The organism is uncultured Nostoc sp., assembly GCF_964247315.1.
Taxonomy (GTDB): Bacteria; Cyanobacteriota; Cyanobacteriia; order Cyanobacteriales; family Nostocaceae; genus Nostoc.
The window spans coordinates 1-47,039 of the sequence record NZ_CAXTTT010000004.1; the positions used below are offsets into that span (position 1 = coordinate 1).

The 47,039-nt window shown below is 42.9% G+C and carries 34 protein-coding genes, 1 tRNA gene and 3 pseudogenes; 14 read left to right on the forward strand and 24 right to left on the reverse strand.

What is annotated here, in order from left to right; genetic code table 11:
* Nucleotides 1-65: 65 nt before the first annotated feature.
* The 4 genes from ACFE93_RS02165 to ACFE93_RS02180 all read right to left on the reverse strand — a co-directional run bounded on the left by ACFE93_RS02165 (nucleotide 66) and on the right by ACFE93_RS02180 (nucleotide 3,706).
* Nucleotides 66-1,505 carry a DNA cytosine methyltransferase gene (locus tag ACFE93_RS02165; protein ID WP_375471811.1) on the reverse strand — a complete coding sequence of 480 codons (1,440 nt, stop codon included), beginning with the start codon at nucleotides 1,503-1,505 and terminating at the stop codon, nucleotides 66-68.
* Nucleotides 1,506-1,658: 153 nt separating this feature from the next.
* Nucleotides 1,659-2,438, reverse strand: coding sequence for a uroporphyrinogen-III C-methyltransferase (gene cobA, locus ACFE93_RS02170; RefSeq protein ID WP_375471812.1), 780 nt, complete (start codon nucleotides 2,436-2,438; stop codon nucleotides 1,659-1,661).
* Nucleotides 2,435-3,181, reverse strand: a complete 747-nt coding sequence (locus ACFE93_RS02175) for a sirohydrochlorin chelatase (RefSeq protein ID WP_375471813.1) — start codon at nucleotides 3,179-3,181, stop codon at nucleotides 2,435-2,437. Before ACFE93_RS02175 ends, cobA begins: the two co-directional genes overlap by 4 nt.
* A 132-nt stretch (nucleotides 3,182-3,313) precedes the next feature.
* Nucleotides 3,314-3,706, reverse strand: coding sequence for a DUF4359 domain-containing protein (locus tag ACFE93_RS02180; protein ID WP_375471814.1), 393 nt, complete (start codon nucleotides 3,704-3,706; stop codon nucleotides 3,314-3,316).
* A 124-nt stretch (nucleotides 3,707-3,830) separates the two neighbouring features.
* Here ACFE93_RS02180 and ACFE93_RS02185 point away from each other — a divergent pair.
* The 3 genes from ACFE93_RS02185 (at nucleotide 3,831) to ACFE93_RS02195 (ending at nucleotide 11,560) form a co-directional block, all read left to right on the forward strand.
* Nucleotides 3,831-3,903, forward strand: a tRNA-His gene (locus ACFE93_RS02185).
* Nucleotides 3,904-4,358: 455 nt separating this feature from the next.
* Nucleotides 4,359-8,441 (forward strand): response regulator, encoded by a 4,083-nt coding sequence (locus tag ACFE93_RS02190; RefSeq protein ID WP_375471815.1) that lies wholly within the window; start codon nucleotides 4,359-4,361, stop codon nucleotides 8,439-8,441.
* Nucleotides 8,442-9,139: 698 nt separating this feature from the next.
* Nucleotides 9,140-11,560 (forward strand): sucrose synthase, encoded by a 2,421-nt coding sequence (locus tag ACFE93_RS02195; protein ID WP_375471816.1) that lies wholly within the window; start codon nucleotides 9,140-9,142, stop codon nucleotides 11,558-11,560.
* 60 nt (nucleotides 11,561-11,620) lie between these two features.
* Here ACFE93_RS02195 and ACFE93_RS02200 read toward each other — a convergent pair whose 3' ends face one another.
* Both ACFE93_RS02200 and ACFE93_RS02205 read right to left on the reverse strand, forming a co-directional pair.
* The gene (locus ACFE93_RS02200; RefSeq protein ID WP_375471817.1) at nucleotides 11,621-12,175 is read right to left on the reverse strand and encodes a peptidoglycan-binding protein; all 555 of its coding nucleotides are present in this window, start codon (nucleotides 12,173-12,175) and stop codon (nucleotides 11,621-11,623) included.
* A gap of 879 nt (nucleotides 12,176-13,054) precedes the next feature.
* Nucleotides 13,055-13,771, reverse strand: a complete 717-nt coding sequence (locus ACFE93_RS02205; RefSeq protein ID WP_375471818.1) for an ROK family protein — start codon at nucleotides 13,769-13,771, stop codon at nucleotides 13,055-13,057.
* Nucleotides 13,772-14,153: 382 nt separating this feature from the next.
* On the opposite strand from ACFE93_RS02205, the gene ACFE93_RS02210 reads away from it, so the two are divergent.
* Nucleotides 14,154-14,657 carry a 2TM domain-containing protein gene (locus tag ACFE93_RS02210; RefSeq protein ID WP_375471819.1) on the forward strand — a complete coding sequence of 168 codons (504 nt, stop codon included), beginning with the start codon at nucleotides 14,154-14,156 and terminating at the stop codon, nucleotides 14,655-14,657.
* Between the two features lie 68 nt (nucleotides 14,658-14,725).
* Here the strand turns inward: ACFE93_RS02210 and ACFE93_RS02215 are convergent, their stop codons facing one another.
* Together ACFE93_RS02215 and ACFE93_RS02220 are read right to left on the reverse strand one after the other, a co-directional pair.
* On the reverse strand, nucleotides 14,726-15,292 hold the full coding sequence (locus tag ACFE93_RS02215) for a phycobiliprotein lyase (RefSeq protein ID WP_375471820.1): 567 nt from the start codon (nucleotides 15,290-15,292) through the stop codon (nucleotides 14,726-14,728).
* A 75-nt stretch (nucleotides 15,293-15,367) separates the two neighbouring features.
* Nucleotides 15,368-16,048: a HEAT repeat domain-containing protein gene (locus tag ACFE93_RS02220; RefSeq protein WP_375471821.1), complete on the reverse strand. Its 681-nt coding sequence runs from the start codon at nucleotides 16,046-16,048 to the stop codon at nucleotides 15,368-15,370.
* Between the two features lie 78 nt (nucleotides 16,049-16,126).
* Here ACFE93_RS02220 and ACFE93_RS02225 point away from each other — a divergent pair, with 78 nt between their 5' ends.
* From ACFE93_RS02225 to aroH, 5 genes and pseudogenes are all read left to right on the forward strand, one after another.
* The gene (locus ACFE93_RS02225) at nucleotides 16,127-16,249 is read left to right on the forward strand and encodes a hypothetical protein (protein WP_375471822.1); all 123 of its coding nucleotides are present in this window, start codon (nucleotides 16,127-16,129) and stop codon (nucleotides 16,247-16,249) included.
* Between the two features lie 194 nt (nucleotides 16,250-16,443).
* Nucleotides 16,444-16,551: pseudogene (locus ACFE93_RS02230) on the forward strand (3-deoxy-7-phosphoheptulonate synthase); the annotation flags it as partial.
* Between the two features lie 61 nt (nucleotides 16,552-16,612).
* Nucleotides 16,613-17,677, forward strand: a pseudogene (locus ACFE93_RS02235) (IS630 family transposase).
* A gap of 42 nt (nucleotides 17,678-17,719) precedes the next feature.
* A pseudogene (locus ACFE93_RS02240) lies at nucleotides 17,720-18,053 on the forward strand (transposase); the annotation flags it as partial.
* 556 nt (nucleotides 18,054-18,609) lie between these two features.
* On the forward strand, nucleotides 18,610-19,047 hold the full coding sequence (gene aroH, locus ACFE93_RS02245) for a chorismate mutase (protein ID WP_375471823.1): 438 nt from the start codon (nucleotides 18,610-18,612) through the stop codon (nucleotides 19,045-19,047).
* Between the two features lie 506 nt (nucleotides 19,048-19,553).
* Here aroH and ACFE93_RS02250 read toward each other — a convergent pair.
* The 14 genes from ACFE93_RS02250 to gvpN form a co-directional block, all read right to left on the reverse strand.
* Complete coding sequence (locus ACFE93_RS02250; RefSeq protein ID WP_375471824.1) at nucleotides 19,554-21,809, reverse strand: hypothetical protein; 2,256 nt, start codon at nucleotides 21,807-21,809, stop codon at nucleotides 19,554-19,556.
* A gap of 24 nt (nucleotides 21,810-21,833) precedes the next feature.
* Nucleotides 21,834-23,102, reverse strand: a complete 1,269-nt coding sequence (locus ACFE93_RS02255; protein ID WP_375471825.1) for a GAF domain-containing protein — start codon at nucleotides 23,100-23,102, stop codon at nucleotides 21,834-21,836.
* A gap of 29 nt (nucleotides 23,103-23,131) precedes the next feature.
* A complete protein-coding gene (locus ACFE93_RS02260) occupies nucleotides 23,132-24,157 on the reverse strand; it encodes a chemotaxis protein CheW (protein ID WP_375471826.1) in 1,026 nt (341 codons plus the stop codon).
* A 77-nt stretch (nucleotides 24,158-24,234) separates the two neighbouring features.
* Nucleotides 24,235-27,399, reverse strand: coding sequence for a response regulator (locus tag ACFE93_RS02265; RefSeq protein ID WP_375471827.1), 3,165 nt, complete (start codon nucleotides 27,397-27,399; stop codon nucleotides 24,235-24,237).
* Nucleotides 27,400-27,414: 15 nt separating this feature from the next.
* A complete protein-coding gene (locus ACFE93_RS02270; protein WP_375471828.1) occupies nucleotides 27,415-32,661 on the reverse strand; it encodes a GAF domain-containing protein in 5,247 nt (1,748 codons plus the stop codon).
* 135 nt (nucleotides 32,662-32,796) lie between these two features.
* Nucleotides 32,797-33,330 (reverse strand): chemotaxis protein CheW, encoded by a 534-nt coding sequence (locus ACFE93_RS02275; protein WP_375471829.1) that lies wholly within the window; start codon nucleotides 33,328-33,330, stop codon nucleotides 32,797-32,799.
* Between the two features lie 142 nt (nucleotides 33,331-33,472).
* Complete coding sequence (locus ACFE93_RS02280; protein WP_375471830.1) at nucleotides 33,473-33,898, reverse strand: hypothetical protein; 426 nt, start codon at nucleotides 33,896-33,898, stop codon at nucleotides 33,473-33,475.
* Between the two features lie 75 nt (nucleotides 33,899-33,973).
* Entirely contained in the window at nucleotides 33,974-34,195 is a 222-nt protein-coding gene (gvpA, locus tag ACFE93_RS02285) for a gas vesicle structural protein GvpA (protein WP_163931998.1), read from the reverse strand.
* A gap of 486 nt (nucleotides 34,196-34,681) precedes the next feature.
* Nucleotides 34,682-35,371, reverse strand: a complete 690-nt coding sequence (locus ACFE93_RS02290) for a GvpL/GvpF family gas vesicle protein (protein ID WP_375471831.1) — start codon at nucleotides 35,369-35,371, stop codon at nucleotides 34,682-34,684.
* Between the two features lie 50 nt (nucleotides 35,372-35,421).
* On the reverse strand, nucleotides 35,422-37,257 hold the full coding sequence (locus ACFE93_RS02295) for an AAA family ATPase (protein WP_375471832.1): 1,836 nt from the start codon (nucleotides 37,255-37,257) through the stop codon (nucleotides 35,422-35,424).
* 209 nt (nucleotides 37,258-37,466) lie between these two features.
* Nucleotides 37,467-38,216, reverse strand: coding sequence for a GvpL/GvpF family gas vesicle protein (locus ACFE93_RS02300; protein ID WP_375471833.1), 750 nt, complete (start codon nucleotides 38,214-38,216; stop codon nucleotides 37,467-37,469).
* A 36-nt stretch (nucleotides 38,217-38,252) separates the two neighbouring features.
* Complete coding sequence (locus tag ACFE93_RS02305; RefSeq protein WP_375471834.1) at nucleotides 38,253-38,687, reverse strand: gas vesicle protein K; 435 nt, start codon at nucleotides 38,685-38,687, stop codon at nucleotides 38,253-38,255.
* A gap of 11 nt (nucleotides 38,688-38,698) precedes the next feature.
* Entirely contained in the window at nucleotides 38,699-39,028 is a 330-nt protein-coding gene (locus ACFE93_RS02310) for a gas vesicle protein (RefSeq protein ID WP_375471835.1), read from the reverse strand.
* Nucleotides 39,025-40,197 carry a gas vesicle protein GvpN gene (gvpN, locus tag ACFE93_RS02315; RefSeq protein ID WP_375471836.1) on the reverse strand — a complete coding sequence of 391 codons (1,173 nt, stop codon included), beginning with the start codon at nucleotides 40,195-40,197 and terminating at the stop codon, nucleotides 39,025-39,027. Before gvpN ends, ACFE93_RS02310 begins: the two co-directional genes overlap by 4 nt.
* Before the next feature lie 209 nt (nucleotides 40,198-40,406).
* Here gvpN and ACFE93_RS02320 point away from each other — a divergent pair, with 209 nt between their 5' ends.
* The 4 genes from ACFE93_RS02320 to ACFE93_RS02335 all read left to right on the forward strand — a co-directional run bounded on the left by ACFE93_RS02320 (nucleotide 40,407) and on the right by ACFE93_RS02335 (nucleotide 42,303).
* Nucleotides 40,407-40,661: a gas vesicle protein GvpG gene (locus ACFE93_RS02320; protein WP_375471837.1), complete on the forward strand. Its 255-nt coding sequence runs from the start codon at nucleotides 40,407-40,409 to the stop codon at nucleotides 40,659-40,661.
* A 134-nt stretch (nucleotides 40,662-40,795) separates the two neighbouring features.
* Nucleotides 40,796-41,104, forward strand: a complete 309-nt coding sequence (locus tag ACFE93_RS02325) for a hypothetical protein (protein WP_375471838.1) — start codon at nucleotides 40,796-40,798, stop codon at nucleotides 41,102-41,104.
* Between the two features lie 12 nt (nucleotides 41,105-41,116).
* Entirely contained in the window at nucleotides 41,117-41,518 is a 402-nt protein-coding gene (locus tag ACFE93_RS02330) for a hypothetical protein (protein ID WP_375471839.1), read from the forward strand.
* A 92-nt stretch (nucleotides 41,519-41,610) separates the two neighbouring features.
* Nucleotides 41,611-42,303 carry a DUF6745 domain-containing protein gene (locus ACFE93_RS02335; protein WP_375471840.1) on the forward strand — a complete coding sequence of 231 codons (693 nt, stop codon included), beginning with the start codon at nucleotides 41,611-41,613 and terminating at the stop codon, nucleotides 42,301-42,303.
* A 74-nt stretch (nucleotides 42,304-42,377) separates the two neighbouring features.
* Here ACFE93_RS02335 and ACFE93_RS02340 read toward each other — a convergent pair whose 3' ends face one another.
* Nucleotides 42,378-42,662 (reverse strand): hypothetical protein, encoded by a 285-nt coding sequence (locus ACFE93_RS02340; RefSeq protein ID WP_375471841.1) that lies wholly within the window; start codon nucleotides 42,660-42,662, stop codon nucleotides 42,378-42,380.
* 45 nt (nucleotides 42,663-42,707) lie between these two features.
* The gene (locus tag ACFE93_RS02345) at nucleotides 42,708-44,609 is read right to left on the reverse strand and encodes an ArsA family ATPase (RefSeq protein ID WP_375471842.1); all 1,902 of its coding nucleotides are present in this window, start codon (nucleotides 44,607-44,609) and stop codon (nucleotides 42,708-42,710) included.
* Between the two features lie 263 nt (nucleotides 44,610-44,872).
* On the opposite strand from ACFE93_RS02345, the gene ACFE93_RS02350 reads away from it, so the two are divergent.
* Nucleotides 44,873-47,039: NACHT and WD repeat domain-containing protein (locus tag ACFE93_RS02350; protein ID WP_375471843.1), on the forward strand; the 2,167-nt coding region annotated here is incomplete at its 3' end.

The window sequence follows — 47,039 nt, forward strand, 5'->3', positions numbered from 1 at the left end:
GCCTACCTTAATGGATTAATCTTTGCTCCCTAAATAAAAAGTGGGATGCTCCCAAGTCCTAACTCTTATACAGCATCTGCTGTTGCTGTAAAAAGCGAACCTTGGATCGGTTTTATCTCTTCTAACGACTCACTAATTTTAGCTTCCCATAAAACATCATCGTTACCTTTATAACGTGAAAATGGGAAGTTAAAAGGGGGATGTTTTATCTTACCACTCATGTGTGCAAGGATCGCTTTGCCTATTGCTTCTCCAAAACCGACAGGTACGGCATTCCCTATCTGCCGATATTGCTTGATGAGGGAACCACATACGACCCAACTATCTGGAAATTGCTGAATACGTTTATATTCTTGAATACTTAACGGGCGCAAATGTTCTGGATGACAGATATCCGTTGCTGGCATGGCTGGGGATGTCACTAAAGTACAGCTTGGTCTATCCCATGACAAGCGTCTAAAGAAACCAGTTTTCCCTCCACCTGAGTAATAGGATTTTCCTAATGCTTCTTTCTGCAATTCTTCAGGTAGATGTTTCCAGTATTGACCCTCTTTTAACATTCTGTAATACTTTAGCCTCCCTTCTGGGAACTCGATATACTCTGCCTCACTTTGGCTTAAATCTGCAATAGATTCACGTAGAGTTATCCACTTATCAAGACCAAAATCACCACTTTCTGAATGTGTGGGGTATAAATAAGGAACCTTTTTCTTTCCACGATGGCAGATCATGACCACTCTTTCCCTAATTTGGGGGACACCATAATTTGCCGTGTTGTATAAGTTAAAGCTGATACTGTAACCACCTTTGCGAAGTTCATTTACAATATATTTCAAAGCACCACCTGGCATTTCTTCTCTGGATAGAGGAACACTGCCGTTTCCTCTTTCTGAGTGAGGGCGATGCAGTAATGGTGCTGAAAGAAAACCTCTTACATTCTCGATGACGGCGTATTTTGGGCTTATTTCTAAGATAAGTTCAATGTACTTTAAGAATATATTGCCTCTCTCATCTTTGAAACCACGCCTTGCCCCTGCTGTGGAAAAAGCTTGGCAGGGTGGTCCGCCTAACATAATATCTACATCTTCTTTAGCTAGTTTGGCATGATCCAGGATATCCTGAGCAGTGTAAGACGCTATATTCCCCAAAAGTGCAATATCTGGCTTGTTTGCAACTATGGTCTGTCGGCAGTGCTTATCCACCTCACACGCAAGGGAAATTTCGATACCAGCTTTCTCAAAACCAAGATCCAGTCCCATAGCGCCTGAGAAAAAAGAAATGGCTTTAACTGCTTGGTGATGATTTTCCTTGCTCGTCCTATCTACAGGATAATTTTCCTTGGTTCGGTTAATGTAATCTTCAACTGCCTCCGGCTCCATAATCCACACTTTCCCTACCTGCTGTCCCTTGATATCCCCACTACGCAATAGAGTACGAACCCTTTGCTCAGAAATACCTATTTTTGAAGCTGCTTCCTTTGTGGACAAATAGGGATAGTTTATCATTTCGTCCTCGAAACTTTTTTTAGACCATTTACACCATTATCAAGTGGTTATGTCAACCGCTATTAAGTATAGAGATAAGTATTCGCAAAACCGACCGTTTGCGAGAATGATTTTATGTGCAGGTCAAATGTTGGACAACCTTCAAACCAACCATCAAACTGGACGACAACCAGATAAAATACTGTGCATATTTACTACTTGTCCAATAACTGCGATCGCAGGCGCACCAAATCCAGTTTGCTCTACCTGTTTAATAATTGTTTCCAATGTCCCAATCAATTCTTCTTGTTCTGGGCGCGTACCCCAGCGCACCAAAGCAATAGGCGTTTCTAAATTTAACCCAGCGGCACTTAATTCTTCCACAATATAAGACAGATTGTGAATTCCCATATAAATTACAATGGTTTCGGAACCGTGAGCGATCGCACTCCAATTCACTTGCGGTTTATACTTACCCGCCGCCTCATGACCAGTTACAAATGTCACTGACGAACTATACAGCCGATGCGTCAAAGGAATACCTGAGTATGCTGCTGCTGCAATTCCCGATGTGATACCCGGCACTACTTCCGTTGATATTCCAGCGTTGACTAATTCTTCCATCTCTTCGCCACCGCGACCAAAAATAAACGGATCGCCACCCTTGAGTCGCACCACAATAGCATGATCCTGCGCTTTATCAATCAGTAATTGAGTTGTTTCTTCCTGGAACAGCGAATGTTTTCCCCTCCGCTTACCAGCATTAATTTGCTCGGCTTGGGGATTAATCATTGCCAAAATTGCCGGACTCACCAAGGCATCATAGATAACTAGATCTGCACATTCCAACAAACCTTTCGCCTTCAGGGTAATTAGTCCTGGATCTCCTGGCCCCGCACCTACTAAATAAACCTTTCCCAAATACTTCTTCCTCTGTGTCATTGTGCGGTTCATCTATCTGTTAAATCCCAAATTAGCTCGGCTAATTCTGCACTTGCTCCCAATGGCTCTGCCAGTTGGAAATTTACCGCAGAAAATTGTAATTTTAGCTCCTCTATTGAGGTGGCGATCGCATCGGTTATTCCACCAGCGAATAAAAAATATGGCAAGATTGCAATTTCCCGATAACCAGCAGTTATCAACTCTTTTACCCGCGATTCTAAACTAGGAGGCCCAGCCCAATAAGCAGTCACGGCTCCCAAACTCGCCGCCATTGCTTCCACAGTTTCTTGAGAACCTGGGCGACGGCTACCATGAGCTAAGAGAATCCATGCTTCTGCTTTTATAGCAGCTATTTGTTTTGCCAGCAATTTTTCTAAATTGGGGTGAGAGCCTAAATATGGTTGCAACTCAATTATGACATCTTGATCGGTAGCCTGTTGTGCTAGTGCTATTTCGGCGGGAATATCTGTCATCACATGGACTCCCGGCAGCAAAAATAGCGGTACAATTTTGAGGCGATTTTCATTTTGAGATAGTTTGTCATCGCCAAAAGCACTCTTAGCAAATTGTTGAATCTGCTCGTGTAAAGGCTGAGGATTCATTTCTAAAGCAGCAATGCCAACCGAATATTGGCTATTTGCTGAGTTATGGTTTTTTGACAATTTCTGAGATATCAGCCTAGCTAGTTGCTGCATAGCAATTTCTGGGCGCGGGTCGCGGCTTCCGTGAGATAGTAGCAGATAGGCAGATGACATTGGTAAATTAAATTCTTAGTTACTATTCTTATTTAAGATGAAGCTGGGGATAATAAGGACTCTAATAATTATTGAAACTATTATTAATTACTAAATAGAAGTATTCTTAATCACTTTTATATTCTCCCTCTACTACTTACCTGACTGTTCTTCAGCAGTGTAAGTATAAAATTGATCGAAAGCTCCTACCGTTTCAAATTTGTACGAAGGCATCCAAGAATTTATTTTTAAATCTGTACGGTAAATGCTAAAAATAACAAAATCTTGCCTTTCTGTAGTACTGGCAATAATTTTTTGGATTTGCGGGCTAGCCGAGTCAACCAATTTATCGCAATTAAAACGGATTAAATTTTCTATAATATTCGTAGTTTTTTTACATACATCGGTTTTTAAGTATTTTGTCAGGCGTTGAACTGCATATTCTTCATATTCAACTTGACCGGGATTGGTTTTCGCCATTGTCACACCCAAGGCGGCCAGTCCTACTGCTGCTCCAGTATACGCGATGATGGTCAATGGTTTCATATTTGCCAAGTAAAATTCATTGTAATCGTTAGATTCCAGAGACTCTAAATCAACTAAGTCCGTTCCTTGAACAAAAACTCTTGATCGCTTGCCAAATTATTGCTATAATTCAAATTGTTGAATGGCGAGCGTAGCCAAGTGGTTAAGGCAGTGGTTTGTGGTACCACCATTCGTGGGTTCAATTCCCATCGTTCGCCCTGCGTAATTTCATATTTATAGCTATACTCCTATTGAAGGTGGATTGTATGGTGTAAATATTCATAAGCATCACTTTACCAACAATCTGTCATCTAATAGCTTTATAAACTTGCAAGGATTGCAAGTCTACTGTAATTCATTAGGTTATCTTATTAAACAAGTTTATGATATAAGCAAAATTACTTGCTAAATTAAGATTAGGTATGCAATGCCTTACATCGTTTTGGGCTGATGCGATCGAGGCAAGTAATACCACTTTTAATTATCTTATTCCTTTATTATATAGAGTGCCTCGATTCCATCGTAATTCTGCTTCTGCAAGCCTCTGTTCTCTCAGACCCAAGCTCTGGACTGTTGAAGCTATAAATTTACGCTTTGCAGCACCCTTTAATTGGACTGCTGTTTGTTTTAATAGCTTTTTAAGCCAAGAAGTTAATACCGCTCAGAGGAAGGGATGCTGAATTTTCAAACCTTATTTGAATCAATACCGGGATTGTATATCGTCTACTCACTCGACTTTGTGATTGTCGGGGGAAGTGATGCTTACTTTTGGGCAACGAAGACCAAACGAGAAGAGGTTGTTGGTCGCCATTTGTTCGAGGTTTTTCCAGATAATCCCGACGATCCGAATGGTACTGGAATTCAGAATTTGCGTACCTCCTTGTCAAGCGTACTGAAGTATCAAAAGCCTCACACGATGGCAGTGCAGAAGTATGACATTCGCCGCCCCGAATCAGAAGGCGGTGGTTTTGAGGAGCGGTACTGGACGCCAACCAACTCCCCAGTCTTTGATGAAAACGGTGAGATGACGCACATTATTCACCGAGTCGAAGATGTCACCGAGTTTGTGCGGGTGCAGCAACAGCTAAATGAGCAGCGTCAGCTCAATCAATCACTCCAGTCTCACAGCGAGCAAATGGAGAGGGAAATTTCTGCTAGAGCGCAGGAGTTACAAGAGGTCAACGAACAAGTGCAAGCGGCGAATGAGGCTTTATCAGAATTCGATCGCGCTAAGACTGTATTCTTCAGCAATATCTCGCATGAATTTCACACGCCTTTAACACTGATGTTGAGTCCAATCGAAGACCTATTACTCGACATTCAAGCTCCATTAGCACCGCAACAGCGCGATCGCCTTGAGCTCGTGCAGCGAAATGGACTTCGGTTACTGAAATTAGTCAACGCACTGCTTGAGTTTTCGCAACTGGAAGCGGGAGGGATTGAAGCTTCATCTGAAGCGATCGCTTCCAACAGGAGTTTACCTTCAGCGATCCCGCCATCTTTTTTACCCGCCCGAATTTTGCTGGCAGATGACAACGCCGATATGTGCGATTATCTGTGGCGATTGTTAAGTCAACGGTATGAGGTTGAGGTAGTCACAGATGGGGCTGCGGCTCTGGCTGCGATCCAGGCACAGCGCCCAGATTTGATTCTCAGCAATCTAATGATGCCGGGGATGGATGGGTTTGAGTTGCTGCGTCAATTGCGGGCTGACCCCCAAAGGAGCGAATTGCCCGTAATTTTGCTGTCAGCCCAAGCAGGTGAAGAATCTCGCGTGTCAGGTTTGGCAGCAGGAGCCGATGATTATTTAATCAAACCGTTTTCGGCTCGCGAACTACTGGCTCGTATTGAGTCAATTTTAAAACAGGTAGACATCCGCAAACAAGCGGCTCAGACACTGCAAGCCAGCGAACAGCAACTTAAACTTGCCTTGAAGACCAGCAAACTCGGCTCCTGGCAATTCGATCTCAAAACAAACGTTCTGTCTGTTTCTGACCAGTGCAAAATGAACTACGGTCTACCCATTGACGCTGATTTCTCGCACCAAGTTATAATGGAGCGGATTCATCCAGAGGATCTGACTTGGGTGCAGGCGGCAATTCAAGACTCGATTACCAACCGCACTGATTACGATGTGGAATACCGCAATGTTTGGAACGATGGCAGCACGCACTGGGTAATCGTTCGCGGGCATCCGATTTACGACGAGGCGGGCAATCCTGAGCGCATGGTCGGGATATCAATCGATATTACCAATCGCAAACAAGCCGAAGCTGACCTCCGGGAAGCCTATGTGCAATGGGAGGCCGCTTTAGCCGCAGGAGCGATTTACACATGGCGGTGGAAGATTGCCGAGAATCTGGTGATCGTGAATGCAGCCTTTGCTCACTTGTTTGGTGTTGACTCTGTGGAGGCGGCGATCGGTTTACCGATCGAACTGTTTATACAGGGGATACACGAAGAAGACCGCCCCCAAGTGGTCGCCGCAATTAACCAGGCGATTGAAACTGGCAAAGAATTTATCAGTGAGTACCGTGTTTATACGGCAGTGGGTGAGGAGCGCTGGCTTGCCGCCCGCGGTCGCGTTGAATATGCTGCTGATGGCACACCGCTTGCTTTTCCAGGGGCACTGGCAGACATTACCGAACGCAAACAAGCCGAAGATGCTTGGCGACAGATTTCTGCCGAACTCGAACGACAACTGCGAAAGTTTGACGCGATCGCCTCTTCTGTAACCGATTTTATTTACACGTTCGATCTGTCTGGACGGTTCACCTACATCAATCAGCCGTTGCTCGAACTCTTGCAGAAAAAGTCGGCTGAAGCACTGGGCAAAAACTTTTTTGACCTGGATTATCCAATAGATTTAGCAACCAAACTCCAAAGGCAGATTCAGCAAGTTATTGAGACGCGCCAACCGCTCAAAGATGAAACGCCGTACACAAGCGCATTTGGCACACGCGCCTATGAATACATTTTCGTCCCGCTTTTGGGCGTAAATGGGATGGTAGAAGCGGTGGCAGGTGTGACACGAGACATTACCGATCGCAAGCAAATCGAAGCGACTGTCAAAGCCAGCAACGAACGGCTGAAGCTACTTTCAGAAGTCGCTAACGATCTCTTGCTCAACGAAGATCCTAAGGTATTTTTAGCCAGTTTGTTTGAAAAGGTTTCGACTCATTTAGGACTCGAAGTTTACTTCAATTACTTGTTTCAAGAAGACCAGCAACGCCTTGAGCTACACACCTCTGGGGGCATCTCAGAAGACGTTGCTTTATCCGGGAAATTTTTGGAGTTAGGGCAAGGGGTGGGTGGTTATGTGGTGCAACATCGCCAGCCAGCGATCGTTGAAAATGCGCTCTCAACGACCGATCCACTTGCTGTTCGAGTTCAGTCAATCGGTATCAGAGCTTATGTGTGTCATCCACTGATGGTAGGCGAGCGCGTTTTGGGTACTCTGGGACTGGGAACTCGTCAACGCGATCGCTTTACGCGCGACGAACTCGATCTCATGCAAACGCTTGCCAATCAAGTTGCTGTTGCCTTAGAACGATCGCGCCTGGTTGCAGAGTTACAGGCACGTGCCGAAGCGTTAGATCAAAGTAATCGTATTAAAGATGAGTTTTTAGCGGTTCTCTCCCATGAGTTACGTACTCCTCTGAATCCAATTCTGGGATGGTCAAAACTGTTGCAACGGGGAAAGCTTAATCCTGAAAAAACGAATCTTGCGATCGCCACGATCGAGCGCAACGCCCAGATCCAGGTGCAGCTAATTGATGACTTGCTCGACATTTCCCGGATTCTGCAAGGCAAAATGAACTTATCAGCCTCACCCATTGACCTGAATTCAGTGATTTCAGCCGCGTTAGAAACGGTTCGGTTAGCCGCAGAAACTAAATCAATCCAAATTCACACGACCATTTCACCGATTATGGGAGTGGTAATCGGCGATGCAGGGCGATTGCAGCAGGTTGTGTGGAATCTTCTGTCTAATGCTGTTAAATTTACACCTGAAGGAAAACAAGTCACGGTTGCCCTATCTCAAGTTGAAAATCACGCCCAAATTCAAATCACCGACACCGGAAAAGGGATTCGTACCGACTTTTTGCCCTACGTGTTTGAGCATTTCCGACAAGAAGATGGCGCAACCACCCGCAAATTTGGCGGACTAGGCTTGGGATTAGCGATCGTGCGCCAAATTGTGGAAATGCACGGTGGAACGGTGACAGTAGACAGTCCAGGTGTTGGGCTAGGAGCAACATTTACGGTTAAAATTCCGCTTGCGCCTCAGTTAACTGAAGCACCAATCTTAAATCAATCACCCATTAAAGAGAGTGATTTGAACGGCATTCACATTTTAGTCATCGATGATGAAACAGACTCGCGGGAGTTCATCGCTTTTGTTCTAGAGGAACGTGGTGCGATCGTTACTGCTGTTGGATCTGGCACTGAGGCGCTGCAAGCGATCGCTCAATCCATTCCCAACATCATTATCAGTGACATTGGGATGCCAGAAATGGATGGCTATATGCTGATGCGACAAATTCGTACCCTTGGGCTTGAGCAAGGGGGACAAATTCCCGCTATTGCCTTAACAGCTTATGCCGGAGAATTCGATCGGCAGCAAGCGATCGCCGCCGGATTTCAACGTTACGTCCCCAAACCTATCGATCCAGAAGCTTTGGTGGCGATCGTCGTCGAAATGCGAACTTACAGCAGAATTCAGAGTTCAGAATTCAAAATTCAAAATAGTTAAAGAATCAGAAGAACATTTGATGAATAAATATACTAATTATTCTAGATTCCTTATAAATTATGACTCCTGACTTCTGGGTGCTGAATTCTTACAATTATTCTAAGAATAAATTATTTATACGCACTATAAAAATGAATATTAGCACTCTGAAATAATTAAAAAATATTGATTTACAAGTCTTATAGAGCTTGATAAATAGGTCGGCGTAAATAATTATCGTTGGCATAAAGCAGAGGGCAGGGAGTAAGGAGCAAGAAGAAAAAGGGTTTGAGCCTTGTTTACTTTTCTTTACACAGTTGGGTTTGATTGTGCCAACTTACTTAGTTAAATATTTTCTTTCTAGATGTGTTGACAATCCAAATATACGCAAATAAATGATATACTAAAGATTACATCAATCTATTGAGAATGTGATAATTTGTGCCCCAAATCTGATGATGGAGTTATTTACTAACATCTATCAAAAGAAATAAAAATTGTATTCCTTTAGTAAGATCCAAAAATACTGAGTCATAGATACTTTAGGTAAAGAAGAACACGATTTAAGTGTCTGTTAAAAAGCTGATACTTGTATGTACACAGATAAATTATATTTATCTGTGTTATTTCGTGTTTATATGTGTCTAACAAAAGGTGGAGGCTTATTTGTCTCGCTTAGAAAGTTAGCAATGCAAACATCGTCATTTAGTGGAGTTGCTATGTCTGAATTGCTTCAAGCAGTCTTAGATAGTGAAGAAAGAAGTGATTTACGTTCCTTTCTTAGTGAATTACGCCAACAAGAAAAGAAGTACTTGCTGCGGAACGATATACTCAATGTATATAGTGAGTATTGCTCCAAGTCCCAAAAACCTGAGACTTTTTACACTTCCTCAGAGTTAGGCAAACTCATTTACTATACTCAGGAAATAATTCAGGAGGACTCAAACTTCTGTTTCATCATCCGTTCTAAGATTGCCAGCCAAGAAGTTTATTGGTTGACATCAGACTTAAGCATTGAACCGATGACGGTGCAGGATTTGTTGGATCTGCGCGATCGCTTGGTGAACAAATATCATCCTAACGAGGGCGGCCTGCTAGAATTGGACTTCGGCCCGTTTTATGACTACTCCCCAGTCATCCGCGACCCCAAAAATATTGGTAAAGGGGTACAATTTCTCAACCGCTATCTATCCAGCAAAATATTTCAAGATTCCAAACAATTGCTGGACAGCTTATTGAATTTCCTGCGGCTGCACCACTACAACGGTATTCAACTGCTGCTTAACGATCGCATTCAATCACAGCAGCAACTTTCCGAGCAAGTTAAGAAAGCGATCAGCTTTGTTAATAATCGCCCCGATGATGAACCCTACGAACAATTCCGATTCCAATTGCAGTCAATGGGTTTTGAGCCAGGTTGGGGTAACACCGCAGCGCGAGTGCGGGAAACTTTAAATATTCTCGATGAATTGATTGATTCTGCCGATCCTCAGACTCTAGAAGCATTCATTTCTCGTGTCCCGATGATTTTTAGAATCGTCTTGGTGTCAGCTCACGGTTGGTTTGGGCAAGAGGGAGTGTTGGGGCGTCCCGATACTGGCGGTCAGGTAGTTTACGTCCTTGACCAGGCAAAGAGCCTAGAGAAGCAGCTACAAGAAGATGTCCTGCTTGCGGGTTTAGAGAAATTGAATGTCGAGCCAAAGGTAATTATTCTCACCCGCTTGATTCCCAATAGTGATGGTACTCTTTGTAATCAACGGCTAGAAAAAGTCCACGATACCGAAAATGCCTGGATTTTGCGAGTGCCTTTAAGGGATTTTAACCCTAACATGACTCAAAACTGGATTTCTCGGTTTGAGTTTTGGCCTTATCTAGAAACCTACGCCATTGATTCCGAAAGAGAACTAAGGGCAGAATTTCACGGCACACCTGACTTAATAGTTGGAAACTATACAGATGGGAATTTAGTAGCATTCTTGCTGGCGCGACGGCTGAAAGTTACTCAATGCAATGTTGCCCATGCTTTAGAAAAATCTAAATACTTGTTCAGTAATCTATACTGGCAAGAATTAGAGGAGAAATATCATTTTTCATTGCAATTCACAGCTGATTTGATTGCGATGAATGCTGCCAATTTTGTGATTAGCAGCACCTACCAAGAAATTGTCGGAACACCTGATAGTGTGGGACAGTACGAGTCTTATAAGTGCTTCACCATGCCAGAGTTGTACCATGTTACCAATGGCATTGAATTATTTAGTCCCAAATTTAATGTCGTACCGCCTGGAGTAAACGAAAATAATTACTTCCCCTACACCCAAAATAAAGACCGCGTGGAGAGCGATCGCCAACGCCTTGCAGAAATGCTCTTTACTCTGGAAGATCCCACACAAATCTTTGGCAAACTCGACGATCCTAACAAACTTCCTCTCTTCTCAATGGCGCGTCTTGACCACATCAAAAACCTCACAGGTTTAGCTGAATGTTATGGTCAAAGTAAAGAATTACAAGAGCATTGCAACTTAATTTTAGTAGCAGGTAAATTACGCGTCGAAGAATCAGATGACAACGAAGAACGCAACGAAATTATCAAACTCTACCAAATAATTGACCAGTACAATCTCCACGGTAAAATTCGTTGGTTGGGTGTGCGTCTCTCCAAAACCGATTCCGGTGAAATTTACCGAGTCATTGCCGATCGTCAGGGAATTTTTGTACAACCAGCTTTATTTGAAGCTTTTGGTTTGACAATTTTAGAAGCAATGGTTTCAGGATTGCCAACTTTTGCCACACAGTTTGGTGGGCCACTGGAGATTATTCAAGATAAAGTGAATGGATTTTACATTAACCCGACAAATTTAGAGGAAACAGCCACCAAAATTGTAGAATTCATTACTAAATGCGAACAAAATTCTAACTATTGGAATGAAATTTCCCAGCGAGGAATTAACCGAGTTTACAGCACCTATACTTGGAAAATTCACACTACCAAGCTGTTATCGTTAGCAAGAATTTATGGCTTCTGGAACTTTACCTCAAAGGAAAATCGGGAAGATTTATTACGCTATATAGAGGCTTTGTTCTATTTAATTTATAAGCCAAGAGCGCAACAGCTATTAGAGCAGCATAAGTATCGTTAGTTTGTCTTTAGTCATTTGTCATTAGCTAAAGACTAAAGACAAATGACTAAAGACAAATAACTAAATTGTCAATGCACTCCAAGTTCGTTGACCAACTATTCCATCTACTCCTAAATTTTGCTGATTTTGAAAGGCTTTGATAGCAGTCTCTGTTAGTGCGCCAAAAATCCCATCCACCCTCACAGCATAACCGTTAGACACTAATAGCTGTTGTAATGCTCTGACAGCAATACCAGAACTACCAAAATAAAGAGTCGGTAGAGGTTGACTGCTAAACTTCTGGAACCGTCCTGTAGCCTTTGTACGGACTTTACCTCCAGACTGAAAAGACTTCTTAGGCTTACCTAAGTTAGAAGAAACTAGTCCCAGATTCTTTTTGCTGATTTTCTGAAGTATGCGTTCTTTTTCTAGTTTCAGCGCTGAGACAGAAGCCTGGGAAATCCCATCTGTCTGCATGAATTCAGGTGGTGTGACTTTAGCAGCTATCTCTAACTGACTCTGTTTTGACTGGTTTACGTCATTTTCCATCTGAAATAATTGCTTCTGTGGCAAATTAGCCCCAGATGCTTGTCTTATTGTTAACCCGCCCGTCATCATCAGGCCAATTTCAGTCATTTTAGTTTATTTTACTTTAACTAATATTTCTTTTAACCAACAACATTGTTGCTGTTCGGGATAGTACATACTGACCAAATAAAAAAGTCATGTACTAATTTTTCCAGATAATATTTTCATGTTCATATTTGCTCACCTCCAATTCCATTTAATCAGATTAATATACTTAATCAAGCCATCAAGTTATCAGACATACTATCTAAATCAATGGTTTAGACAATAACATACTATACGATCGTCTGGGAATACCATCAAACAAATTTACCTAGTTATGTTTGGATCGTGCTTGGTATGCTGATGTTGCTTTTATCATGTTTCTACTGCCAGTAAAAATACTACTCAATTGATCGAGTCAGTTTTTTAACTATTGATTAAAAGCTCTTAATTTTAAACACTTTTTCCTATTTTATATCAAGTCTGGTTAATTACTTATGATTACCGCATCTGTGCAAAAATTCCAAAAGCCTCTTTCCCCTGCTCTGGTTTGGGTACGCTCACAGCAAGCCTACTCTCTGCGATCTAAATAATAAGTCTTTAGTCGCATACGATTTTACAGGGGGTTATAAACTTTTTCTCAATCACAATTTATGTCGCTCTTTCAACCTATTCTCGGAAAGCGGACACTTTAACCTCAAAAGAATGAAACCGCACAACCTTGTTGTACGGTATTGAATTTGAACTAAAATTTTAGACAATACATGACAAAATTACACAGGGGCACTGAACATAATATTTGTGCAATTTTCTTGTCTAATTTGTGTTAATTTTTATATCATTTTGAAACTTTGAGAAAGGATGCACCTTAATCAAAAAGCGTGTAGGTGTAGGTCGCCCTTAGATATCGCTTAGTACTCTCAGTTGTGGATCTTGAAAAACTTTTTACCTTTTTTCGTCTCGCCACAAAGCAATACCGCCTAATAAACCAGTGATATTGGGGATGAGTTTGACATTTAATGGTAGCTGTAAATTCACTCTCACAGCTTCACCACCGCCAATGTAAAGGTAGTCATAATTAAACAGATGTTGCAAAGATGCGATCGCTTTTTCTAAACGCCTATTCCATCTTTTCTCACCAATTTTTTCTAACTCTGCACGCCCCAACTGCTGCTCAAAAGTTTCTCCTTTGCGAAACGGATGATGCCCCATTTCCATATTTGGTACTAGCTTACCATCTACAAATAAAGCTGAACCAAACCCCGTACCCAGAGTAATCACTAATTCTACACCTTTACCTGCGATCGCACCAAATCCCTGCATATCTGCATCATTAATCACACGTACAGGTTTGTTTAAGTGTTTTAATAATGCTGTTTCCAAATTAAATCCAATCCAATCTGGATGTAAGTTTACCGCTGTCTCTGTGACTCCAGACCGCACCACGCCGGGAAAACCGACCGAAACGCGATCGAATTCACTTTGAGCCGCTGCTAACACTACAATTGCATTAATTACAACATCTGGTGTTGCAGGTTGGGGTGTATCTAAACGTGCCCTTTCCGTTATAGGATTCCCCGTAATATCTAAAACCATAGCCTTAACACCACTACCGCCAATATCAACCGATAGGGTACGAATCGCTCCATTTTGTTTAACCATTAAGTTACATCCTTGTTAATGCTTTGTTATTTCGTTATTATGATCTGCTGCATTTGATAATATCTTGGATGTTTGGAGAGTCTTTATATTGATGGGGAGTGGGGAGATGGGGGAGCAGAGGAGACAAGGGGGACAAGGTGACTAAAGTTAGAACTTGCAACAAATCTTTCCTTTCCCCTTGTCCCCAATTCTCCTTGTCCCCAAGTCTCTTCACAATGCCCCATGCCCCATGCCCAATGCCCAAAGTTAAAAATCCCATACATTCGATGCCGGACAGCATCTAGATTTGTTAATCTAAGAATAATAGAGATAGTACTGGCGTAGCTGCTTAAAATCTATCAAGCAGCAAATTTCTATTAAAAGTAATATAAGAGAAAGAATTATGACGGCGTTTGAACCTCAAAGCATCCGCTCGTATAGCCAAGAAGATGTCCAACAAATTCTGCACTTAGCGATCGCTCGTCAAGCAGATGATAAAGACACAGAATTTTCTTATGAGCATATATTAGAAATTGCTGCTGAGTTAGAAATTTCACCTGAGTCTTTAAAATTAGCAGAACGCGATTGGGTATTACAACAGAGTCAAGTTCAACAGCGAAAAGCTTTTGACGCCTACCGCATCAGAAGATTTCAGAAGCGTTTAAGCAAATATGCAATTTTCAATGGCTTTTTTATACTGCTTAATTTAATTACTAGTGGCGGAATTTCTTGGTCGCTGTACATTTTGCTATTCTGCGGATTGCCTGTAGCGCTTGATGTCTGGAATACCTTTCAAATTAAAGGCGAAGAGTATGAAATGGCATTCCAAAAATGGAGTCGTAATCATCAGATTAAGAAAACCATCAGTACAGTTTTAAATAAGTGGTTTAAAGTATTACAGGCTTAATAAAAACTTTCCCTAACTCATCTCTACTTAATTCCCCCCGTTTCTGGGGGGAATATTTTGCGAGCGAACTAACTAGATACTGAATTAGCCGCCTCGGAAACCTTCTCAGGGGGTGGAAAGCCACCCATGCGAATCTCAGAAGTGAAGGAAGTGATACTAAATCCACCAAAACTCTTGAGGACATTTACCCGCATTCGCAAATTGGGGCTAGCAAACCACAGGCGTTCTTCTGAGAAGACGGTTTCATCTTCTGTAGTTAGGATCAAAGCACCATCACTGTCAATTTTATAGCGTCCGGCAACTGGAGTTTTATTGGCATCAAATATTTCTCTCAGTAACCTGCCTTGGGTCGGATTATCCGCATCAGGTACTGAAACTAACACAGTTGAACCACTATGTTTTGTTTGATCCTTGTCCATTGTGCCGTTCCAGGTAATTTTGGTAGCACAGGAAGCAGAACTAGGATTAATATTATAACTTTGACACAGTTTAACTGCTTCTGGACAATCTACTGCCAGCGCCTCAATGATGATATCTGACTTGCTATGTTCCGATTGGTTAAAAGCCAAATGTTGACTAGTACGATGAGAAAACCATTTACCAGCACTTAATTGAAAAAACTCTTCAATATTCATGAATGAAATTACCCTGCATCAAAATGCTAAAATTCCCACTTAATTATTATTAAAAGGTAGCAGGAGGCTTTAATATTAAGCTTGATTGCCTATTTCCTCAAGCTTCTTGAGGCCAATTCTGGCTGCCTCAGCAACGTTGAAATGATTGTCTTTTTCCAGGTATTTTAAAGCTGAGACACTCTTAGGAGTGGGAAGATTTCCCAAAGCTTCTGCCAAACGCTGCCTCACTAACCAATCATCTGATTGGGCGAAGCGCAGGATCTTATCTACAGACTCGATGTCTTGAATTTCTCCCAGTGCAGAGATTGCAGCTTGTTGCAACACGACTTCTTTGCTATCCAATGCTTGAAGAAGAATTTGATGGGCACGGGGATCTTTAATATTACCTAGAGAAACAGCTGCACTAAAACGTACTAGCCAATCAGTATCTTCATAAAATGCCCGTGAAAGCACCTCAAAGGCTCTGGCATCACCCAAATATCCTAAAGCACCAGCGGCATCAGCGCGGATACCATAATCGGGGTCATTTTCGAGAATTTTTACCAAAATAGAATAACATTCTGCTGTTGGCTTGATTCCCAGAGCAAATATTGCCATCGATCGCAGTTGCAAAGATTCGTCGTCTAGTACCTTTTTAATCAAAGGGACTGCATCCTCAGCTGCAACGTGACGCAGATTAGCAAGGGCTACCATGCGATCGCGTAAATTCGGACTTTCTAGCTGAGTAGAAATTTCTTGTAAGCTTAGAGCTGCCATTTAGTTCAAAGCGTTTTCTTTACTTATCTTAATTTACCCGATCTGTTCATCAGGCTGTCGCCATAGTGAAGTAGGAGTTTGGCGACTTTACAAAATGACTCAATTATGAATAAAAAAGCGATCGCGTTTACACCAGTGAAGGAAGTCGGTGTAAAGTGTCTGCCAATTAGGAAAATCACCCGCATCCATAACCCTCTCTAAGAGAAGGCGTACTTGGCAATTCGTTTAATAAATATTAAGTACATCTTTATTGTGAATTGGTACGAGTAGTTCTGCCGAGCGCAAAACTGGCGAATAACAACATATTAGCGTTTTTAAAATAGTATTTGGAGTAGTGGTCGATTATGTACTTTTGTAAAGATATAACAAGAAGTTGTGTAAGGTTATTTGCTTGACCTGAGTTACTTTTGTGTGAGCGGGGAATTCGCACCTTTGACCGACAGTATACACGGAATACCTTTGATATATCTGCAATTCCTGTCTTGCGAACTTTGACTAATATCATGTCCGTTTGAGTAGTTATAATAAAAGGGAAAAGGTGCAGAGTATCTAAATCTAGGTCTGATGCCAAAGAGGATTGCGATCGTTAAGCATTTAAGTACAGAAGAACTGTTTGTTCGTTACCGTCAAGCGGCAGAAGCAACAGAACGTAGCCGTTACCAAATAGTGTGGTTATTGGCAACGGGTAAGACAGTAAAGGAAGTCTCTGAAGTTACAGGATACACAAGGATTTGGATTTATCAAATTATTAAAAGATATAACCAAGATGGTGCATCAGGTTTGGCAAACAAACGGCATCTAAATCAAGGCATTGAATCATTGTTAACAGATGTTCAACAAGCCCAACTGTGGCAGGTGTTGTCAGAAAAAGCACCTGATGGGGGATTATGGAATGGGCGTAAGGTGGCAGATTGGTTGAGTGAACTAACGGGTGAGAAAATAGATCGTCGGCGCGGATGGGAATACCTCAGACAAATGACTTTCCGTCTTCGAGTGACTCGACCGGAACATGGAGAAGCTGATTTCAGTGAACAAGAAGACTGGAAAAAAAACTGAATTTGGGGCTGCAATTTCTTCAAGCCAAATATCCGAATGCGGAAATAGAGGTTTGAAGTATGGATAAACACCGTCTAGGTCTGCATCCCATTTTGCGTCGAATTTGGATACCAGAGGGACAAGTCCCGTTGGCTAGGGTACAACAAAGGTATAAATGGATGTGGTTGTATGGTTTTGTCCATCCAGAATCTGGTGAAACAAAGGCGTGGATTTTACCCCAGGTGAATACTGAGCTGTTTAATCGGGTTTTGACCAATTTTGCTCAAGAATATGGTGTTGGAGAAAACAAGCGAATTCTTCTTGTTGTTGACCAAGCGGGTTGGCATACCAGTCACGATTTAATTCTCCCAGAAGGAATTGATTTTATTTATTTACCTGCCTACTCACCTGAATTACAACTATTCAGTTAGGTTATGGCCTCTCACAAATGAGGTAGTTGCTAACTCTTCACCACAATCTTTAGATGAACTGGAAGAACTTTTAGTTTACCGATGTCAACAACTCATCAAACAACATGATTTAATTCAAGGATTTACCTGCTACCACTGGTGGCCAAGAACTCGCTCATCTTAATTATAACTATTTATCCGGACATGATATAAGTTGCACTCCTGACTCAATCAGTGGATTGACAAGGCAGGAGCGACGGCAGGCCAGCTTTTATGTTCTTTGCGCGATAAAGCAAATCAATGGTGGTATTTTCTTGACTACTTTAAAGTCCCTCCTGATAACAATCTCGCTGAACGATCGCTGCGTTTAGCTGTCACAAAACGCTCATGTTAGTGGTGGTTCTCGTTCAATGGACAGGTTTAAACACACTGCCCATCTGTTGACAGTGGTGCAAACCTGCCGTCGTCAAGGTAGGTCTGTGAGCGATTTTTTTGCACAAGCTCTGCTGGCTGATTCTATTGGTTATCAGTCTTGTCCGTCTCTGCTTCCTAAATATTAGACCTGAATCCTTACAATGATACTTTGATTAATATTACCAGCAGTAATGAGCCTTTAACGATCTTGAGTGGAGTACAAGTCAATACTATTACAAGTTCCGATTTCTTGATTGTCTAGCTCACTTTAGCTAATTTGAGAGGATGTTTTAAAAGTCCCTGAAGGTATAATTTTGCCGTTCTGATTTGGGTTAGTTCTGATGAGAAATCAAAATTTTAGCAATGTACTGAGATACTTAGCGGTGCTAATTATGAAAGCAAAAAACCCTTTTAAAACATCCTCTGATATTGCCCCAAATAAAACTATCATAGGACTTACGCATTGACAGGAAAAACTAAAGATGGGGTATAGATTTCAGGCATTAAACCTTTATTTTTCGACACTTTTTAGGCGATCGCTATTTATCAAAGAATGATTGATAAAAGCCTGAAACGACATATTTTCGTTGATTCACAAGATAACAAATTTGTACAGTGCGTAAGTCCTATATCAATAATTGAGATTTACAGTTGGCAATTGCTGTGTACAGAAAAACTTAAATACGCAATCTTCAAATTAATATGGATAAGCTCACTTTTTCAACGCACATAGACCAACATTCCAGTGTGTCCAAGGTATCGGGAGAATGGCGAGTCCGGGGACTTCGAGGCGCAACGACAGTCAGCTACAACTCTATAAAAGCAATTACTGAGGCTGTAGATGAGTTATTAGACGCCTTAGAAACAAACAATGTTTTAGACTCTGAGGAAATTGTCAGTATTACCTTTTCTGCAACTCCAGACTTGGATGCAATGTTTCCGGCTGCGGTGGCACGTCGTCGTCCTGGTTGGGATCAAATTCCTTTACTAGATGTGCAACAGATGCAGGTTGCCAATAGCCTCGATCGCTGCATTCGGGTGCTAATCCACTTAAACACTCCTTTACCCCAGAATGCATTACGCCCAGTCTATCTGCATCGTGCTGCTCAGTTACGTCCAGATATAGCATTGTTACGTTAGGCGTAGCCCGTCGCAGATATCGCTCTGCGAGACTTTAGTTACAGCAAATTTCAGATAAATAGACCACAGTGATTGAACCAACAGAAGACATCATCTTCAGTAATGTAATTTACAGCTTCAGTCATTGCTTGGTTGAGTGATTCATGGGTACGTGCTTCACAGGAACGGAGAAATTACTTGAGTTTCTACCAACAGAGTTCTATGGGTGATAAATTCATAAGCATCAATTACACGACGACGTAAATCTCCTGAGTAAGATACTGGCATTGAATCAAACAATAACTCCATCCTAATTTATCAAAGTTTGTGGTTCAATTACCTGAAAAATGCTGTAAATCGTAGATTAAGATAGCGATCGCCTATTCAATCGGAATCCGTCAAACCCATTCACAGTAAGCATTTACATTTTGCGGATAAGTCTACTTAATGTACCTTCCATTAAAAGCACATTCTGTAATGTTTAAGAGAGAAATGTTTGAGAGAAAACTAGGAATGTGGTATTGAGTTTAAGTTAGAGATTTTGTGAGAAGATGACCATCCAAAACCAGGCTAAGTTGCCCATTGGCAAGAATGCTAGTTCCTTGGATATAAGCAGCAACTGGGATTGCTTCGCCCAGAGGATGGATCGCAGAGAATTGCTTGCCGATGATGCAATCTACTTCTACAGCACATCGTTTGTCTAAGTAACGAAATACTAATAAAGGCTTGTCCTGCTTGAAAGCATTGAGTGTATCTGTGCTGTAAGTAGTAACTGAGGTGGGAAGGTAGTTAGGACAAATCAGCACATCAGTCAATAAGTGGATAGGGACGAGCATTTCTGTTGTTAGATGCTCATGAGCACAACCAAGGAAGCCACTGGATCTGCCAGAAGACTGCAATAATAACATGCGTCCCGCTTGAGTTTGGATAATTTGTTCGGACTGGGATAGACAAATCTGCTCTACAGAATCGGCAATAAATGCATAGACTTTGGAGTTAGCTTGACAGACGATAAGTTGAGCAATTTTTTGATCGAGGGGAATTTGGAGCGAGAAGGCTGTACCATGTCCAGCTTTAGACTTCAATACTATTCTTCCCTGAATAGCTGTTAATTGCTTGCAAACTTCCGTTAATTCTACTCCTAACTCTAAGGCAGCACGATCGTATAAAACAGATGAAACCTCTGGTTCAAGTACCAGTTCAGTCTGTTGAGTTCCTTGTAAGATATCTCCTGGTTTTGTAAGGGCGAACCCTTGGGCTAAAGCCGATTGATAAATTTGAGATAAGTTAAGTCCTGCGCCATCATCACAGCCATCAATAATCAGTTGATTTCCTTGCTGATAAACTTGAATTTCAATGATCCCGTTACTATTTTTACCAAGGTGTTGGCGTGTTTGGCAAGCCTCAATACTTTGCTCTAGTAAATAGCAACTTATATGCAACAGGAGAGCATGGAGGCGATCGCTAAATGCCCGATCGACTTGGATATCGCTAATTTGTAAATGTAGTCTAGCAGACTTATCTTGTAGAGCTTGTAACTGAGACCAAAGCTGATGCAACGGTTCTAAGGCTACTTTTAAAGGAATAGTTGTAACTGTTTTGACTAAATTAGAAGAATGATTAAGCAACTTTTCCTGCTGTATCAGTTCTTGTTTGAGTTGATGATGATTGTTATTCAGGGAATGAACAGTTGATGCCACCTGAGACGCTTCAGCCAAAACAGATTGCAGAGTACTGTATAATTGCTGAGAGCGAGAAGCAGCTAGAGGAGAAAGGGTATCTGAAATTGCTGCTAAACGTCTTGACCATTCTTGTAAATTATCCAGCAGGTGTTGTAATCGTTTAACTTGTCGGAGCAACCGCCCGATCGTATGTTGCTGTTGTTCTTCCTGACAGGCTTGCTGATTATATGTAGTTAATAATGTTGCAACTAGCGCGTTTAGTTGTTCGAGATGCTTAATATTGATGGGTGTAGCGGCTGGAATACTTGCTGCAACTATGGTAGAAATGGATTCTTGCAAAGAGAGTGTATGGTGATGAGGAAAAGATTTAACTAGGGATGCAACAGAAGTTTCAGTAGGCAGCGAAAAATCCCCCAACCAAGCCTGAAAATCTCCTTCCCCATACTCCTGCGGATTTGCTAGTTCCCTTACCTTGGCGGGAAGCTGCTCGGTATCTACGTGACAAAGGCTGCCAGTTTCACTTATTAGTTCTCTGTCCGGGTTTTCCTTGTCTTGAACCATAACTTGCTCTGGTAGAACCGCAGAATATTCTACCTCGGTCAAGCGATCGCCAAACTGAATAACTGGTTGATATTCCTGCGGTTGCTCTATCGATGTCTCAAGGTTTGTTTCCTGGGGAATGACGCTTTTTTGGCAATCGCCAAACTCTGTTTGTAGACGAGCAACAATGGCAGACATGCGCTCCAGAATTTCTACTTCCTCAATTTGCGAGGCTGTTAAAAATGCCATCAGCAGCATCTGTAGGCAATCTAATCCTTCCGACAACAGGGAGGCGATTGGGACGTTGACAGTTGCCCGATATTGATGCAGAAGCTGAAAAATCTCTTCTAGTGCAGCCGCAACTATGGCAATGGCATCTAGCTCGGCTGCTATGGCAATCGAATGCAGAGAGCGAGCAGCTTCCATGAGAGCCAAAGCTGTACCAGGGTTACTGTTTTTTGTATAGTTAGGCAACTCCTGCTCCAAGAACAGTAACAAATCGATCGCTTCTTCTAGGAAGCGATCGTCGTTCTGCGGTTGGGGGACAAAATCGGTACTCATCGAAACTCCTGGTTTGTGACAATTCTATGGCTTCGACATTGATTTGAGGGTACAAGCAGCGATATCAGCGATCGCTCTGAATTGCTCCTGGATTTGCGCAATTGACTCCAGCCCCGCACTGATTTGGCGATCGCACGGTTCGATAGTAGAAGCAACATCTGCTGCTGCTAGCTGGAGTTCCTGGAACCATTCCTCTATATTGAGCGTGCTGTCGCGGGCTTGACGGGCGAGAATTTCCACCTGTTCGGCAGCAGCTAGCAAACCTCGTTCCCGATCGCTAGCTTTTGTTGCTTCGATGGCTGTATTCAGAGACAAAATCTGAATTTTGGTACTCAAGCCTTCCACAAGGCTAACAAAGCCAGAAGCTTGCTGGCAAAATTCACCAAGGTATTGCAGCTGTTTATTAGTAATAGCAACAGTATCTTGAATAGACATTAAATGCTCATTGGCGAACTCGGCAATTCTTGCTCCTGCTTGTACAGCCTGGCTCACCTGCTGAAATGGCACTAGTAACTCAGACCGATTGCAGGATTCAGCCTTTTGGGGAGGCGATGACAGCTGTTGAGCAGGTGGAACTACTATTTCAGCCCAGTGCAAGTTAATTGTCAACATCATTCCTACTTGTTGCAGCAAACTGCGCTCTGCTTCCTGCCATTGTCGGGGTTCCAGGCAATGATGAATAACTAAAAACCCCCAAGGCTGTTGTTTGACAATCAAGGGCAAGCACAGGCTAGCTTGCACCTGGAAGCGTTGCCAAAATTGCTGTTGGCGCCCAGTTAGTTCTAATACTTCAGTTAGGTTGTGGAGCAAGTTTTGTCCGTCGCCAACATCGGTAGTAACAAACAAATTTATCGGTAGGGATTGGTTAAGCAAGGATGTCCAACCCGCTTGTATAGCTTCAGCGATCGCTCGATAGCGATTATCTTCCTCAAAACGATAAATCAGGACGCGATCAGCGTTGAGAACATCTCGCAGGGCGGTGACTATAACCTGCAAAAGTGCAGTTTCACCTTTTGCTTGCTGCATTTGTCGCTCAATGGCCGCAAGTTGTTCTCGCTGGAGCTGAAAAGCCCCTCGAACATTTTGATCATTGTCACTGGGCGATTCCTTAGCCAAAGCTTGGATAAAAGCTTCGATTTGACTCACCTTCTGCTGCAATTGAGCGACCTTTGGCCCCTTAGCAGATTCAAAGACTGCTTTGAGTACAGCCACATTAGCCAAAATTTCTTCTATCTGGATTTCATTTTCAACAGGCTGGGTTTCAGAATTAGGATCTAAGGTTGCGATCGTCACAGAAAACTCCTTGGCAGCATCAAGTTAAATCAGTGGGTTTGCCATTGCAATGTCTGGGCGATGGCTCTGGTGTCTAAAATCCAGCGATCGCCTGGCAGAATACCTCGAACAAAATTTAGCAGTTTGTTTGGGGAAAAGTCGGTTGGTGCCGATTGTGCTTGCTGTAAATCCTGCCACTCTACATCGTAGACATGAGCCACCAAAAACCCGATTACCTGATTTTGCAGTTCGAGAACCAGAACCATTGGCTTTTCTGGTCGTGACTGCCGCTTCAAAAGTGGCGCATAACCAAGCAAATGTTCCAAGTCAACCAGCCGCAGCATCTGTCCTTGCCAATTATAGAAACCTAAAATCCAACTTGGTAAGGCCGGGGCTGGGGAAATTTCTTGGCTAGCGAGATGAATAATGTCCACTAATGAGTGGAATGGTAGCAATCCACTTCCTTGATTCCCCAAGGAAAAACGGAGAAATTTTTGCCGTTGTTCGCCTGATGTCAGCCCAGGAGCTAAGGTTGGGGTTGTTCCCGGCAACCCCAACTTATCAGCCAATATCTGGCTCATGCCTAGAAGAAGTACTTTGAGCGGTTCCTCGTTTGGTGCTACAGACAAAACAGCCATGTGGCTAACACAGCTTAACTCCGCCACTTGCCGATAAGACCAAGGCACCGGACGCACTGCTGACAAAGGAATATCAATTAAGGCAGGGGGCTTGTCCACAGGAATGCCACAAATTTCCCCAGTCCGCGTTTGAGTCAGAAGTAAGAAGCGCCCTGAAGTGTCTACAGCAGAGAGAACTTGATGCGCCTGTTGGGCTTGTACTTGCGAAATGAACTTCTGGCGCAAGTCCACAATCGTAATGGTTTGCGTTCCCAAATCAACCATCCCGATACCACTTTCAACCGTACTGCTAATCGGTGGACAAGCAATTACTTTCAGAACTGCACCAACTGGCAGGGCAAATAAATAGTCTGCGATCGCAAAAACAACGACTCGCAGTGAGTCGCGTTCGCTCACAGCGCCAGATAATCGCTTAAACGGAAAGGGAGTGTTAAGCATAAATACCAATTCGTAATTCGTAATTCGTAATTAAGAAAGCTAGACTGAATCTAGGTTTGGGGTTTGAATGTGTTGCCTCATTTTAGAGAATTGGTATCAGGGTTATTAACCAGTTCGGCGATTGTGGTTAGGAAGTTCTGTTCTGAATAGGGTTTGGTCAGGTAAGCTTTCGCCCCTAGAGCTAAAGCTAATTGGCGATGCTTCTGTCCGCTACGGGTAGTCAGCATCACCACAGGAATCCCGGACAAACGCTCGTCTTGGCGATGGTGTTCTAAAAACTCAAATCCATTCATCCGCGGCATTTCAATGTCACAAATCACTAGATCGACATTACCGTGTTGCAGTATTTGAGCGATCGCCTCTCGACCATCGCCTGCTTGCAACACTTGATAATCGGCTTTCTGGAGCGTCTGCACCAAACTTTGCCTTTGTACAACCGAATCTTCCACTACTAACACCATCAGTCGGTTAGGTTGAACAACGGCTGTATTGACTTCCATCGGCTGTTGCTGCGGTTGCGTTATCGTTAGCTCGGATTGCTGCCCCTCTAGAGCAAGAACAGGCTCAGGCGCGGGCAATAGTTTAGTTGCAAGACTTGATGCTGGGGAAGTCGGCATCATATCTGTCTCCCAAGTTTGCCGAACTAACTCCAACGGGTCAACGATTAGGGTAAGACTCCCATTTCCCAACACGCTGTAGCCTTGGATGTAACTAGGTAAAGTCAGGACTCTGCCGAGGGATTTAATTACTAATTCCTGCTCGACTAAAATCTGCTCGACTTGCAAACACAGGTATTGATGCTCTGTTTCTAACAGCAGCAGAGGTTCGACAGTGTTTCGTTGTTTGACTGGAAAAGGACTTAGGGTTAAATTTTGGTCTTGGGTGAATAAAGGATATTTGTAATCCAGCAAATTGGCAAGCGGGCGGATGGGAACTAGTTGCTGACTTTGCCCTTCTCCCCACTGCCAGAATTTTTGGCTGCCTTGCCCGTGTAAAGATTGCTGGACTTGAATCTGCTCTGGCTGCGGTAATAAAACCTGGCTAATTCCTTCAGACAGCAACCCATAAGTAATACCTTGAGATTGACAAACGAGCAAGCGTGCTGTTGTCAAGCTCAGGGGCAATTGCATGATGAAGGTGGTTCCCTGCCCTGAAATCGATCGCACCACAATCGAACCTTGTAAAGCTTGCAATTGAGTGCGAACGACATCTAAGCCAATACCACGGCCAGATAACTCACCAATCTGGTTGGCGGTAGAAAAGCCTGGTTCAAATAATAACTCTGCCAGTTGGTCTTGTGAGGCGTCAGCGGCTTGTTCGGGAGTCAGCAGGTGTTTTTCCATAGCTCGCTGACGAATGGATTCCCAGTTAAAGCCTCGACCATCATCTCGTACCTCAATAGTAGTGCGGTTGCCTTGATGATAGGCTTGAATTGTAATTGTTCCGGTTTCTGGTTTACCCTGCTGGCGGCGGGTTTCTATCGGTTCAATGCCGTGATCGAAGGCATTGCGAATCATGTGCAGCAAGGGATCGTACAGCTGCTCAGAAATGGCTTTATCTACTAGTACCTTGGTACCGCCAAGCTTGAGTTCAACAGGCTTATGATAAGTTGCTACCATCTGTTGCAGCAGTCGGGGAAATCGATTCAACACTGTTCCCAGTGGAACCATTCTGGCTTGCAGCAAATCTGACTGCGCTCCTGAAAGCAGTTGCTTGCGCTTTCCGAGACTGAAGCGAGATTGCTGAACTAAGCCATTAAAAGCCTCAATCCGTTCTCCTAATTGCACCATGTCTTCTGTAAGATTTTGCAGGAGAATGTGCAATTCGCTATAGGTATCCATTTCTAAGGCATCAAAATTGGATTGTGCCTCGGCAGTTGGAACTGAGCGTGGAGATCCATGTATATGTCGCTGCTTGCGTTCGGGAAGCAGCAAATGTCGATCCGACCAAGTAGAAACTTTACTAAGTTGTTGTTGACAGTACAAAAACTGTACTAGAGTGTCTCGAGCGGCTTTGTGGATGTGGTTAGATTGCAGGTTTTGTTGGTTTTCGTTGATTAGCAATTCTCCAATCGTGTGGCTGAGGCGATCGAGCTGTTCTATCGCTACTCGGATAGTGGGAAGTGATGGTGATGACTGAGCTTGGAGGCTGGGCGCTGGTGGAGAGGCTGGCCGATCTGATTCTGAGTAGCGGTAACATGTCTTGGGATCTCCCATCCAGATTGACTGTAAAATCCGCTCTATGGCAGAGGGGACTACTACCGAATCCTGAGAAATAGGTTCCAGTACCTCCGGTGCTTTCGGTACGGAGTTATCAGTCCGCTTCGGGAAAAACGACCAAATTGATTCCGATTCGCTCGCACTGAGGAGGGGGGATGGCTTATTCTCAGTTGTAGTCGTTTGTGTTGGTTGGGCAGCTATCGAAACTGGCTGCTTTTGCGGTTCTGGGACAGGAGTAGTTAGCCCTGCCCATTCTCGCAATTGTGGAGATATCTCTCCCCCTTGAGTGCGATCGCCTGCAAGTACTACTGTTCGAGCTGCTTTAAAATTTTCTAAAGCCACCTGAGCGATTGGCAATACTTTGTCTGGATGCTGATTCAGGGCGTTTAGGGTTGCCTGGGCAATTTCTCCCAATCCAGATAAGCTATAAGATGCTGCTAGTTCGGCAAAAAATTCTGCTTGAGAGTTGAGTGTTGTTTGAATTTGTCGCGGATCTTGGCTTTGAATGTCAGTTTCCAGCTGTTGCAAATCCTGGAGTACACTCCCGGAAAAGATTGACTCTACCACATCAAAGCCAAGTTCTTCCGAACTGGGAAGCGGAGCCTCACGACCAAAAAAGTCGCCTAGTTTATGTTGGAGTTGGGCGAAGATTGAGGCAGTTCGATCGAGTATTTCTGCCTCATTGCAGGATAAGCCCATCAAGGTTGCACTCAATGGAGTTCGCAGGCACTCATAAGCATCTAGAAGCAAAGCTCCCAATTCTGGATCGATTTCCAGTTCTGGAGCGTATAACGCCTGGAATACATCTTCCAAATGATGGGCAATTGTCTGAATAGTTTCTTGCCCAACACTGGCAGCACTCCCTTTGATAGTATGGGCGCTTCGCATCAAGGCATGAACTTTTTCTATTGTTTTTTCATCAAGTAGACCGATCAGATTCTGCTCAATGGTTTGCAACAACTCTGCCGCTTCCGCAAGAAAAGCCTGCTCTACCTGCTCTTGATTACCGGGATCGAGGTTCATAACAGTTTTGCGAGATTAGTCAACTTTGAACTGGCTAACGCTGGTTTCCAGTTGTTGTGAAGTCATCAGCAGTTCCTCAAAAGACTCGGAAATGTGGATGGCACTTTCTGAAGTCTTGCGGGCGATCGCCGAAACATCCGTCATCGCCTCTGTCAATATCTGAGATTGCTGACTTTGATGGGAAACTGCTTGGGTAATTCCTTGTACCAGTCCGCCAATTTCGTTGGTAGCTGCCACGATCGCACTCAGGGAATGACGAGTCTCATCGATCAAGTTTGAGCCTTGGACAACTTGGCTAATCCCTACTTCCATTGCTTGGGTAACTTCGTTAGTGCCATTTTGAATTTCTTCTACGAGTCGCTCAATTTCTGTGGTGGCACTAGCCGACTGATAAGCCAGGGAACGAACTTCATCTGCAACCACCGCAAAGCCTTTGCCATACTCTCCAGCACGGGTAGCCTCGATCGCAGCATTGAGTGCCAGTAAATTAGTTTGAGTGGCAAAGTTTTCAATCAGACTCACTACTTTCGAGATTTTCTGAGAAGCTTCACCGAGACGTTTAATCTTCTTCGCTGTTTCGGACACGGTTTCCCGAATCTCCAAAATGCCATCTACGGTTCTTTCCATCAGGGAATCGCCAGCTTGGACGGTGTTATTAGCTCTTTGAACCGCCTGTCCTACTTTCTGGGCATCAGCAGCGACTATCTGGGTGGAAGTTACCATCATTTGTAATTGTTCCAGAGCGTGTTCGAGCCGTTCTGCCTGCTGTTGAGCTTGGTCAGATAGTTTTACTACTGAGGTAGTGTTATTGCTGGAAGTTTCACTCACTCTACCAGCAGCAATCTGCACTTGTCGGACTAAATCGCGCAAACTTTGGATCGTAGTGTTGTAACTATCGGCAATTGTCCCAATTTCATCTTCAGATAGGGGAGCGCGAACCGTGAGATCGCCCCTAAAGGATGGTTCCAAAGCCATGAGAACGCGTATAGCTCCTTGTTGCAGTTTTTCTCGGGCGGTGCGTTCGCGCTCTGCTGCTTCTGCTAATTGCTGCTCTTGGATACGCATCTGTTGTAGGTACTCTGCAAGATTCAGGGCAACACCAATCTGGACGCTAGTTTGGTTAAGAACATCCTCCTCGGATTGCTCCCACTGACGCGGTGCGCTATTTTGATAAACTCCCATCAGCCCCCATAGCCGATTTTCTTGAAAAATCGGAGAAATCATGTAGGCTTTAGTTCCCCACATTTCTAACAATTGGATGTGACACTCGTCATGACCGACAGTATATATATTGTCAACCCGCAAACTTTCTTTGCGGACATAACGCCCTCCTTGGTTGTACTGGAGATAGGTATCTCTAACTTTGGCAAGGCTAGTTCCCACAAGCTTAGGCCAATCCCCACTTACAGACTCAACGACAAATTCTCCAGACCAATCATGCTCAAAACGGTAAACTCCAACTCGATCTACTTTGAGTAGCTGGCGAAGTTCGTGGCTGGCAAACTGGACAAATTCCAGAACATTACCATGACTTTGGGCCATCTCTGTTAACCGACTTGGCAGGCGATAGGAAAATCGGGCGTTTGCTACTTCCCGTTCTGCCAGTTTGATCAGTTCCTCATTCTTACTTAAGGTTTGTTGTAAGTATTGCGATTGCTGGACGGCAACCCCAAACTGCGTGCCGATTTTCGCTACCAAGTTGACTTCATTATCTTGCCATTGCCGCGGCCCGCTATTCTGATATGCTCCTAACAAACCCCAGAGCTTGTTTCCGGCAATAATCGGGGTGATGATATAGGCTCTCATCTGGAATTGCTCGAGAATTTTCAAGTGGCACTGGGCATGACCAGCAGTGTAAATATCATTAATAACAAAAGTTTCGTTGTTGCGATAGCGTCCACCTTGGGTTTGTTGTAGGTGTTCGTCTTCCCATACAGTCTTGATATCGGGGCCAACCAAAGCCACCCATTCACGACTTACGGATTCGGCAATAAACTCCCCACCCCAATCTGGATTGAAGCGATACACTGCTAGGCGATCGCATTCCAAATGCGATCGCAATTCTGGTAGGGCATTGCGGAAAATTGTATCTAGCTCTTGAACTTGGCGAATTTTTTCTGCCAGCCGTGTCAGTGCTCGTTCCCCTTCTGCGGTTCGGGCTAATTCTGCATTCTTCTTTTTGAGCTGTTCGATATACTCAACCTGTTGCAAGCCTATACCTATTTGCACAGCTATTTTTCTCAACAGTTGCACATCCTTGGATTTCCACTGCCGAGGGCCAGTATTTTGGTATGCTGCTAAAAAGCCCCAGAGTTTGCTGCCAATAAAGATAGGAGCGATTGTGTAAGCCTTGGCCTGGATTTTTTCTAATATCTCTAGGTAGCACTGAACGTGACCGACAGTGTAGATATCATTAACAACAAAGGTTTCATGATTGCGATAGCGTCCGCCCTGAGTTTCTTGTAAGTGCTCGTCCATCCAAATCGTTTTGCTGTCGGAACTGGCTAAAGACAGCCATTGATCTTTTACGGATTCGGCAATAAACTCCACACCCCAGCCGGGATTAAAGCGAAATACTGCAAGGCGATCGCACTGTAGTTGTTTGCGTAAAGTTGGCAGCACATTCAGGAAAATTGTATCTACCTCTTGAGCTTGGCGAATTTTTTCTACCATCCCTGTCAGCAACTGTTCCTCTTCTGCTGCTTGCGCCAACTCTGCATTCTTCGTTTTCAGTTCTCCGATGTACTCGGATTGCTGCACGCTTAACCCCAACTGAATGCCCAATTTGGTTAGTAATCGCACCTCCTCAGAATTCCACTGGCGCGACCCGCTATTCTGATAAGCTCCTAACAAACCCCAAAGTTTGTTTCCAGCAAAAATAGGAGCGATCGTGTAGGCTTTAACCTGGAACTGCTCTAACAAGTCGATGTGGCACTGGGCATGACCAACAGCATAGATGTCATTGACAACAAAAGTTTCATTGTTGCGATAGCGCCCGCCTTGGGTTTGCTGTAGGTGTTCGTCTTCCCATACGGTTTTGATATCGGAACCAACCAGAGGCACCCAGTCACTTCCTACAGATTCAGCAATAAATTCACCACTCCAGTCAGAGTTGAAGCGATATATTGCTAGGCGATCGCATTTGAACAACTGCCGCAATTCTGCCAAGGTAGTGCGGTAAATTGTTTCTGGCTGTTGGGAATGAAGCATTCTATCCGCCATTCGCGCGATGGCGTTTTCTACTTCAGCTACTTGTGTCATTTCTAGATTTTTTAACCGTAGCTGTTCGATATATTCAGCTTGCTGGAGGGCAATGCTCAACGGTTCGCCGATCTGCAACAAAGCACCAATCTCTTCCTCAGCCCATTTGCGAACATCAGAATTTTGATAGGCTGCTAACAAACCCCAAAGATTACCAGCGCGGAAGATGGGAACATTAATGTATGCTTTGGCTTGGAACTTCTCTAATGTTTCTAAATAGCAAGGTGAAAAACCAGCTGCATAAATATCGTTGACTTTGCGGAAGCGCGTTCCTTTGGTGTATATTCCACCCTGCGTTTCCTTCAGATAGGTATCGGCATCAGGTTTAACAGGGGAGCCATAATCCTTAACATGGCAACGTTCTGAAGACATCAGACCTGTTTTTAAAATGCCGTCTTGTTCCTGCATCTCCAACAGGGACGACCAACCAGCAGCCACAGATTCAGCGATAATTTCTCCACTCCAGTCTGGATGAAATTGATAAACGACAACGCGATCGCATTTTAAAAATCGACGCAACTCTTGGGTTGCAGTGCGGAAAAGGGTGCGAAGATCCATTGCTTGCCCAATCTTTTCAATGATGCCGAAAACAGTACGTTCTCGTTCAACAAGTTTGGCTGACTCCTCAGAGCGGTTATAAAGTTGTTGCTGATATTGCAACTGTTGAATAGCAATACTAGACAGAGATGCAATCTGCACCATTAGTCGAACTTCATTATCTTTCCACTGACGAGGCTGAGAATTTTGATAGGCAGCGAGCAAGCCCCACAACTTTTCTCCTTGGAAGATGGCAACAATAATGTATGCTTTGGCTTGATAGGTTTCTAAAACTTTGATATAGCAGTCAGAAAAACCAGTACTGTAGATATCATTAGTAACTCGATAAATCTGTCCGCGATGGAAAGTTTTGCCTTGGGTGTGCTGAATGTAGCTATCTGCACTGGGCGATCGCCCTGTTGTTCCAGCCAATCCCCCTTCGTCTGCAAAGTTCCTAACACTGCAATAGTTAACGTTCTTGACAATTGCTGGGTTGTTTCGCTGTTCTTCTAACAGAGAAACCCACTCAGATCCAACAGATTCAGCAACAAATTCCCCACTCCAATCTGGCTGGAAACGATAAACTGCCACCCGATCGCATTTTAGTGACTGTCGCACTTCTTGGCTGGCAACGCGAAAGATGGTATCCAAATCTTTGGACTGGAGAATTTTATTCGTTACACCGACAAGGATTTGGTCTTTTTCTACTTCTTGTTGCAACGTAGCTTGAATGACGGCAACTTGCAGTTGCACTTCTAATTCCTGCTCGATTAGTTTTAGTAACTGAATTTCAGCATTTTGCCACTGGCGAGCAGCAGTGCATTGCTGCACTACCAACAAACCCCAAACCCCATCTTTTGCTAAGATCGGCAAACTCAAACAAGCTCTTACCTGAAATCGATCTACGAGCTGCTTTTGGTAAGGAGACAAGCTTGCAGTGTAGGTATCCGCGATCGCTGCTAATTTTTCTTGTTGATAAAGCTTGGCAGAACCTAACCCAAAAGTGACGGCGGGCAGTTTTTCCTTCAGCATTGGGGTAAAGCCATCCCTCATCGCCTCCACAGCAACTATCCCCAGCGTCGGATTCGTAAACTCATACACCACCACGCGATCGACTTGCAGGGCGCTTTGTACCTCCATAACAACAGTGGCGAGTAAAGTATCTAGATCGGAAAATTGGCGGATTTTGCTGGCGATCGCCTGTACTTGCTCTACCTCTAATCCATCTCCTCCGTCTTGATATGGCAACACACTTACCAGTTCTTTTAACTTGCGGATTCTGTCTCGCAATGGCCCTGTTTCCACCCAATCAGCTTGATCCAGTTCAGTTCGCAATTCTTCTAGAGTGGAGGTGATTTGCTGTTTTGCTCTTAGATCGACGGTATGCCCGTTATCAGATTCCTTATAACCGTTGCTGGAATTTGTGTGTGGTTGGCTGGGTGTAAGATTGTGTTGCGTTACCATAATCTTTCTTGCTATGAAGGTTATCGGAGTTAATAAATAGAATGCTTCAGGGGTCTACTTAATTTTCTAGAACAGCTTGGGCGTACAGAAGCCTTTGTGCGTCTGCCCTTGGCGTTGTGTAGGAAGCTCTAAACTTTAAAGAGGCTGAAGGGCTTGAATCACAACATGGGTGTCAATTAACATCAAAGGACTACCTTGAGAATCCACAAAGTAACCCTGTAAAAACGAGCCTAGTCGGGCAGGTAACATCGATGTCGAAACCGCTAACCGCTCTTGGGGGTCATAAACTTCAATGGTATTGACTTGCTCCACCAACAGCCCGACGGTTTGATTCTGGACTTGAACAAGCATCGCCATGCCAGAGTTACGCACACTTTCTCGCCGACACCAGTGTGTTGCTCCCAACAAACCTGCCAAATCGAGAATCCAGATAGCTTCTCCCCGCCAATTCATTATGCCTAACAAGAATTCTGTTACTTGCGGTACTGGTAAAATCTCGGTGAGTGCAACCTGAATTACTCCCCGCAAATCAGCTAATGGGAGTAACCCATTTACCTTTCCATTCAACGGAAATCTTAAAAACCTCTGGTTGTTTCCTTGGGGAGAGTTTTCAAGTCGAAATTGGCTATTAATGGGTAGCGAAGAAAAGCTATCATTGCCCTGTACCATTGCCCCAGTTTCCTTTAGCGAATAAATTTATTAACAGTCTGGAGCAAGGTATTTTCATCTACAGGTTTGACTAAATAGCCATCGGCACCACTCATAGTGCCCCAAGTTTTATCAACATCTGTGTTTTTAGTTGAGCAAATCACTACCGGGATTGCTTTTCTAATTTCTCTTTTTCAGCAGGAGTTGGGGAAACTGCTTGTCCGTGACTGTAATCTCCCCAAACACTGTCATGTAAAAGTGCCCGGAAATTTTGCAAATCCTGGAATAATACTTGAGCTTTTGCTGCCCGCTCTTGGCGGTATTTTTGCTGGCGTTGCCAGACATCTGTTTTTATTTGCAATATTTCAAATTCCCGTTCTACAATCTCTTGCTGAAATTGCTGCTGTTGTAACTTTCTGTTGTTGTGAAGGCTGGTAACAAAACTCCTCAAGTCTTGATGAAGCAAATCTGCTTGCATTTGAAGTTCTTGTTGAGTTAACTGTTTCCACTGGTTAACTTGTTGACGGCGTTCAGCAGTTATTTGCAATCGCTGCGATCGCTCTTGTTGCCATAAATTCTTGAGAGGCATCAGATGAAATATCCTATTTTGTTAACTAGAAATATTAAATAGGAGCCATGAAGACTCCCTTTTTCTAATATGGTGTTAAGCAGCAGATGGAACAGCAGCCTGAGATGTTAAACCAACTGCCTCAGCATATCTTAAGTAAGTTTCAACTGAAGCAATCACAATCCGAGCTTCTATTGATAGCAGTTCAATACCAACTAAAGAAACACGCACCCAAGCATCAACTACAATTCCTTTGTCCAAAATGCGGTCAATAACTTCAGCCAGACTTGAAGATGAGTTAACTTTTTCAACAGCCATTTTATTTTGCTCTCACAATTCTAATTATTGATTTCATCCTGCTCTGATTGAGCAGTAGGTAAAACTTACACAATGTGTTTTATTCTTCCTGGGTTTAGTGTTCCCAAAAATAGAAGATAAATATAAGAAAATAAAAAAATCATAAAAAGTTAACAATATTTTTTGTAACTGCCCAGGTAAAAAGGTAAAAATGATTCCTATCAAGGAAAAAATATGGTAGGTGTAAGCAGAAAATTTCCGGTGGCTTTGGCTGATTCGATTTTGCGGTTTCATTCGCCAATATCCGTTCTTTTTTTTCTACTGTTTATAAGCATGGTCTGAATCTTTTGGAAGTTATTACTGAGGCTTTACAAGGTAATGTCTCTGGTTTCCTTTCTTCAAATACTACCAGCTAGGCAGTTACTATTTTTTTATAAAAAAATTAAAGAAAAAATCAGCTCACCTTTATTTTTTCTGGAAAAGTTTTAAATCTTATTTTTTATAAATTTATCTGAGAGTATTTTTGAGAAAATGATAGGGTGGTAGAGGTTCGCTCAGTGCCAGTTGCCAGTGCGAACATTGTATCTGCCAGAGGGAAAATTGCTGCGTACTGAGCGTTGAATCGTTGCGCTGTGCCAAAAAGTGGATTTGCCGCACATCTGGCTTTTGAGTTTCACAGATAACATTTGTATATGTTTTGAGAATTAACTGGTTCAAAAGTTCCCACTGTTCGCATTGTTGTGTTTGAAATGCTTGCTGTGTTTGGTAGCGTTGTTTTTTAGCTAATAAATAGGCTTTTCCTCTAGCATCAATAGTGTCAGACTCATCAAGCAAATCACAAGCTGTAGCTTTTAAAGTGTACTCAACTTTGTCTGCTAGCTGAGTTAGGGTTTCTAGATATTGCTCTTGGTGCTGTTCTAGATGATTCAGCAGTTTCTCTACAGAGGTAAAACCGCTCCCAAAGCGTAGGGGAAGAAGGGGAGTTTGTTGAAACAGTTCTCGAATTACGCGATCGTGGTTTAATACAGCTTGAAGTAAATGCTCATCCTTTGCCTGTATTGCCTCTAGGGAGATTTCCGGCTCTACGATCGCGGCTAAACCAGAAGAGTAAACGAGTTCAATATTCCTTTCCATCCCTAAGGGTAGAACAAGCGGTGATGCGATCGGTACTAATAGAGCATAGGCGTATATTGACATAAGTAGGTCGGCGTGAATGTTTATCGTAGAGACAAGGCAGAAGGCAGAGACTATTCAGATTGATGCTGATTAGCAAGCATTTGGTATGTAACTTGGAAATCATCATTTATAATCTGAATCAAGCTAGAGTCGCTTAATCCCTGAGCGCGGTATCGACGAATTGCGCTTAAAGCTGCTTGATTGCTTAACAAAGCCAAGTCTGCCCCATTCCAGCCCTCGGTAACTGTCGCCCAAGTTTCTAAATCGACATCAACCAGGGGACGATCTAGATTGTGAACTCGTAAAATCGCTAATCGGCTGGCTCGATCTGGTAGATCGATTTTTATTTGTAAGTCCAATCTTCCGGCTCTAAGCAACGCAGGATCGAGCGCTTCTGGACGATTAGTTGCTCCTACTAACAATACTTTCGGGCATTCATGCAACCCATCCAATTCGGTGAGCAGTTGACCGACAACGCGATTGCTAACTCCAGAATCACCACTGAATCGTCCCCGTGCTGGTGCTAGGGTATCAATTTCATCTACAAACACAACGCAAGGAGCTGCTTGTCGAGCTTTGCGAAACAGTTCTCTGACTGCTTGTTCTGCGGCACCTACCCATCGGCTGAGTAATTCCGGGCCATTCACCGCAATAAAGTTGGCTCTAGCTTGGGAAGCGATCGCTTTTGCAAGTAATGTTTTTCCCGTTCCCGGCGGCCCCCACAACAGAATCCCACGGGGAGGCTTGGCTTTGGTTTGCTCGTATAGTTCGGGATAGAGAAGTGCGCCCTCAACAGATTCTTGAAGTTTTTGTTTAACATTATCCAAACCACCAATGTCATCCCAACTGACACTAGGTGCTTCAACTGCTACAGCCCTGAGAACTGAGGGTTTTATCTCCTTAATTGCTTCGAGAAAATCCTGCTGCATGATAGTCATGTTCTCAGGAATGGGACTGTTGAGCGAGGGGACTTGACGACGAAGGGCAATGTAGGCTGCTTTTTGACAAAGAGCTTTGATATCAGCACCGACAAAACCGACGGACAAATCAGCGATCGCTCCTAAATTCACTGAAGTCTCCAAGGGCATGGCACTTGTCAAAATCGTGAGAATTTCCAATCGTCCATCGCGATCGGGAACCCGAAAATGAACTTCGCGATCGAAGCGTCCCGGACGACGAAGCGCCGGATCGAGATAATCGGGACGATTTGTTGCCGCTAATACAAGTACGCCCTCGGTTTTGGCAAACCCATCCATTAACCCAAGCAATTGTGCCACTAGTCTTTTTTCAACTTCACCTTCCACTTGGCTGCGATCTGGGGCTAGACTGTCAATTTCATCTATAAATATCAGACAGGGAGCAGAACGAGTTGCTTTCTCAAAAATACTTCGTAAACGAGCTTCTGCTTCCCCGTAATACTTGCTCATCACCTCTGGGCCATTGATGGCAATGTAGTTTAACTCTAACTCTTCTGCCAAAACACGGGCTGTTAAAGTTTTTCCCGTACCGGGCGGGCCTACTAGCAAAACCCCACGCGGAGGCTCTAATCCTAATTTCACCAATAAATCTGGACGTTTAAGTGGAATTTCGACTAACTCTCTGATTTCTTTGAGAATATCAGCCAAGCCGCCGACATGTTGCCAAGAAGCTTTTGAGTTTGTTTTAGCTGATGGTGGGGTGACATCAGCATTATCCGTTGGTGTAGATGTATTGGTGGTGCCAACGGTGGAATTGGATTGGACTCGGCTGGAACTACTTTTTCTGGGAATATTGCCTTGCCGGGGAATACTACTGAGATGATGAGACTGAATTTGAATAGAAGTTTTTAACTCCCCTTTCTCTACTTTTTCTTCTAAAGCTTTGGCAATTTCTAATAGCTGTTCAAATCCTTTAAATATATCGTCCATTGATTTTACTTAAATAAAAGGCAGAGAAAAATTTAATTTCCATAGGACTTACGCAAAATAATTAAAAAACGAACCGCCAAGGACGCAAAGGACGCAGAGAAATAAGAGTTTTAGAGAGTTATTGCGTAAGTCATGTTTCCAAAAAATAAAAAGTTTCAATAATGTTTGATTCTCAATTTTTATTGCTGTTCAACAGGGAGAGGAATTAATCAGTTGGAATTGAATAATCGCAGACGAGCAAAGTTATACGGGGCAGTGAAATTGTTGTAGCGAATTCGCAAACGGTCTTCAAATTGACGATCGAGTGCTTCAACGTGTTCGCTAAATTGTGATTCTGCTTCCCAAGGAATTAGGTAGGCTGAATTGTAGATCATTGTGTCCATTTGGGGAGTATTTTCCACCACATCGATCGCAATGGAGTTGAGCGTGCCTTGAAATACATCTATAATGCCTTGCTTGCGATCGTTTATTCCCTGTTCGATCGCTTGCCCTATTTGGATCGCTTGTTCCATACTCAGGGGTTGACCCACTAGTTTATCCCTTTCGGTTTTGAGATTTGGGTGTTCTGCCAATAGTCCCTGAATTTCTGCATCAGTATCCCAAAAAACTTTGACACTCACTTCTCGGCAACCCGATAACTTCGCCAGCAATTGCGTCAATTCTTCTTGATGAGGACGAATTAATTGCTGTGAAACAGTTTCCCAGCTGGAAACCAAAAGTCCAAATTGCACGGGGAGTAAATTGCGATCGCCTGCTTGCATGATCTCCTCAAGGACTTTCTCATGACTTAGCAGGTTACGACGGCTGGCCAAATAACGCTCTTGCTGGGCTTCGGAGTAAATTACTGCAAAACCATCCAAAATTTTAATTTGTATAGGTTGCCGATCTAAGCCCTGTAAATTTAAGTTTTCTGGAGCCGGCAAGGTCAAAATTCCATAAATGTAAAAGCCATAACTCATAAGAATGTCTTACCAAGAAGAATGTAGATAAAAAAGTTACAGGGGTTTAGAGGTGAGTACTAATCTTAACTTGGCATGAACTAAGCTTAAGTGAGCCAGTCCTAAGTCCAAGTCACCTTCAACCACAACACCCGTATTTAATAGGCGATCGAGGAGTTCTAGAATAGAGGGTTGACTAGAGGTTTCGCCAGGGTAGTATCCCCCAGATTGGGGAAGTAAATTTCCCATTTCACCCAAGTTAATATTTAGATCGGCTGGGTCAATATCAAATATCTCGCAAAGCTTAACAACCTGTTGTTCAAGCTGTTGCAGGCTTTCGGCAGCTCGATCTAGCTCATAGTCGTTGAGGGTGCCAGCATCCATTCGCCGAATCACCTGAGCTTCCATGAGTTGACGTATCAGCTCGACAACCGTCAATAACAACGGTGCTAAACCTGAATCGGAACCTTTTGATTTGCTAATCGCCTGCATTCTGATGATTATTAGGATTGAGTACTTTGAGCGTTGAGCGATCGCAGTTCTGCTTCTAGACTGGCAACACGCTCTTGAAGTTGTTGATTAGTTGTTAATAAGGTGCGAGTTTGACTATTAAGATAGGGGTCGCTCTCCCACCAGTTAATTCCAATCTCTTTGGCTTTATCAACAGAAGAAATCAACAAACGAATCCGGATGTTGAGCAGTTCTGTGGAGCCTACGGAAATAGAAATATCTCCTGCGATCACAATGCCTTTATCCAGAACCCGTTCTAGAATATCTGCCAAGCTAGAACCCTGAGTTGCTGTGATAACTCCCCGATTAGTATTAGTACTCATTTGTTTATTAAATGACCAGAATCAAAAACAACTGTCTGTGATATGCTCGGCAGCTCGGCATTGCCCTGCATTTGTACTAATACTCCCTGCTCTCTGAGAGACTTGAGTGCAGCCACAATTTGACTGCGATCGATCCCTAATTCTACTGCCAATTCAGAGAAACGCCTTCCTGGAGACTTGCACAGGTAGTTGTAAACTTCATGCTCGTAAGGTACTCGTTGTTCCAATACAATCTGATTTGGGCTGTTTGGTATTATCTCTGCTGGCTGAGATTGAGTATTTGTACTATGATGCAATTCACTCAAAACCTCTTCTAGTAGCCGAGTTGCTTCTATCAGAGGTTGATTCGTGCGAGAAAGCAGGATATCGGCACAAATATCTTGGAAGCTAGGATCTCCAAAGTTTACGGAAATTTCGTGTTCGTGGCAAATTCTGGCAATCATCAGACAGGATCGCAATCCACCACCTTGTCCAGAGCCAGATCGACTCCAAAACGTCCGTACTAAGCGCACAATTACTTCTGCTTTCTCGGAATCTATGCCTGTTTTATTAATTACAATTTCCTGCTGAGTCAGTTCATCAGGTGTAGGTATATCGATGGTAATAACACGATCCATCAAAGCATCCTGAGTTGCATGAACTCCACAATACTCTTGAGGATTTGATGTTAAGATTGCCCGAAACTGAGGATGAACCCGGATATACTCGGCTCGATGTTGGTTTGTTGGCAATACTAACAACCTCTCCTCAAGTACGGAGAGTAAAACGTTATTTACCTCCGGGTGCGAACGATTGAATTCGTCGTAAACCAGCGTAAATCCTTCTTTACAAGCTAGGGTTAATCGTGCATCAACCCAGTGTTGTCGGAGTTCATCCTCAACTTTGACAACGCTGTGGATGAAGTTATCAACAACCTTTTTGCGGGTATAACCTAATTGATTACCAATCAAGTCTGAGGTTTTAAACTCATCATCTCCAAATAAAAGGATGATAGGCTGATTGAGCAAATCAGCTAGATGCATTGCCAGAGTAGTTTTTCCGACTCCGGCTGAACCACGTAAATGTACTGAAAAACCTGACTGTAGATAGCGCAAAGCACGTTGAGCAATGCGTTGAATAGCAGGTGTATTGACAAATCGCTGCAAAGATGCATTTAATACTGTTGTCAAACTATAAGTTCCTCCTAAATAGTAATATCATGCAAAAGTAATTTTTTTTACATCATAAATATCAAATACAGATGTCAATAAGCTTTAACTGGACTCAAATCCAACGCATTTTGGCATCAACACAAGACTAGTAATGTTTAATATCTATGTCATCAGCATAATTACGGTCTTGCGAGGATAGCTTAATAATCCACACGAGTGTAAATAATATGGTTCTGCGCTTCTTACTATTACCGATTACTGGCCCATTAATGGGGGTAACGTGGCTTGGGGAAAAAATTTTAGAGCAGGCGAATACTGAAATTGATGATAAAGAAAATCTCAGCAAGCAGCTTCTTACACTCCAACTTGCTTTTGATATGGGAGAAATTTCTGAAGAAGAGTTTGAAATTCAGGAGGAAGCTCTTTTATTAGCAATTCTGGAAGCAGAACAGGAGGAACGCAATCAGGCACAAGAGTATTGAAATTCTTTCCTGGCTTGTGTGATTTATTGCTTTAACTAACGTGCGCCTCCGTTGGAGACTCACGTTAATTTAAAAAATGTTGTTAGCTATTATACTTAAGTAAATTATGCTTCTACTATACAAGTATTAATTTAATGGAAGCTTTACCCGATAATTGGGCAGATATTCAACCTGATACTGTATATCTTTCAATCAGTGGTCTGCTAGTTTCATTTGGCAGTGAACAAATAAAGCTGGGACTAAAATACGATCGGAAGGGGAAACATTTAAAAGCCATTGAGAAAGGGCTTGTACCTCCTCGTGGTAATGTTGGGTTAGTGGCTTCCCAAGAATCTGGCTACGATTTGAAATCTAAAGTCTTAGGTAAAGGTGGCGACCGCCGATTTCATGCAAAATTCATTGATGGTATATTGTACTTCCCTGGTTTGGTAACAGAACATTGAACCCACATAACTATGACAAGACTCGAATTAAAAAATCATCAAGTTTGGCAAGATTTAACTGAAATATTACAAAACTTAGATGCTAATCTTCTTGTTCAAGAACATCTTGACCAGTGTGATTATAAAGTGTGTGGTTATTGGGATGAACAAGATGAATATTATGAGAAAATTACGTTACCTCGTACCCTAGAAGCCGAATTAGTTAGCAGTTCAATAGGCGTTACTCACAAGGAACGTTTTTTACAACTAAAGTTTTTGCTCATAGCTGATGCTATTGATAATACGAAAACTGCAAGTAGCAATGCTCAAAAACTTGGTGAATTAGTTCTTGTTTATAATGAAAATCTAGAATTTATTGATGAGAATTGGCTTTTAGATGTCGATTCTCCATTCCTTGTGAAGCGATCTGGCTAATTTTAGGGAATTGAGTATAACTAAGAACTTCAACAATCCTTCAACAGTAAATTTTTGTTTTTTGTACTTCATGTTTTTACACATTTTATATAATGATTGAAATTTTAACTCCAGAACGAAAAGCCTTGGCTCCCCATTATCAAGATAAGTGGATAAATATTGCGCTATCTACTGAAAGAATAGATGAAGAAAAGGCAGAAAATGCTATTAAACAAGCTTATGCTCTAATTAATTTATCTGAACCAGAAGTGATTTTTTGTGATAGTCCACTAGAAGCAAAAGAAATTATACTAGCATCTTACAAACTAGGGCGTGGAGTCTCTAACCAATTTAATATCAAGCTTTTAGAGCAACTCAAAGAAGAATTAATAAACAGAAGTGCATATGAAATCAGTAGATTTCTAGAGGTTTGGGAAGAAAAGCTAGAAGAAGAACTTTCTAGTAAAATCTGGTTTTATGTAATGCTGCATTCAGAAATAGAGAAACATATATATGAGCCTTGGCTGAGAATAGAACAATGGGTAAGCTATGGTAGTTGCTTTGACTTTTGCATTTCCATTTTAGACTTAGCTCATTCCAAGAAAATCTGGCAGATTTTTCAAGCATTAGTTAGTTATTGTGGCTTAATTATCCCTTTTGAGCAAATAGCTATAATTTGCAATCGTCCTATTAAAATCTCTTTCGATAATCAACAAAGACTTCATGCTGAGGGTAAAGCTGCTGTGCAATTTGCTGATGGATTTAGCCTATACGCTTCTCATGGTGTAATAATAAGCGAAGAATAAAATTCATTATCAGAGACAACAATCTCGACAGCGCAAGGAAGTAGCGAAGAATAGACAAGCTGAAATCTTAGTACTTAGTATTCCAGTGTTATAGTGTTGAATTTTGGTGTATTGTTCTCTAAGTCAGTATTTGCTTGCTGGTGAGTCTTGTCTTCTTCATCAATAATTTGACTATTTAAAATAGCAAGACGCTGCTGAATCTGATGTCGGCGTGCCTCGAGTTTCTGTAGTTCCTGCTCTAAACGCTCTTTTTCTACCATTATTTTGTAAGCATTTAAGTAAACTTTTGCTTGAGAACGTTGAGGAGGCATTGAGCTAATTTTGGCTGGAATTTGTCTGCGGTTTGGAGTGCGTTGCATAATAAATTTTTCTTTGGATATGAAAGTATTTAGTCTAATTAGCAGTTAAAATAAACAGGCTCCTGCTGCTTGAATGCGTTCTAAAGGCTGAACTGAGCGAGGAAGCACTGGTAAGCGAATCATTGTCAAACCTGGAAAACTTGCCTCGCAATCATTCCGGCTCACACGATCGCAATTAATATTTGCTGTAGAAGTAAAGCGGTTGAGAACAAGGTAATTCTGGCTCACACCTATTTCTTGCAGAGATTTGAACAAGCGATGTTGTTCGGCAAGTACGCTAGCCTGGTTAAGCGTAACTCCGATGAACTCTGCTTGCTGTGGGTCTTTTAGCACTTTTTGGGCTTTGACGACACGCTGTCGCAAAATTCGTAAACGCCCCATAAACTCTGTACGACCAAGGACATTTTGATACTTGATCCAGAGTTTGAAAATCCAAGCTAGCCAGTCTGCCAGTGCAGTTGGCATTTCTAGAAAACGCAGAAGATGACCTGTAGGAGCAGTGTCTAAAATAATCAAGTCTTCTTCTTGTTGTTCTAGCAATTCCATTACTGTTAACAGGGAAAGCATTTCATCAATCCCTGGTAAAGCTTGCTCGACAATTTTGCGCCAAGCGACAGGAGCATAGGCCATTTCAATAGCTTCGCTTGTTTGGGTTTCGCCACTCATCATTTCGGCCAGTTCCCACAAGTAATCGGCTCTGAATCGATCGAGAATGCGATCACTATCCACTTCCTGACCTCGAAGATTGGCAGTTATTTGATATGGTTCGTGTCCTAAACTCAGACCAAAGGCATCACCCAAGGAGTGGGCTGGATCGATAGAAACTATGCGAATTTTACGCTCAGGATATTGTTGAGCCATAGCCCAACCAATCGCAGCTGCTACTGTGGTCTTGCCTACTCCACCCTTACCGCCAATTAGTAACAGGCGACGACCTTTGCTCAGAAAATCTCCAAAGCTAGGAGGAATTTTTTCAGGCCATTGAATTGGGAGTGGATGAACAGGAGATGGCGGTTCCAGCTGAGGAATATGGATTTGGTTGATGAGATGCTTCAGGGCTACAATTCCCAAAGGTTCCTCATCTTGCTGTGGCACAATAAACATCGGCTTTCCGCTAGCAAGAGCCGTATACTGACTGATGAGCGGTTGTTGTTCTTGGTAACGATCTGGGTCAGTCGCACTGGCAAGGACTTGGTTAACAAACAACCCTCCGCAAGGAACCTGCATGGTTTGTAAGGCTTCTAGGAATCGTTTTGATTCCAACCAACTCATTGGTTCAGCGATCGCAACTAACAAGCAAGCTGTATGGGTGGGATCTTGAAGCAGACGACGACCTTGCGACAATTCAGCTTTCAGGGTTTGCAAAAACTCGTCAGCGCGATCGGGTGTGTAACTTCCAGCAAAGGTCTTGCTAATATACCGATGCTTTTCTTGAAACAGTTCAAGAGAGTGGAGGAAAGTGTCTAAAAAGTCCATCAATCCAAACAAATTGAGAGTATGACCGCTAGGAGCCATATCTACTACTACTCGATCTACCTGCTGCTCGTTAAAAAGCCGTTGGATCTCTAACAAGCCCATCAACTCGTCCAGTCCAGGCCAATTTAAATCCCAAACTGGAAGCAAGTCTTCTCCTTCAACAAAACTACCGCGCTCTACTAACAGTTCTAACACCTGACCATAACGTTCTTTAAACTCTTGTAGCAGACGCTTTGCATCCAACGCCCTTACTAGTAGATTGGGTAGTTCCGCTATGGGACGAGGAATGTCATCAACGCTAACTTGTAAGACATCTCCAAGAGAGTGAGCTGGATCGGTTGAGATTAAAAGAATTTGCTCATTGACAAATTTCTGCGCCCAACGACATGCAAAGGTGCAGGAGATTGTCGTTTTTCCGACTCCACCTTTGCCGCTAAACATAGCAAGGTGTAGGTTGTCAAAAAGTTCCATCCTGTTTGTCATTTCCGGCGTTCTAGGATAAAGTTACTACATATTTTTGAAATTTACTTAAGTAATTTTGCTGAATAAATCTATTTAAAACCTTAATCTTTCACAGATGGGATTTACAAAACTTCTATCCTATAGGGTGACGACAGGGAAAGCTTCACAAGAGAATTTGTAATTAATTTTGTTGAGGTACTTACAAAGGTTAGCCGAGGAACTATAACTGAGGTAAAGATTTAGCCAGAGGTGTCCAAAGGTAAGGAGATAAGATGGTTAACAGTTCTGAAGGCGATATAAATATTGGGTGTAATGTCCAAGGTATTTCTGAATACGACTTTTTTTCTGACATTAAGTCTGAGGACATTCATCCTTGTCCATTCAAAACAGACTCTCCCTACTTAGGACTAAAAACTTTTGAAATTAAAGATAAAGACAAATTTTTTGGTCGGGAGGAGTGGATTGCTAATCTGGGCGATCGCTTAAAAAAAGATAATGTACTCTTGCTTTTAGGAGCATCAGATAGTGGCAAATCATCATTGATTCGGGCAGGCTTAATTTTTTATTTAGGCTCTAATAAAAATTCATTAATTAATATAAGTTTTCGCCCAGATGAAAATCCTTTTAAATCTCTTTATCAGTGCCTTGCTTTTACTTATGGTAAAAAATCGCAGTTAGCCGATATTGCTCGAAAAATTAGAGAAGATTTGCTAATTCAAATTGTCACATTCCTCAAACAAGATTATCAGTGCGTTCTGATTTTTATTGACCAATTTGAAGAACTATTTACGAAAACTCAAAAGCCGGAACGCGATAAATTTGTTGCTAGTCTGTTTCAACTGATCCAGCAGCAGGATAGCTCTGTCAAAATTGTTTTAACAATGCGCTCTGATTTTTTGGATAGATTTAGTGAGTATCCCCAACTTGCGAAGATTCACGATCGCTATAGCTGTATACTCACTAGAATGAGCGATGGCGAATTAAAGTTAGCGATCGCTGAACCTGCTGCTAGAAATGGCGTTACCTTTGAACAAGGATTAGTTGAGCAAATTATTCATGATTTTCACCAACAAAATGATTATTTACCACTTCTGGCATACACCTTAGATGTGCTGTGGAAAAGGGAAAATCTTGCAAACCGGGTTCTGAAAACAAAGACTTATAAAGAAATAAAAGAGCAAACGTTTGGTTATTTAAGCGAACAATCTAATCGATTTATTAATACTAGTGTTGGATGGCACGAGCGCCAGGAACAAGAGATTCAAAAGTTAAACCTTGCACTGACTGAATTAAAACTGCGCGAGCAATCCGCCAGGGTTTTGAATTTACTTCCTGTCCAACCGCTAGAGGGTTTGGTGTTGGCAATTCAAACAATGGGTGAGAATCTAGAGAAATACCCAAACCAGCTTCTAGCTTCTGTTTTGGGAAGCTTAAAGGAAGCAATGAACACACCCACAGAGGCAAATAGCTTGCGCGGACACGAGGGAGAGGTGAGTTGTGTAGCCTTTAGTCCTGATGGCAATTTTATTGCCAGTGGCAGTAGTGATTCTACGGTGTGCTTGTGGAATATCATTGGCAATCCTACTGCTCAATTTTTGTTGGGGCACGAGCAAGAGGTTAATTGTATAGCCTTTAACCCTAATGGCAAGTTTATTGTTAGTGGCAGTATTGACGGAATTTTGTGTTTATGGGATCTACAAGGTAATCTCATTACTCAACCGTGGCAGGGACATGAGGAAGGAATTATTTCCGTCGCCTTTAGCCCAAATGGCGATCGCATTGTCAGTGTTGGTTTTGACGGAACAGTGTGTTTGTGGGATTTAGAAGGTAACGCCATTACTCAACCTTGGCGCGGACACAAGGAAGGAGTTATTTCCGTCACCTTTAGCCCAAATGGCGATCGCATTATCAGTGTTGGTTTTGACGGAACGGTGTGCTTGTGGGATTTACAAGGTAACACCATCACTCAACCCTGGCACAAACATGAGGCAAAAATTATTTGCGTCGCCTTTAGCCCCGATCGCAAGTTTATTGTCAGTGGTAGTAGTGATTCTACAGTGCGGTTGTGGGACATCCAAGGTAATTCCATCGGTCAACCTTGGCACGGACATGAAGGACATGTAAATTCTGTAGCGTTTAGCCCTGATGGCAAGTTTATTATTAGTGGTAGCTGCGATCGGACAATACGCTTGTGGAATATCAATGGCAACCCCATCACTCAACCTTGGCGCGGACATGAAGGACAGGTTAATTCCCTAGCCTTTAGCCCCGATGGCAAGCTGATTGTCAGTGGTGGCGATCAAACTGTGCGTTTGTGGGAGCTAGATCAAATACTACAAGATCGGGTCAACGGGCGATCGCAGCGCAAATATGAGAATTGGGTAAATTCTGTCGCCTTTAGCCCTGATGGTCAGTGGATTGTCAGTGCCAGCAATGATT

What these genes read in the sequence shown, in the direction of transcription:
- ACFE93_RS02165 (WP_375471811.1), bottom strand. Translation starts at nt 1,505, where the DNA reads ATGATAAACTATCCCTATTTGTCCACAAAGGAAGCAGCTTCAAAAATA.
- cobA (WP_375471812.1), bottom strand. Translation starts at nt 2,438, where the DNA reads ATGAACCGCACAATGACACAGAGGAAGAAGTATTTGGGAAAGGTTTAT.
- ACFE93_RS02175 (WP_375471813.1), bottom strand. Translation starts at nt 3,181, where the DNA reads ATGTCATCTGCCTATCTGCTACTATCTCACGGAAGCCGCGACCCGCGC.
- ACFE93_RS02180 (WP_375471814.1), bottom strand. Translation starts at nt 3,706, where the DNA reads ATGAAACCATTGACCATCATCGCGTATACTGGAGCAGCAGTAGGACTG.
- ACFE93_RS02190 (WP_375471815.1), top strand. Translation starts at nt 4,359, where the DNA reads ATGCTGAATTTTCAAACCTTATTTGAATCAATACCGGGATTGTATATC.
- ACFE93_RS02195 (WP_375471816.1), top strand. Translation starts at nt 9,140, where the DNA reads ATGTCTGAATTGCTTCAAGCAGTCTTAGATAGTGAAGAAAGAAGTGAT.
- ACFE93_RS02200 (WP_375471817.1), bottom strand. Translation starts at nt 12,175, where the DNA reads ATGACTGAAATTGGCCTGATGATGACGGGCGGGTTAACAATAAGACAA.
- ACFE93_RS02205 (WP_375471818.1), bottom strand. Translation starts at nt 13,771, where the DNA reads ATGGTTAAACAAAATGGAGCGATTCGTACCCTATCGGTTGATATTGGC.
- ACFE93_RS02210 (WP_375471819.1), top strand. Translation starts at nt 14,154, where the DNA reads ATGACGGCGTTTGAACCTCAAAGCATCCGCTCGTATAGCCAAGAAGAT.
- ACFE93_RS02215 (WP_375471820.1), bottom strand. Translation starts at nt 15,292, where the DNA reads ATGAATATTGAAGAGTTTTTTCAATTAAGTGCTGGTAAATGGTTTTCT.
- ACFE93_RS02220 (WP_375471821.1), bottom strand. Translation starts at nt 16,048, where the DNA reads ATGGCAGCTCTAAGCTTACAAGAAATTTCTACTCAGCTAGAAAGTCCG.
- aroH (WP_375471823.1), top strand. Translation starts at nt 18,610, where the DNA reads ATGGATAAGCTCACTTTTTCAACGCACATAGACCAACATTCCAGTGTG.
- ACFE93_RS02250 (WP_375471824.1), bottom strand. Translation starts at nt 21,809, where the DNA reads ATGAGTACCGATTTTGTCCCCCAACCGCAGAACGACGATCGCTTCCTA.
- ACFE93_RS02260 (WP_375471826.1), bottom strand. Translation starts at nt 24,157, where the DNA reads ATGCTTAACACTCCCTTTCCGTTTAAGCGATTATCTGGCGCTGTGAGC.
- ACFE93_RS02265 (WP_375471827.1), bottom strand. Translation starts at nt 27,399, where the DNA reads ATGAACCTCGATCCCGGTAATCAAGAGCAGGTAGAGCAGGCTTTTCTT.
- ACFE93_RS02270 (WP_375471828.1), bottom strand. Translation starts at nt 32,661, where the DNA reads ATGGTAACGCAACACAATCTTACACCCAGCCAACCACACACAAATTCC.
- ACFE93_RS02275 (WP_375471829.1), bottom strand. Translation starts at nt 33,330, where the DNA reads ATGGTACAGGGCAATGATAGCTTTTCTTCGCTACCCATTAATAGCCAA.
- ACFE93_RS02280 (WP_375471830.1), bottom strand. Translation starts at nt 33,898, where the DNA reads ATGCCTCTCAAGAATTTATGGCAACAAGAGCGATCGCAGCGATTGCAA.
- gvpA (WP_163931998.1), bottom strand. Translation starts at nt 34,195, where the DNA reads ATGGCTGTTGAAAAAGTTAACTCATCTTCAAGTCTGGCTGAAGTTATT.
- ACFE93_RS02290 (WP_375471831.1), bottom strand. Translation starts at nt 35,371, where the DNA reads ATGTCAATATACGCCTATGCTCTATTAGTACCGATCGCATCACCGCTT.
- ACFE93_RS02295 (WP_375471832.1), bottom strand. Translation starts at nt 37,257, where the DNA reads ATGGACGATATATTTAAAGGATTTGAACAGCTATTAGAAATTGCCAAA.
- ACFE93_RS02300 (WP_375471833.1), bottom strand. Translation starts at nt 38,216, where the DNA reads ATGAGTTATGGCTTTTACATTTATGGAATTTTGACCTTGCCGGCTCCA.
- ACFE93_RS02305 (WP_375471834.1), bottom strand. Translation starts at nt 38,687, where the DNA reads ATGCAGGCGATTAGCAAATCAAAAGGTTCCGATTCAGGTTTAGCACCG.
- ACFE93_RS02310 (WP_375471835.1), bottom strand. Translation starts at nt 39,028, where the DNA reads ATGAGTACTAATACTAATCGGGGAGTTATCACAGCAACTCAGGGTTCT.
- ACFE93_RS02320 (WP_375471837.1), top strand. Translation starts at nt 40,407, where the DNA reads ATGGTTCTGCGCTTCTTACTATTACCGATTACTGGCCCATTAATGGGG.
- ACFE93_RS02325 (WP_375471838.1), top strand. Translation starts at nt 40,796, where the DNA reads ATGGAAGCTTTACCCGATAATTGGGCAGATATTCAACCTGATACTGTA.
- ACFE93_RS02330 (WP_375471839.1), top strand. Translation starts at nt 41,117, where the DNA reads ATGACAAGACTCGAATTAAAAAATCATCAAGTTTGGCAAGATTTAACT.
- ACFE93_RS02335 (WP_375471840.1), top strand. Translation starts at nt 41,611, where the DNA reads ATGATTGAAATTTTAACTCCAGAACGAAAAGCCTTGGCTCCCCATTAT.
- ACFE93_RS02340 (WP_375471841.1), bottom strand. Translation starts at nt 42,662, where the DNA reads ATGCAACGCACTCCAAACCGCAGACAAATTCCAGCCAAAATTAGCTCA.
- ACFE93_RS02345 (WP_375471842.1), bottom strand. Translation starts at nt 44,609, where the DNA reads ATGGAACTTTTTGACAACCTACACCTTGCTATGTTTAGCGGCAAAGGT.